Source organism: Desulfurispora sp. (assembly GCF_052744395.1).
Window position 1 is genome coordinate 1 of sequence record NZ_JBRAJI010000014.1, and the last position, 57671, is coordinate 57671.

Consider the following 57671-nt stretch of genomic DNA (forward strand, 5'->3'; position numbering starts at 1 on the left):
ATTACCGTTTAGAATAATTTTTTGTTTTATATATAGATGTTTTAAAAGATAATTATAATCACGTAACAGGTTTACAACATTTTTATTTGGCCTAAACTGACTGGCATAAAACAAATAATTAATTTCACTGCTATTTACAATAAAGTTAGCATATTCACGTTTAACAGATTTTAACAATGCTGTTCTAAAAAAATCATGACACAACTTACGCGTTGCCGAGTCACTATTTGTATCAAAAATAGAGATATTTATTACTTCGTCTAATCTGTTTACACCATGTGGAACAACAAATACATCATCCGGCTTTATATGATACCGCCTTACAAGTGTTTGCCACTTCACATATTGGCTGTAAGTTATATAGTACTTACCTCCCTTAATGGCTTTCTCTACTTGCCTAAAATTATTCAAAAATCGTTCCCCACCAATTGCAGCAAAACCCACAGGGAAATCACCCAGTACAACATCAGGCACACACATCAACCGTGGTGACGCAATTTCATTAAATTGCGGCCAAAAGGCTGCTGGACAGTACCAAGCCAGAATGTCTTTCCTTTTAGCTATTAAGCCAAGCAGAAGACTGGTCTCCCCTTCCGCCATGTAATGATACATTCGCACCACACTAGAGTCTAATTTAGGTTGAGACAATGCACGCATTAATCTCTCCCGTTGTTTCCTTACTTTTTCTCCTTTTAGGAAATGTTGAAGAATTTTTCTGACCAATAAAAAAATAACACGCCACAATATCCTAACCGATGAGAACATTATAATCAAAAACACAAAAGGCAAAAGGGGTACACCAAAAAGCATAAATATCATCCAGTGACGAATAGAAACCAACTTACCAATCAAGTAATCATAGAAAAGATGTTGAACACGTTTCAACTTCGACAACAGACGTGTGTACACACTTAATGAACCACGCCTTTGCCTGAACCAACGATAGCACTCATACATTCTGAGCAGTACCGGTTTGTGTCTGGGAGAAACAAATTCTATTTTTTCAATTTGAACACCCACTTCCAGGCAAAGCTCCCGCAGAATGTCTACCGTCCAACTCGGACAGGCTATAACAAAACCCACGTCCTTCCTGCCCTGGGCAGCCTTGAGGAATTCCGCCAGGTAACGTCCCAACCCTTCGGCACGCAGATCAACTGTTGGAGGGTAAGCCAGAAAAATACCATATTTTTTTAAAGGCATGTTTTAATTGCCTCCCAATAAGCAGGTGCCCAATTTTCCAGTGTTTGAGTAAATAATTTTTCTTTTTTCTGCTGCAGCAACACACGTAGTTTATTATGCATTATTTCCATCTCCTTAAGCTGTCGTCCCATATGATCTGGGTTGTGCGGATCCATCCAGCATAGATTCAGACCAAACTGGGCGCTAATTTCTCGCATAGCGGGATAATCGCTGGATAGAGCAGGCACACCGAGACTGGCCGCCTCCACAACGCTAAAAGTACCACTATCTATTAAACAAGGATGCCAGAGAAAAGCCGCCCCGGCAAGTTGGGCGCGATAGGCATTTTCAGAGAGCTCACCCTTTATCCTGATACAGCTTTGCAAAAACCTACTTTTTTCATAAATGCTTGATACTGATCGCAAATGGGGTAAATCACTGCGTAGTATCTCGTTTGATCCAAAACCCGATATGTGACACTTCAATCTTCCTCCGTACTTTTCATAATAAATTGCCAGCGCTTTAAAGGCATTAACGTGGTTCTTATGTAGTGCCAAATTAGTGGTCCAGAGAAAATACGCGTCTAAATTTTCATCACTTGGTAAAATAAAACTGCTTTCCTTATTCCAGATAGGAGCTAAGATAGGAACCTTAACCACTCTGTCCGCAGGTATACCAGCATATTGTATGGCGTCCTGCCTGGTAAATTCCGTTGTCACCAGGACTTTCTCAGCAGCATGAGCAACTTTAATAAACTGCTGATTTAAACCGCTGGGTAAACAAGGCACATAGCGCTGCAAATAATTGTAAACCATTAATACATAGGGGCGAACAGGCAGTAAACAGTGCTGCAACCTGTCCGATACCACAACCCAAAGATCGCAGTCATAAAACTGCATAATACCATCATCGGGGACTTGATATAAAAAATCTGTTAAAGGTATGTCAATGCCGGCATAGGCCATGGCCCGCCGGGCCTCCTGTGCATCCAAAATACGCCACCGGAAGGGTCTCCGCTGGATTGATGGCGGCAGGTCGGCAAAATCCTCTGATGTATATAGGGAAGGATCATCGAGGTGGGCAAATACCACATCGACTGGTTCACCAGCTTGTTTGCTCCCCAGTTCTATCTCCTCCGCCAACATTTTAGCGCCGCGCAAAGTACCACCCCTATAACCTATTGGGAGTATCACAGCAATGCGCGGCTTTCTATTACTGTGAGAAACTGCTTTGACGGAAGAGGAATTGTCAATACTCTTTAAGCTGTCCAAAACTTGTTTGAAATTTTCACGCCAGTAAGTAGCACATTTTTCAAAATTCATCGACTCCAACAGGCAAACCTGACTGCGGCGTACTTTCTCAATAAAATTCCAATCATCTTGCATAATGCGCCGGATTTTTCGGCGGGCTTCTTTGACAGATTTACAACGTCCGGGCAACTCTTTCCCACCCAGGCGGTCTAACATACCGCCTGCCATAAAAATTAAAGGCATGCCAAACTGAATTGCTTCAAAAGGATGATAGTGAATATGGTTTTGTTCTGTACTGTGATAGAACATTACGCGCAGCCTTTGCATATTTTGCTCGTGGATCTCTTTTGGAACAAATCCAATTACATTGTGGTCGTTTACCGGTACTGGCTGAGCACCGCCAATAACATATTCAAAACCGGAAAAGTTACGCTTAAAAGAATCGTATACTGCTCTGTAATACGGTGATGTACCTATTCTTGGACATACAAAAAAAATTTTCCTTTGCTCTCCCGTCCATTTTGCTCTAGATACCTCCGCCTGCTGCAAACCAACCGGTAAAAAACAAAATCGTTCAAATAAGATGCCGGTTTCGTTATCTCTTAAATGTTCATAATCCGCGCCAAACCAAAACCTGTTGTATATTTTTTGCAGTCTTAAAAATTCTCCTGTACTAAACCACTTTTTTAATAACTGTGTATATGAAAACCCTGCTGCCAACCCAAAGGCGCGCAAAATAATAACCCCGCGAAAGTTTCTTATTGTTGCTTTTATTTGTTGCGGAAAAAAACCAATAATAACAATATCAAAGTAATTATTAGCTATTTCCCATGCTTTAGCGCTGGGGTTTTCATACCAGTTCTCCTGATTCAATATCTGTAAACTATGGCTTGGAATAGTTAGAGTAGAATCGGTAGAATAATCTACACTGGCAGAAAGATTACCTTCATCATAAGGGAAATTCTTCGGTGTGAAGACCTCGTTTATTCCCAGGGCCGCGAGCTGACCAAGCTCAAATTTGCGTAAAGTGGTGTGGTTTAAAAGCCACATTACTCTGGTCTTGCCATCAACTGCCATCTACAAGCACCATCCCATTAATCCGCTGATACATTTGCACCGCAGAAGCAATATCCCCGTCATAGACTACTTCACCCCTGTGTAACACTACACCCCGCTGGCATAAGGACTGGAGTGCCCCAAAATCGTGGGAAGCCAAGATCAGTATTTGAGAGCTCTCCACCAGTTGCAAGATTCTTTTCTTTGCTTTGTCCATAAACCTGGCATCTCCAGCCCCTATCAACTCATCCAGCAATAAAATATCGCCGCTCACAACTGTTGAGATGGCAAAGGCCAACCGCACTTGCATGCCAGCAGAGTATGTTTTAATAGGATAATCAATAAACTCACCTAGATCAGCAAAAGAAATAATCTCATCCTGCAATTCTTTTATTTTACGGGGAGATAACCCCATCAACAATCCTCTGTACAAAATGTTTTCCCGGCCAGTAGCATCGGGCTCAAACCCCAAACTTAAATCAAACAAAGACCTTACTGTACCATCAACCTGACGCATCCCACTGGAAATAGGATAAAGGCCAGCCACCATTTTTAAAAAAGTGCTTTTGCCGGCGCCATTATGTCCTAGCAATCCTACCCGCTCACCGGCACCTATTTTCAAGTTAATGTTTTTTAGCGCATGCACATCCTGAATTACGGTACCCATTCTTCGCCGCTTCAATAAGCTTCCCAAAAGTGACTTCAACGATCGCTCCTTGAAAGCAACCGAATAATAATGCAGGTTAAGATTTTGCAGTAAAATATTAGGCGATTTCAAAGATAAAAAATCACCCTTTCCTCTGCCCTACTACCGATATATAGTGCTAATAAACTAAAAATAATCATTGTACTAAAGCAAAAATAATAGTTTTCTATAGTAGGCCATTCTCCACGCAGTAATGGGGCCCGGATTATTTCCAAAAGGTGATAAACTGGGTTATAATCAACCAGCACATCAAGGTTTCCATTCCTAAAAAGCTTATCTTCAAAGTAAATCGGAGAAACAAACCAGAGTGCCTGAAACACCAAACCCAGCGCGTGAGGCACATCGCGAAAGCGTACCCCAATGTAGGCGAGCATTGTAACTAATGGCCAAACTGTCAGCGCTACCAGCGGGTACAGAGAAAGCGCCGCCAACCAGCACCAGCCGAAATTCTGAGGCATTATAACAAGCACCCATATTACCAATCCTATGCTAGCAAGCATTAAGACAAATAAATTTGTTATTGTTGTTCGCAATGTGTATATAGCCAATGGATGCCTGCACTGCTTGATATATGCATCAGCCTGAACAAAAGCGAGAGAACCACCGATTGCTGTAGAAGTGACAAACTCCCAAAATATCATGCCGGATAAAACATAAGGCGCATATAATCTAATGTCAGTATTAAAAATCTTACTAAAAACAATCGATAAAAGAGCTGTCATACCTAGAGGTTGAATTATTGACCAAAGCATGCCTAAAAAAGAACGACGCCATCTGGCACGCAAGTCAGAAAGGGCTAGATGCATCCAGAAATATCTTGCAGCCCATATACCTTGCCAGTACTTTTTCATTGTAATATCGTTCCTTTCTTTACTCCTGGGGCTCAAAAACATGATAGCCATTTGCTTTACACAATAAACTCTTGCGAGCATCTTTTAAATCCTCTTCTACCATCATGCACACCAACTCTGTAAAACTAACTCTAGGTATCCATCCTAGTTTTTGCCTAGCCTTTGTAGCATCTCCCAACAAAAAATCCACCTCTGTAGGTCGGAAATAACGAGGGTCTACACGTACCAACACTTTTTTGGTGCAGATGTCAATACCAACCTCATCAATTCCTTCTCCCTGCCAGGCAATATTAATACCAACGTGCTCAAAAGCCTTTTCTACAAATTCCCGCACTGAATGTGTTTCACCTGTAGCAATCACATAATCATCAGGTTCATCTTGTTGCAATATCAACCACATAGCTTCGACGTAGTCCCCTGCAAAACCCCAGTCCCTCTTAGCATCTAGATTGCCCAAATAGAGAGTATCCTGTAGCCCTAGCTTAATCCGTGCTACAGCACGCGTAATTTTACGTGTTACAAATGTTTCGCCTCGCACAGGTGACTCATGATTAAATAAAATACCATTACATGCGAAAATATTATAAGCTTCCCTATAATTTACGGTTATCCAATAAGCATAAAGTTTTGCCGCTGCATAAGGGCTGCGTGGGTAAAATGGTGTGGTCTCCCTTTGAGGAACTTCCTGAACTTTGCCAAACAACTCACTTGTTGATGCTTGATAGAATTTTGTTTTTTCAGTTAATCCCAAAATACGAATTGCTTCCAAAAAACGCAATGTACCCAAAGCATCAGCATTAGCTGTGTACTCAGGGGTTTCAAATGATACTGCAACATGGCTTTGTGCTGCCAGGTTGTAAATTTCATCCGGCTCTACTTGTTGAATAATACGTATCAAGTTCGTAGAGTCTGTTAAATCGCCATAGTGCAAAAAAAACCGCAAATTTTCTTCATGAATGTCGCGGTGCAAATGATCTATGCGGTGAGTGTTAAACAAAGAACTTCTGCGCTTAATACCATGAACAATGTATCCCTTATTTAAGAGAAATTCGGCCAAATATGCGCCATCCTGACCTGTTATCCCTGTAATTAACGCGATTTTCTGCTTTTTATTATTTCTGTTCATATGTAATAACAACTCCTAAACTAATTAAACATCTTTTCTTATCAAATCAGCAGACTAAAATCAATCATGCATAGAATAAAAATCTTTAATCGCCTTAGCAACTAACTTGACATGTTCTCTCGTTAACCCTGGCCAACTTGGCAGGTTAATACCTCTACTCCCAAGGCTCTCAGCAACTGGATGACTCTGGTACTTTGCAGAATACATGGGCATTGTGTGAACGGGATAAAAAAGGGGGCGTGTTTCAACACCTCGCTTAGCCAAAAACATCCTAAGCTCATCTCTCAGCTCCGGTTTTTCCACTAATATAGAACACATCCAGTATGAGTGTATTACATCACCATTCTCACTGTGCATATTCACGGGAAGCCCTTTAAGTTCTTCTTTATACCAATTTGCTAGTTGTCTTTTCTTGGCTAAAAAATCCCTGGCCTGCTCCAGTTGAGCAAGTCCAATGGCAGCACATATATTTGTCATTCTATAGTTATAGGCAACCATATCGTGCCAATACTCCTTATAATTCACAACTCCCTGGTTTTTTAGACGCACAACACGGTCGTAAAGAATCTTGTTATTAGTTACTACCATTCCTCCCTCACCAGTAGTAATGGTCTTATTGCCGTAAAAGCTAAACGTGCTTATATCGCCAAATGTACCAACATGCCTGCCTTTATAGTAAGCACCAAAAGCTTCTGCACAATCTTCCACAATAAATAAGTCATAATCATTAGCTATTGAAGTAATCTCATCCATGTCACAAGGGTGACCATAAAGATGTACAACCATTATTGCCTTGGTTCGCGGTGTTAGATTTTTAAATATACTTTTGGGATCCATCTGCCAGGTAAGAGGATCAGAGTCAACAAAAACAGGCCTTGCGCCCACATGCACTATTGAGTTTACTGAGGCAACATAAGTTAAGGTGGGCACTATAACCTCATCATCTATTCCTATACCCAAAGCAAGAAGCGCTAAATGTATTGCTACCGTACCATTAGATACAGATGAAGCATATTGAGCGCCGGTAAAACGACAAAAGGCATCTTCAAACTCTTTTACATATTTGCCTTTAGATGATATCCAGTTTGATTTTATACAATCTGTTACGTATTCAAGTTCCCTGCCCGATAAACAGGGCTGGTAAACTGGAATTCGGCATGTATTCATATTACTTAATACACCACCTTTTAATAAATTTGACATTATTCTGCAAAACTCAATACGCCCCCTCCCTTTTGAGTGGCACGGGCAGTGTGCGAACAAGCAGCGTTATATCCATCCACAAGGACCAGTTGCGCACATACCAGGCTTCCAGGCGTATGCGTTCGGCAAACTTAAGCTTGTTGCGGCCGCTCACCTGCCACAGGCCGGTGATGCCAGGCGGGGTGAGCAAAATGGTATCCTGGTAACCGGTTAAATAGTCAGCTTCGGTAAGCAGATAGGGCCGGGGACCCACCAGGCTCATTTCGCCCCGCAGCACGTTGAAAAGCTGGGGCAATTCGTCCAAACTGGTCCTTCGCAAAAACCGCCCCACTCTGGTCACGCGCGGGTCGCTGCCTTTTATTTTGCGGTATTTTTCCCACTCCTGGCGAGCCTGATGATTATTTTGCAGGTAGGCTTGCAATATGGTTTCGTTATCGAGGTGCATGGTGCGGAATTTGTAGCAGTTAAAAGGCCTGCCCCCCCGCCCCAGGCGCGGGCTGATATAGAACACTGGCCCGGGTGAATCCAGCTTAATTGAGCCAGCAACCAGCAACATGACGGGGGAAACCAGCAGCAGGATGATGCTGCCCACCGCCAGGTCAAAGGCCCGCTTGAGAAAGGCGTTAACCGGGCTGGCCAGGTTGTTTTTGATGCGCAGGCCCAGGATTTGCTCGTGGAAGAAGTAGTCGGCCTCCGCCCCCAGCACGGGCAGGCCGAACAGGTCGGGCACCACCAGGATGGATTCACAGCCGGTCTGCAGCGAGTTAACCAGCGCAACCAGTTTGCGGCCGGTAAGTCCGGGCACGGCGACAATCAGATTATAAACACCGGTCTCCCGCATCACCCGGCCCGCATCTTTAAACCCGCCCAGCACCCGCACCTCCGCCTGGTTGCTACCGGACCAGATACAGTGTTTTTTGCGCGGGTCGTCGTCCAGAAAGCCCACCACCTGGTAGCCCAGGTAGGGGTCGGCGCAAAGCGCCTGCAGGATCATCAGGCCGGTGCGGCCGGCGCCCAGCACCAGCACTCTCCGCCGCCAAAGGCCCAGGCGGGCCAGCAAATGTTTGCCGCCATAGCGTACAGCCGGCAGAAAAAGCAGGGCAAAAAGCCAGGCCAGCACCACCAGGGTGCGGGAAACCTCGGTGGTAGTTTTGGTCAGGGTGATTACGGCCAGGGCAAAGACAAAAGCCAGGCACAATGCCTTGACCAGCCGGCCGCATTCCTGCCAGAAACTGTAGCGCCCGGTATACAGCCCTTCGTAAGCCAGGGCGACCGGCACCAGCAGGGCAAACCAGCCGATCTTGCCCAGGATGCCCGGCGGCAGCTGGGGAGCAAAGGCACTGCTGAGATAGGGCAGCACTCCCAGGCGCAGACTGGCAGCCGCGGCGAAGGAAAGCGCCACGGCCAGCACATCCAATGATACCAGGGCGGCCGTCTCGGCCAGGCGCCGCAGCTGTCCGGCCAGGGGCCGGCTGGAAGGGCTTACCGCCTCTATGACGGGAAAAGTGGCCAGTTCGGACATGTTTCACCTTTCCAAATCAAAGGTTCTACAAAGTGACGCATGGCAATGGCAAATGGTGATTGTAAAGTTGATTCGACATATTAACCTTTCTTCCTGCTGGAAATATGCACGAAATTTACATAAATATACATTTAGAGGGTAAAGTTTTTATTCCTGCTGCGGTCTTTCGATAAAACCGGCCAGAATGTCAATAACTTCCTCCAGTATATCGGCGGGTACTTTTTCTAAAAAAAGGGCTTTGCGTGCGGTAATATCTAATGATTTGACCTGTTCGCACATAATCACACCGGTAGTACTGGTTCTTTCATCCAGGGGGACATGTAGAGGGAAGCCCCTCCGGGTGTTGGTGATGGGGCAAACTATGGCCAGGCCGGTAAATCGGTTAAATAAATCATTGCTCACCACCAGCGCCGGTCGATTCCCTTTTTGTCCGTGTCCGACCTGGGGGTCAAAATGCAGCAGAACTATATCCCCCTGTGCGGGCACGTAAGACATCAGAGCACCTCTTTACCCACCGGCCTTCCGGTTTCCCATTCCCGGCCGAGATGTTCCCCAGTGTATCCGGCTATTCTTTCCGCCAGGGTGCGGTGTTTTCTGACGGGAACCAGCACCAGGTTCCCGTCCTGCACTCTGATTTCTAAACGGTCGTTTTCACGCAGCCTGGCCATTTCCAGCAAGACTTTGGGCAATCTGATGGCCTGACTGTTGCCCCATTTCTGAATGGTTGTGTACATTGCTGATCACTCCTTGCCTTCAGTTTATACACAGTATCTACACCTGTCAATCTCATCAAGCAAAATGCGCCCGCCGGTGAGGACGGGCGCACCATTCTCTAAAAATATTATTTCATTTCACCACAATATTCACCAGTTTGCCGGGCACGGCAATCACTTTGAGCACCTGTTTGCCGGCCAGCAGCTTTTGCACTTTTTCCTGGGCCAGCACGGTTTCCTGCAGCTGCCCGGCAGAAAGGCCGGCGGGCACCAGCAGGCGGTCGCGGATCTTGCCGTTTAGCTGCACCACAATGGTCACTTCGTCCTCCTGCACGGCAGCTTCGTCCCAGGCCGGCCAGGGCTGGCGGTGAATGCTGCCGCTGTGCCCGGTGAGCTGCCACAGCTCCTCGGTAATGTGCGGGGCAAAGGGAGCCAGGAGCAAAAGCAGGCTGTCCACGGCACTGCGCAGCACGCCGGGGTCGCGGTCGCAGGCCGGGGCCTCTTTGTACTGGTACAGGGCGTTGACCATTTCCATGATGGCGCTGACCGCGGTGTTGAAGTTGAAGCGGTGGCCGATGTCCTCGGTGACTTTTTTGATGGTCTGGTGGGTGATGCGGTGCATCTGCCGGTTGATGCCGGCCAGCTGAGCGGCGGGCGCAGTGCCCGGAGCCGGCAGTTCACCGGCCAGCGCGGTCACCAGCCGCCAGACGCGGTTTAAGAAACGGGCGCAGCCTTCTACGCCCTGGTCGCTCCACTCCAGGTCGCGCTCGGGGGGCGCGGCAAAGAGGATGAACAGGCGAGCAGTGTCGGCGCCGTAGGTGTCCACAATTTCTTCCGGGCTGACCACATTGCCCTTGGACTTGGACATTTTAGCCCCGTCCTTGAGCACCATGCCCTGGGTGAGCAGGTTGGTAAAGGGTTCGGTGGTCTGCACCAGGCCAATGTCGTACAAAAATTTGGTAAAGAAGCGCGAGTACAAAAGGTGCAATATAGCGTGCTCCACCCCGCCGATGTACTGGTCCACAGGCAGCCAGTGGGCCACCTTTTCCTTGTCCCAGCAGGCCTCCTCCAGGCGCGGCGTGACATAGCGGAAGTAGTACCAGGAGGAACACATGAAGGTGTCCATGGTGTCGGTCTCCCGCCGGGCCGGCGCGCCGCACTGCGGGCAGGTGGTGTGCACGAATTCCGGACAGTCAGCCAGGGGCGATTGCCCGGTGGGCTTAAACTGCACCTCGTAAGGCAGCAGCACGGGCAGGTCGCCTTCAGGTACGGGCACCACTCCGCACCGGTCGCAGTAGATGATGGGGATGGGCGCGCCCCAGTAGCGCTGGCGGGAGATCAGCCAGTCGCGCAGGCGGTAGTTGACCACACCCCGCCCCAGACCCTGTTCTTCCAGGTGCCGGATCACGGCCAGGAGGCCCTGCCGGTTGGGCAGGCCGCTGAAGGGGCCCGAGTTGACCATCACGCCCTCGTCGGCATAGGCGCAGTCCATGCTGTCCGGATCCAGCTGCTGGCCCGGCGGCTGGATGACCACTTTTATGGGCAGGTTGTACTTGCGGGCAAATTCAAAGTCGCGCTGGTCGTGGGCCGGCACACCCATCACCGCGCCGGTGCCGTATTCCAGCAGCACGTAGTTGGCCACCAGCACAGGCACCCGCTCACCGCTTAAAGGGTTGATGCAGTAAGCGCCGGTGGGGTAGCCGATTTTTTCCGTATCGGTGGCCGTGCGGGCAATCTCGCTCAAAGAGCGCACCTGGCGGATGAACTGGCGGATTTCCTCCGCCCGGGGGTTGCCTTCTATCAGCTTTTCCACCAGGGGGTGTTCGGGGGCCAGCACCATGTAGGTGACGCCGTAGAGGGTATCCGGACGGGTGGTGAAGACCGTAATTTTTTCCTCCCGGCCCTCCACGGCAAAGCTCACTTCGGCCCCCTCGCTGCGGCCAATCCAGTTTTCCTGCATGATCTTCACTTTTTCCGGCCAGCCGGTGAGCAGTTCCAGGTCCTGCAAGAGGCGGTCGGCATAGCGGGTGATGGCGAAAAACCACTGCTCCAGCTCGCGCTTTTCCACGGCGGTTTTGCAGCGCTCGCAGGCCCCTTCCTTCACCTGCTCGTTGGCCAGCACGGTGGCACAGGAGGGGCACCAGTTGACGGCGGCTTTTTTCTTGTAGGCCAGGCCGTGCTTGTAGAGCTGCAGGAACAGCCACTGGGTCCATTTGTAGTAGGCCGGATGGCAGGTGGCAATTTCCCGCTGCCAGTCGTAGCTGATGCCCAGCTGTTTGAGCTGGGCGCGCATGGTGGCAATGTTCTGGTAGGTCCAGTCGGCCGGGTGGATGTTGCCGTGTTTGATGGCGGCGTTTTCCGCCGGCAGGCCGAAGGCATCCCAGCCCATGGGGTGCAGCACGTGGTAACCCTGCATGGTTTTGAAGCGGGCCACCACATCGCCGATGGAGTAGTTGCGCACATGGCCCATGTGCAGCTTGCCCGAGGGGTAGGGGAACATTTCCAGACAGTAGTATTTAGGCTTGTCGCTCAGGTCGGGCACAGTATAGAGCTGCTGCTCGGCCCAGATTTGCTGCCATTTGGGTTCGATTTGCTTAAAGTCGTAGCGCTCGCGGTTTTCTCTGGACACTGCTTTGTTAATCCTCCCAAGAGTTAATTGTGTTAATCAATAAACACTGCCCCGGTAGCCCAAAGCATCTATATAAATCAGGCCCTTTTCCGGATCGACAGTGTATACCAGGCGCACTGCTCCCAGACGCAGTCTGAAATAGCCTTTGTACTCACCATGCAATCTTTTTATATCAAGATCACTGCGCCAGGGATCCTGGCGCAGTTTCTCCACCGCCTGATCTATTCTCAGTTGCCATTCCGGCAGCAGCCCCTTGTAAAACTTCAAGGCCTCCCGGTGTATTCTCACTTCATAAACCATGCCGTGCCTCCCAGGCACAATAATCTTCATATTTTCCCTGTCGGCGGGAATGACGGGCCACATTCAGTTGTCCGGCCAGATTTGGGTCGGCAGATACCTCTGCCGTCGCCTCCATCTCTTCTTTTAATGCCAGCAACTCCAGCAAAGAGACAGCCAGGCGCAGGTTTTCCCCGGAAAGCTTTTGCAAAAGCCCGCTGGCCCGGCTCAGGCTGTTTTCCATCAATAACACCCCCTACATAAACTTTAACCCGAACTCCTTAAAAAATCACTATAAAAAATTAAAAAATGGGGTGGAGAACTTTTTTGTTCCACCACCCCGGGGGCAACAGACAATTTCAGGCTGTTTCCACCATGGCCGCCTTTTCCAGATTGAGCTCGCGAATGGCCTGTTCGCGCAGTTTGTACTTCTGCACTTTGCCGTTGGCCGTGGTGGGATAGCTGGTGACAAACCTCACGTACTGGGGTATTTTGTAACGGGCGATTTTGCCCTGGCAGAACTGCTTGATCTCTTCCTCGCTGGCCTGCTGGCCCTCCTTCAGGCAGATGAAGGCCATGACCTCCTCGCCGTATTTTTCGCTGGGCACGCCCACCACCTGCACGTCTTTCACTTTGGGGTGGGTGTAGAGGAACTCCTCAATCTCCCGCGGGTAGATGTTTTCCCCGCCCCGGATAATCATGTCCTTGAGCCGGCCGGTGATTTTTACATAGCCCCGCTCATCCATCACACCCAGGTCGCCCGTATGCAGCCAGCCCTCCCGGTCCACCGCTGCGGCGGTAGCTTCGGGCATTTTGTAGTAGCCTTTCATCACGTTGTAACCGCGGGCGCAGATCTCGCCCTGCACGCCGGGCGGCACGGCCTCGCCGGTCTCCGGGTCGACAATTTTCACTTCCACGCCGGGCAGGGCCCGCCCCACGGTGGAGACGCGCACTTCCAGCGGGTCGTGGGTGCGGGTCATGGTGATGCCGGGGGCCGCCTCGGTCTGGCCATAAGTGATGACAATCTCGCGCATGTTCATGCGTTCCACCACCTGCTTCATCACTTCGATAGGGCAGGGGGCGCCGGCCATAATGCCGGTGCGCAGCGAAGAAACGTCGTAGGGCTGCTTTTCCAGCACCTCCAGCTCGGTGATGAACATGGTGGGCACGCCGTGCAGGGCGGTGCATTTTTCCTGCTGCACGGTTTCCAGCACTTTGGTCGGGTTAAAGGCCTCCAGAGGCACCATGGTGGCTCCGGAAACCAGGCAGGTCAGGGTGCCCAGCACGCAGCCGAAACAGTGGAACATGGGCACGGGGATGCACAGCCGGTCCCGCGAGGTGAAGGCCAGGCACTCGGCAATGCTGATGGCGTTGCCAATCAGGTTGCTGTGGGTGAGCATGACCCCCTTGGGAAAGCCCGTGGTGCCCGAGGTGTACTGCATGTTCACGCAGTCGTCGGGAGAAAGCGATGCCTGGCGGGCGGCCAGCTCGGCCGGCGACACCTGCTCCCCGGCTTCCAGCACCCGGGACCAGGTGAACATGCCCGGGTGCTCTTCCTCACCCAGGAAAATGACGTTTTTCAGCCGGGGCAGGCGGGCGGCATTGAGCCGGCCGGGCCGGCTGTGCTTGAGCTCGGGGCAGAGCTCGTAGATCATTTCCAGGTAATTGGCCTCTTTGGTACCGCCAATCAGCAGCAAAGTGGTGATGTCGGCGTGCTTTAAGAGGTATTCCAGCTCAAAGAGCTTGTAGTGCGTGTTCACAGTGACCAGCACGGCGCCCATTTTGGCGCTGCCGAACTGGACGATGGGCCACTGGGGCACGTTGGTGGCCCAGATGGCGATGTGCTCGCCCCGGTTGACTCCCAGGGCCATCAGGCCGCGGGCCAGCTGCTCGCAGACATTCTTCAGCTGGGCCCAGGTGTAGCGCAGATCCCGGTCGGCGTAGACCAGGGCTTCATTCTGAGGAAACCGGGCGGCGGTGTAATCCAGCATATCGCCAATAGTAATGCGGCTGACAGAGGGCATGGGCAAATATCCTCCCAAATAATAGCACTGAAATTTCGGGGATGGTTCTGCCGCGGCGGCTCGGCAGGCTGCTGCCCCGGGTTCCGGGCCGGGGCTGCAACTAAAAAAGCCCTCGTCCCTGTAGGGACGAGAGCCGGTTGCTCCCGCGGTACCACCCCGCTTGGCCGCGCCATTGCCACGCGACCCGCTCCATGAGCTGTAACGGCGCTCCTCCGGGCCGGCGTACTGCTCTTTCCGCCGACCGGCTCCCGGGCGAGTTGGGCACTCCCTGACGTTGCCTTGCACCGGCCGGCAACTCTCTGCAGTCCAGGGTAGGTGCTTAATACTCCCGTTCACAGCCTTTAGCTGATTTATTGAGTATTATAAGGGCGGGGCAGGCACCTGTCAAGCGGCTGGTATAAATATTTTTACCTTTTCATCACTTATTTTACCGCTGCCACAAATCAGGGCAGGATGTGTGCATTGGCCACCGGGGCATCTCCCCACAGGCGTTCCAAATTGTAGTACAGTCTCTCCTCGTCCAAAAAGATATGGGCCACTACACTGCCGTAGTCCAGCAGCACCCAGCGTCCTTCCCGCAGGCCCTCCCGCCGGGGCGTAAGGCCGTGTTTTTCCTCCACCTGCCGGATGATTTCCTCGGCAATGGCCTGCACCTGGATGGTGGAACGGCCGCTGCAAATGACAAAGTAGTCGGCGATGATGGACACCCGGCCGATGTCCAGCACGGTGAAACCGTAGGCCTTTTTGCTTTCCGCCGCCTGCACAATGCTTTGCGCCAGTTCCTGTGGGGACAGGGTCAAACAGCATTCCTCCTCTTATTATTTAGAATCACTTTTTCTAAAATTATACCCCAAACACCCGCTTTTGCCGATAGTCATTCCGGGATTTGCACCCGGCCGTCCGGGGCCAGTTTCAGGCCCCAGGGCCGGCTGACCTGCTCCAGGTGCTGGTAGATCTGGCGAGCAGTTTTGCTATCGGCCAGCTGTACTCGCCCGTCGCCCAGCACAGTGGGGATGACCCGCAATTCCACCGGCCGGTCCCCCTTAAAATCCACCTGGAAGATGGCTCCTCGCCAGGCCAGGGGCAGGCGGGAGCGGGTGAAAAGAAAGTTGCCGGCGCTGTAGATGACGGGCCTGCCCTTGTATACCTCCACCCCCTGCAGCACATGGGAGTGGTGGCCCAGGATTACGTCGGCCCCGGCCTCCACCAGGCGGTGGGCCAGGTGCACCTGCCATTTTTCGGGCACTGTTTTGGCCTCCTGCCCCCAGTGCAGGCTGACTATCAGAATGTCCACCTGCCGGGCGGCCTGCGCCACCCGCTGCACGGTCCGCTCCCAGGGCCAGAGGGCGGCCACCCCGGGCGTTTTGGTCCCGGCCACCCAGGATACAGCCGGCACCACCCCGCTGAAGGCCAGCACCCCAATTTGGCTTCCCTGTACTTCTTTAATCAGCAGTTCCCCGGCCGCGGCAGCGTGCGGACCGGCTCCGGCATAGTCAAGGCCCGCTTTTTTCAGGTGCTGCAAAGTGTCGAGCAGGGCCGGGTGCCAGTAATCCAGAATATGATTGTTGGCCAGGGTGACCGCCTCCACCCCGGCCTTTTTCATCCCGGCCAGCAGGGCCGGAGGAGCCCGAAAGGTAAACTGCTTTTGCTGGCGCACTCCCCGGGTGCTCACCGGGCATTCCAGGTTGCCCACAGTGAAGTGATCCCCGGTGAGATAAGGACGCACAGCCTGCCAGGGGTAGTCGGGGCCGTAACGGGCGGCCTGAGAGGCAATGCGCTCGCCCAGCAGGATGTCGCCCAGCAGGCTGATGGTCAGGCGGGGCGGTTCCTCCGGTACCTCTTTCCCGGGCAGCGGCGTGCCACCTGGCCCGGCTGGCCCGGCCGGTACGCCGGGAGGCTCTTGCTGGATAGCCGGAGCATTTAAGTCCGGCCCCGGCGAACCCGCCGGCAAATGCACCTGCGGCGAAGCCGGTTCAGGCGGGCTGGCCAGGGCAGCGGTCGGCGCAAACAGCAGCCCCCGAATACCGAACACCAGCAATAGCAATACCGCACAACCAATCATCCGGTGGGACAAAACGGCAGAAAACGGTATCAAACTGCCCCTTTCCGGCATCCTGAGCCCCAATAGCCAGCCAGACATAACTCCCACCCCGCACACATCCGGAAGATTATTTATCTCTATACGATGCTGTTGCCAGCATTATACCCATCCTGCCCGGCCCGGGGCAACCGCCGCCAACACAAAAAAACCTCCCGCAAAAGGAGGTTTTTCCACCCCACCGGCCCCTGGCCGGCCTTTGGCCCTGTGCAGCGCCCGCTACTGCAGGGGCCGCTCTCTATCCCGGGCCTCGTTCACCGTGATGGTGCGGCCGCCCAGCTCGCTGCCGTTCAGCGCAGCAATCATCTGTTCGACGGCTTCGTCGGCCACCTCGACAAAGCCGAAGCCCCGCGAGCGGCCGGTTTCCCGGTCGGTGATGATCCGGCTGCTGATCACTTCCCCGTAGCGCGAGAAAACCTGCTGCAGTTCCTCGGCGCTGGTTCCCCAGGGTAAATTGCCCACATAGAGCGTTTTCATATTGATCTGGCTCACCTCTTTCCCCCTGAACAAGCTGACATTCTACTTTCCCGTGCCAGTATTATTTGCAGAAAAAAAGCCGGTTAAACCGGCCGGCTGATGCTATTTTTTATGCGCCCTGGTATATCTTGGCTGACAAAACCTCCCCGCCCTGTGCTATAATAACTTTGATCTTAAAATAGCAATTAATTAGTCTCACCCCGGCAGCGCGATTTCAGCTGCCCCGGTAAAGCACCTGCCGGTAGATGTACTCCTCCACCGCCTCGGGCAACAGGTATTTCACCGGCCGGCCCTCCCGCACCCGCTGGCGGATGTCGGTGGATGATATGGCCAGGGCCGGCACCTCCATGGTCAGGATGCGCCGCAGCAGCGCCTCGGGCAGGGAGGCCAGGTTTTGTCGCAATTGCCCCAGCTGGTAGCCCGGCCGGGTGGCAGCAATGAAGATGCAGCTCTCCAGCAGCTCGGTCACCCGGTGCCAGCTGAGGATTTCCAGCACGGCGTCGGCCCCGGTGATAAAAAAGAGCCGGGCGGCGGGGTAGCACCGCTGCATGGTCAGCACCGTATCAATGGTATAGGAGGGGCCCCGGCGGGATATTTCCATATCCGAAACCTTAAAGTGCGGGTTGCTGGCAATGGCCAGCCGCACCATGGCCAGCCGGTGCTGCGGCGGGCTGATCCGCCGGTCTTCCTTGTGCGGCGGGCGGTAGGCCGGCACAAAGATCACCTGTTCCAGGCCGAAAAAATGCCGGGCGTTTTCCGCTGTTACCAGGTGCCCGTAGTGAATGGGGTCGAAGGTGCCGCCCATAATGCCAATGGCCGCCGGCCCACCCTCTCCCGGATGCTTTTCCCGAATCCAGTCCATAATAGGTTCTTCTCCCGCTGTTCTGTCCCGGCGGAGGGCCGGATTTTCCCGCATCGGTTCCGCCGGGCTACCATGTGCCGACACCCACAGGAGGTGAAAAAATGCACTGCAAAGACTGCCTGCACTATAAAGAATGGCGGGCCACCAGCATAGCCACCTGCCAGAAAAACCAGCGCAGCGTCTCCCCCACCGACCGGCCCTGCGATGAATTCGTGCTGCGCCGGCACCTGACCGATGAATGGGGCCAGAAGGCCAGCAGCGGCAGCTGCTGTGAGCGCTGATGCCGCGCCGGAATTAGTTGTGTTTTGCGGTACGCACAGCAATAGTTTTTCCGTCACAGGTGAAAACAATGGTGCCGTCCTGATCCGTGCGATAGACACGGATTTTATTTTTGATCAGCCGCTGCAGAGTCTCGCGGTGGGGGTGGCCGTAGTCGTTGCCCCGCCCGGCGGAAATGACTGCAATTTGCGGCCGCACCGCCCGCAAAAAGGCGTTGCTGGTAGACGAGTTGCTGCCGTGGTGGCCCACTTTCAAAACATCGGCCCCAAGCCGTGCTTTACTGCTCAAGAGGGCCTCTTCCACCTGCCGCCCGGCATCACCGGTAAAGAGAAAGCTGCTTTTGCCGTAGCTCACCCGGGCGATGATGGAATGGTCGTTGACCTCATCGAAGAACAGCACCCTGCGGGGATCGGGCCAGAGGATTTCTACTTGCAGCTCCTGATCGCTCACTCTGTCTTTCAGCAGCACCTGACCGGCAGCCGGGCTGAGCACTTTCAGGCCGCGCTGCCGCACTGCCCGTAATACATCGTGGTACGATTTGGTGTCGTAAGATATTTCGGGCATGTATACCTGCCGCACCGGAAATTTTTGCAGCACGGTGTCCAGGCCGCCGATGTGATCTTCGTGGGGATGGGTACCAATCAGATAGTCAATTGATTGCACTCCGGACCGGTGCAGGTAATCCACAATAAACGGGCCGTCCTCATTGTTGCCCGCGTCAATGAGCATGTTCCGGCCGTCCGGCAGTTGCACCAGGATACTGTCGGCCTGTCCCACATCCAGCACATGTACCAGCCGGCAGCCAGTCGCCGGACCCGGCCCCGCCACCCCGGCCGGGGTGGCCGGCTGGTTTTTTAAGCCGGTCAGCTGACACCCCGCCAGCCAGATCAGCAATGCTACCAGCAGCAGGATCCCGGCCAACCGGCCAATGCTGCGCCTGCTGCCACTTTTACATAAAAGCCCCATTTTCGGCATGGTTCCGCGCTGTCAGCGCCCAGTCACTCCTCTCTCTCCAGCCTGCTCCGGTAACCGGCTCCCGCCCGGCAGCCTACCCCATCCACCGGCCCCGCGTTACCGGCCCGGCTGTATCCCGGCATCCCAGCTACCGCTCCGGTAACCGGCCAGGTCCAGCACCACCCGGTCAAAACCCAGCCCGTGCAAACCGTCCAGCACGGCGCAGCGCACGGCCGGCTGCACGGCCCGCGCCAGTTCATCCGGCGCCAGCTCCAGACGGGCCATTCCCGGCTCGCACCGCACCCGCACCAGGCCAAAGCCCAGCCGGTGCAGCAGTTCCTCGGCGGCGGCAATCCTGTCCAGCAGTTCCCGGGAAAGGGGGGTATGGTAGGGAATACGCGTACACAGACAGCTTTCGGCCGGCTGCTGCCAGTTGGGCAGTCCCCAGTGCCGGGCCAGCCGGCGCACCAGGGCCTTGTCCAGACCGGCCGCCGCCAGCGGGCTGGCCACACCAGCTTCGACAAGCGCCTGCCGGCCGGGCCGGTAAGCGCCGGCGTCACCGGTATTGCTGCCTTCCACCACCCCGGCCAGGCCGCGCCGGGCGGCCAGGGCCTTAAGATCGGCCAGCAGGATCTTTTTGCAGTGGTAACAGCGCCGGGGCGGGTTGGCCAGGAAATCCGGGTCCTCCATCTGCCGGCCGGGCAGGGCCAGCCAGTCCGCCCCCAGCTGCTGCGCCAGCCGTCCGGCCTGCTCTACAGCACCGGGCTTGATGAAGGGGGCGTCCTGGGTCACGGACAGCACCCGCTTTCGCCCCAGGGCTTTGAGCGCCGCGGCCAGCAGCAGGGTGCTGTCCACCCCGCCGGAAAAGGCTACCAGCACACTGTCATAACCGGACAGCACCCGCAGCAGGCGGTTAGCCGCTGCGGTCAGTTCCGGCAGCGGTTGCTCCGCGGTTTTCCCTTCCCTGTCAGCCTGATACTGCACTATGGTCACTCCCGCTGCTCATGAAGTGAAAGGGTGAAATCCCGGCCAGCCTGGCGCACCTGGCGCAGAGCCCCGGCTAAAGCGGTGATTTGGCCCGGCCGGTCCACTCCCGGGAAGGCCAGGTGGCCGGTCAGTTCCATATTAACCACATAGCAGAGGTTTTTCAGCACGGCCAGAGCGTTCTGGCAGTAGCCGGCCGTGGGCCGCCCGCCCACGCAGAGGTAAAAGCACTTTTTCCCGGGCGGCAGGGGCGGGCGGTCCAGCACAAAGCGACGCGCCCAGAGGGCCTGGCAGCGGTCGATGAAGGCCTTGGTCTGGGCGTTGATGGTGCCGAAATAAACCGGCGCGGCCAGCACCAGGCCGTCCGCCCGCTCCAGAGCCCGGTACAGACCGGTCATGTCATCCTGCACCACGCACTCCCCGTCCTGCTCACAACCGCCGCAGGCCCGGCAGGGGGCGACATTCAGCCGGGCCAGGTTAAACAGTTCCACCCTGCCCCCGGCGTCGGTCACCCCCTGGCAAAAGGTTTCCAGCATGACCGCACTGTTGCCCAGCAGCCGGGGGCTGCCCAGCACGGCCATAATCAGAGGGGCCATCGAGGCATCACCATCCGCACTTTCTTACCAGTATAAACCGCCGCCGGCCTGCTGTCACCATATGAATCCGCCCACCTGGAGAACTTTCCGTCCCTGTAACAACCGCCGGGTGTGGATCATAGTATATGGTGATATTTTCTCAGCTAAAGGAGGGACGATGTCCGGTGAGCGAACAAAACCTGCCCGATGCACGGCCCCTGCCCACCCGCAGCGGATACCGGGAAATTATTACCAAAGCGGTCTGCGGATCGGCCCGAAAATTTTTCCGGTACACCCAGCAGTTCAGCCCTGCCGGGGCAACCGGAGTGCACCAGGTGCTGGGCACCGCCATCACCCAGGTCAGCCTGCGCGAACCCGAAATAGTGACCGGCAGTGACGGTACCGGCGTGCGCATTGACGGCATCTTTGAGGTACACATCTGGTACGCTGCCGAGGGCGGACGCAGCACCGACCTGATCAAGCAGGCCATCAATTTTGAAGAAATCATCTCCCTGCAGGACTTCGATACGCAGAGCCAGCAACTGCTGGGTGCCCGGGCCAGCCTGATCAAGGCGCCGGTCTGTCAGGAGGCGAAAGTTGTCGATGGACGCATCCGGCTGGATTTCGAGCTGGGAGTTTATGTGGAAGTGCTGGGCGAGACCAAAGTGCGGGTAAAAGTGCTGGAAATGGAAGCATAACCCGCCGGCTGCGGGCCCTGCCAGAATATGATGGCCTTCTCAAATTTTGAGAAGGTTTATTTTTTTTCTGCCGGCACAAGCTATTTTATGTCCACACCGCATGGCCCGCCATTCCCGCACCGGTTTCTAGAATAACCAGCCTTGCTCTGGCGCGCTGTGTTAAAGGAGCTGACAGGAGTTGTCCAGAACTTCCTCAAAACAACGCTTCCGCCCAATCATCATCTTGCTGTTCGTCCTGCCCGCCCTGCTCCCGGCAGCCGTCGCTTTCAGCTGGCCCGGCAGGAGCCCGGTCACCGCCGGGAACACACCCGCCGAAAGCCCTCCGGCCACAGTGGTCATCAGGGTGGACACTGCGGAGCCGCTGCTGGCCCTAACCTTTGACGACGGTCCCAGCAACACCTTTACGCCCCAGGTGCTGGAGATACTGGCCCGATACCGGGCCCGGGCCACTTTTTTTGTGGTGGGCCGGCAGGTAGAACGCTCCCCCGCTCTGGTAGCCCGCATTCACGCCGCCGGGCACGAAATTGGCAACCACACCTTTTCCCACCCTTACGGATTCAAGTCGGCGGCCCATCTGGAACGGGAACTAACCGCCGCCGCCAGCGCCATATACCGGGTCACGGGCCGGCAGCCGGTGCTGTTCCGGCCACCCGGGGGGCACATCAGCCCCGCCCAGCTCCAGGCCGCCAGGCAGCTGGGCTATACCGTGGTCGGCTGGACGCCGGCCGATGACGCCCGGGATTGGGCCGGGACCCCGCCCGGGCGCATTGCCGAACGCATCACCCACCATGTGCAAAAAGGTGACATATTGATCTTCCACGATTGCGGCGGTGACCGCACCAATTCGGTGCAGGCGCTGGAGCTGGTGCTCCAGGAACTGCAAAAGCGCGGCTTTGGTTTTGTTACGGTTTCCGAGCTGCTGCGGGCCGGATCGCCGGTACCTCCCCGGCTGCCGCAGTCCGAAGGGGGGAGAAAAGCTTGAGTCGTAAAGAGAAAAGCGCCGCCGAGCGGCGCAAAGAAGCGCTGAAATGGGAAATCGCCGCCGAGCTGGGGCTGCTGGACAAGATCCGCAGCCAGGGCTGGGGCGCCTTAAATGGCGTGGAGAGCGGCCGCATTGGCGGCCTGCTGGCCCGGCGGCTGCGCCAAAGCTGACCTGGCTTGATCCTTAACTACTTGCCCCCACCACCGCGGCGCAGCGCGGGCAGAGGGCAGGGTGTGCGGCATCATGGCCCACGACCGGATGGTACATCCAGCAGCGCTGGCATTTCTCGCCGGCCGCCCGCTGTACCTGCACGGCCAAACCGGGCAATTCCTCGGCACTAGAGGCGCCGGACGGTGCGGGGCCAGAGGCCAGCTCAACGCCGGAGACGATGAACACCGCGGGCAGTTCCTCCTGCAGCGGCTGCAGGAATTCCCGCAGGGCACCGTCGGCATAAAGCTGCACTGCCGCCTCCAGGGAGTTGCCAATCAGTTTCTCCTGACGGGCCTTCTCCAGGGCGCGGGTGACCACGGCCCGCACGGCCAGCAGTTTCTCCCATTTTTCTTCCAGTTCGAGATCCAGATAGTCCTGATTCACCCGGGGCATGTCCAGCAGCTGCACGCTGACGGGCTGCCCTTCTGTTTTGGGCATGTAGCGCCAGATTTCCTCACTGGTGAAGGCCAGCACGGGAACCAGCAGGCGCACCAGCACGTCCAGGATGTGGTAGAGCACGGTCTGGGCGCTGCGCCGGGGCAGGCCGTCCGGCCGGGTGGTGTACAGGCGGTCCTTGATGATATCCAGGTACAGAGCGCTCATGTCCACGGTGCAGAAGTGGTGCACGGCGTGGTAGACCACGTGGAACTCGTAATCGCTGTAGGCCTGGAGCACCTTTTCCATCAGGCGGTGGGTTTTCAGGAGCGCCCAGCGATCGATTTCCAGCAATTGCTCGTAAGGAACTTCATCCCGGCCCGGGGTAAAGTCGTAAAGGTTGCCCAGCAGGAAGCGGCAGGTGTTGCGAATTTTGCGGTAGGCCTCGGCAATCTGCTTTAAGATGTTGGGCGAAACCGCCAGGTCGCCCCGGTAGTCGGCCGAGCTCACCCACAGGCGCAGCACGTCGGCACCCAGCTGCTGGATCACCTGCAGGGGGTCCACCACATTGCCCAGCGATTTGCTCATCTTGCGGCCCTGTTCGTCCACCACGAAGCCGTGGGTGAGCACGGCCCGGTAGGGGGCCTGACCGGTGACGGCCACCGCCGTGGAGAGGGAACTGTTGAACCAGCCGCGGTGCTGGTCGCTGCCTTCCAGATAGAGGTCGGCCGGCCAGGTCAGCTCGGGCCAGTGCTCGGGCTGCTGCAGGACGCCCAGGTGACTGGAACCGCTGTCAAACCAGACATCCATAATGTCGGTTTCTTTGCGGAAAGTGCCGCTTTTGCATTCCGGGCAGGTCAGGCCCGGCGGGATGAGCTCTTCCGCCGGGGAGGCAAACCAGATATCCGAACCGTGTTTTTTGAACAACTCCTGCAGGTGGCTGATGGTCTGCTGCGTGATCACCGGTTTGCCGCAGGCGGTGCAGTAGAAAATAGGGATGGGCACGCCCCAGGTGCGCTGGCGGGAGACGCACCAGTCGCCCCGGCCGGCCATCATGTTGTAGATGCGGTCGCGGCCCCAGGCCGGGATCCATTTCACCCGGTCGATGGCCTGCAGGGCAGCCTGGCGGAACCCCTCCACCGAAGCAAACCACTGCTCGGTGGCCCGGAAAAAGACGGGTTGCTTACAGCGCCAGCAGTGCGGATAGCTGTGGGTAACCTGCCCGGCCGCCAGCAGGGCGCCCTGCCGGCGCAGGGTGTCGATAATGCCGGCGTTGGCTTCGTGATAGAGCTGCCCGGCAAAGGGACCCGCCTGGGCGGTGAAGCGACCCCGGCCGTCCACGGGCGACAGCACGTCCAGGCCATATTTCTGCCCCACCAGAAAGTCCTCGTGCCCGTGCCCGGGCGCAGTGTGCACGCATCCGGTACCAGCTTCCGGGGTGACGTGGTCGCCCAGAATGACCGGCGAAGTGCGCTCAATGAAGGGATGGCGGCAGACCACATGCTCCAGCTCGCTGCCTTTGTATTCGCGCACCACGGCGGCGTTTTCCAGGCCGGTGGCCGCCTGGAAGCTGGCCGCCAGTTCTCTGGCCACCACATATTTTTTGCCGCCGCAGTCCAGCAGCACATAGGTGAATTCCGGGTGCAGGCAGATGGCCAGGTTGGCCAGCAATGTCCAGGGGGTGGTAGTCCAGATCACAAAGCTGGTATCCTGTTCGGGTACCAGACCCCGGCCGTCCTGGACGGCAAAGGCCACATAGATGGAAGGCGACTTTTTGTCGCTGTACTCCACCTCGGCCTCGGCCAGGGCGGTCTCGCAGTCCGCGCACCAGTACACGGGCTTTAGGCCCTTGTAAATGTAGCCCCGCCGGGCCATTTCACCGAAGACGCCGATCTGGGCGGCCTCAAAATGGGGCATCAGGGTGAGGTAGGGACGCTGCCAGTCGCCCCGCACCCCCAGGCGCTTGAATTCTTCTTTCTGGATTTCCACAAATTTCAGGGCGTATTCTTTGCAGCGGCGGCGGAATTCCAGCACATCGGTTTTGTGCCGGCTGATACCCAGGGCCTTGATGGCCTGCTGCTCAATGGGCAGGCCGTGGGTATCCCAGCCCGGCACATAGGGGGAATCAAAACCGCTCATGCTGTGATACTTTACCACCATGTCCTTGAGCACCTTGTTCAGAGTGTGCCCCAGGTGGATGTGCCCGTTGGCGTAGGGCGGCCCGTCATGCAGGATGAATTTGGGACGGCCGGTGTTTTTGCGCTGCACCAGTTCGTAAATGTTTATTTCTTCCCAGAATTTAAGTATCTCGGGCTCGCGCTGGGGCAGATTGGCCCGCATGGGAAAGTCGGTCCGGGGCAGATTGAGTGTTTGGCTGTAATCCATGGGTTAACTCCTTCCAGCTGCTGATGGTTGTATTTGCACCGGCCTCTGGGGCCGGAATGCCTGACCTGCGGTAGTATGCTTGTGCAAAGGTACCAAAAGCGAAAAACCCGCCCCGGGCAAGCGTTCGGGCGGCACAGCGTGTTTCACGGTGCGGATGGGGATTTTTCACAAGCCCAGGCGCTGGCGCAACTGCTGCTCGTCCAAACCGTGCACGCGCACCAGCTTGCTGCGGCCGGTCTGGCCTTTCAGTATTTCCACCGCGCCCACCGGCACCTGGAGCAGTCCGGCCAGAAAGCGGCAGCAGGCCCGGTTGGCCTCACCGTCCACCGGCGGAGCGTTTAAACGGACTTTCAGGCTGTCCTCCCACAGGCCGCTCACCTCATTGCGGGCGGCCCGGGGCTGTACCCGCACCTTGAAGGTCACTCCCGCGGCATCGCTTTGCAGGTAAAGCATATCTACTCCCTCACAGATAACGGTGGAGCAGGATAAAGGTGCGGCCGCGCCGGGAGGTGCCTCCCGCGTCCACCACTTTGATCCGGCCCCGGCCGCGCAGCGAAATTACGTCGCCGGCCTGCACGTGTTCGGACGGGCTTAAACATTCCCGCCAGTTCAGCTGCACATAGCCGGCGGCGATAAAGGGCAGAATTTTGCTGCGGGACAGACCGAAACCGGCCGCCGCCACGGCATCCAGGCGCAGTGAAGCCACACTGGCCTTGATTTCCCGGTAGGCCCGGTCGGGTACCACCACCAGCTCTTTTTCCAGCGGGCGCACCGTGACCGGCCAGATGGACACGGCGGTAAGCTGTTCCTGAATCACCCGGGCCACTTTCCGGTCGGCAAAAACCAGGGCCCGTTCTCGCTCCACCAGAATGTCACCCAGTTTTTCCCGCCGGATCCCCAACCCCAGCAGGGCCCCCAGGTAATCGCGGTGGGAAGGCGATTTGTCACCAAAACTGCCGGCAATCTCCAGGCAGGCAATCTGGCTGTCGGCCTGCTGCTCCGGCCAGTCGGGGGGGAACAGCACCAGGCGCTGCCGCTCGGCGCCGGGATAGCCGCCCTCCGCCCGCAGCGCCACTCCGGTATGGCGGGCCAGGTGGGCCTTTAGCCGATCCAGGCTGGCCGGATCCAGAAAGTCAGTGACGGCCGGACGCCCTTTGCCGGCAACCTGGCGGGCCAGATCCTGTCCGCGCTTCAATAGTTCCTGCTCTTCCACTTTTATGTACTGCAACCTCCTGAAATTGATCTCCTTCCGCACCGGCACCAGCACTCCAGTACCCGCCGGCCAGTGGTGCTAAAGCCCGAAATCTGACGCCCAACGCCGGTTTTACAACCCCACGCTGCGGATCAGCCCAATGATCAGCTGGCGCAGCAGTTCCAGGGCGAAGAAGGCAGCAATGGGCGAGATGTCAATGACGCCCAGAGGAGGAATGATGCGCCGAAAGAAGCCCAGCACGGGCTCGGTGACTTCGTAGATGAAGCGGATCACCGGCTGGTAGGGGTTGTGCCTGACCCAGGACAGGATGATGCGGATGAAGATGAGCCAGGTGTATACTTGAAAGGCTACATTAACAATAAAGTCCAGTCCCATTGTCCACCGTTCTTTCTATTCTCACTTCTAACTTCTCACATCTCACTTCTCAATCTCCCGGCAGCGGCGGGCTGCTGCTGCCACTGCCCGGTAGAGGACGCCGCGCAGGGCCCCTTCTTCCAGGGCCTGCAGGGCGGCAATGGTGGTGCCGGCCGGAGTGGTCACCTGATCCTTGAGCGCCGCCGGGTGCTGGCCGGTTTGCCGGACCAGGCGAGCAGCCCCCAGCATGGTCTGGGCGGCCAGCTGCAAGGCGGTGCTGCGAGGCAGGCCCTGGGCCACGCCGGCATCGGCCATTGCTTCAATGATCAGGAACATATAAGCCGGACCGCTGCCGCTCAGCGCGGTCACCGCCGGCATCAGGTTTTCGGGCACTTCCACCACCGTACCCACCGCCTCCAGCAGCCGGCGGGCCAGTTCCAGATGCTGCTTTTGGGCATACCGGCCGCCGCAGATGGCGGTGGCCGCCTCCCCCACCAGGGCGGCAGTGTTGGGCATAGCCCGCACCACGGGCAGCGGGCGGCCCAGGGCCTGCTCCAGCTGCGCCGTGCTCACACCGGCAGCAATGGAGATGACCAGCGCTCCTTGGGCCAGGCTGCCGGACACCTCGGCCAGCACCCCGGCCACCAGGTGGGGTTTTACTGCTACGATCATTATATCCACCGCAGCGGCCAGTGAAGCATTGTCGGGCAGCACGGGCACGGCAAATTGCCCGGCCAGCCAGCGGCGGCGGTTTTCGTCTATATCGGTAACGTACAATCTTTCCGGGGCAAAGCCGCTTTTTAACAGACCGGCCAGCATAGCTCCGGCCATGGCTCCGCCGCCCAAAAAGCCCACTTTTAAGTCCACTGTGTCTTACCTCACCGTCCCAGCCAGGGCAGGCCGGTTTTTTCTTTGATTTGATCCCGGATTTCGCTGGTGATGTCCATATTACTGGGCACGCACAGGAAAATGCCGCTGCCCACCTTTTGCAGGCTACCGTTTAAAGCATAAATGGCCCCGCTTAAAAAGTCAATCACCCGCCGGCCCATTTCCGGGTCGGCCTTTTCCAGGTTGACTATAACCGGCCGGCGGTTTTTCAGGTGATCGGCCAGGGTCTGCACATCGTCGTAAACCCGCGGCTCGGCCACCACCACCCGCACCTGGCGCTGGGCATGCAGGCTGACCACCTGCCCCCGGTTGCGCCGGGCCGGCAGCAACTGTTCCTCCTGGTACTCCTCCTGTTCCAGGTTTTCCGCCGCTTCGTCTTTTTCATCATCAAACCCGAAGATATCCATCACTTTACCCATGATCCCCCGCGCCACACTGCATACCTCCTTAAATAATACCCTTGTATCGGCCTGCTAATGTTATCCTGAAACCGGCATGCTGACCTCAGGCACCGGCCGAACCGGGCCAGCCAAATATGGCCGAACCGATCCGGACCAGGGTGGCCCCCTCCTGCACAGCTACTTCAAAATCGTTGCTCATACCCATGGACAGGATGCTCAAATCCAGCCCGGGATGCCGGGCCTGCCAGTCCTCCGCCAGCCTTTTCAGCTGCCGGAATACCGGCCGGGCTTCCTCGGCCCGGGCCACCAGGGGGGCCATGGTCATAAAGCCACACAGTTCCAAAGCGGGCAGTTCCCGGGCCGCGGCCAGAAAGTCGGCCACTTCACCCGGGGAAAAGCCGTGCTTGCTTTTCTCCCCGGCCACATTGACCTGCACCAGGGCCCGGCAAACCTGGCCTGCGGCCTGAAAGCGCCGGCTGATCTCCTGCGCCAGGTGCCAGCTGTCCAGGGAGTGCACCAGGGCCACCCGGCCCGGCAGGTACTTGACCTTGTTGGTCTGCAGGTGCCCGATCAAATGCCAGACCGCCGGCTGCCCGGACAGCTTTTCCTGCTTGTACAGGAGCTCCTGGACCCGGTTTTCCCCCAGATGGACCAGCCCTTCCTGCAGGGCCTGTGCGGCCACCCCGGGCGAAACCATTTTGGTCACCGCCACAATGGTCACTTCGTCCGGATCCCGCCCAACCTGGCGGGCCGCCCGGGCGATTCGCTGCCTGATACCGGTTATATGGCGCCTTAAATCCTGCTGCATATTTCACCCGTCACCTTACTCCACCCGCTGCCCGGGCTTGACCCAGCCCGGGCCGGTAATGTAGCGCTGGCCTGCGGCCAGGGATGCCCCTTCAACCAGCAAGTATTTCCCGTCCCGCGCTTTTACTTCCACCGGTACCGCTCTGGCCCGCCGGCCGGCCACCACCAGCAGGCAATCCCGTCCATCCACCTGCCGCACACTGCCCTCTTTCACCACCAGGCCGCGCCGGTTTTCCAGCACCAGCCGGCAGGTAATGCGCCGCTGCACCACCAGATCCTGCGGGCAGTTTTCCAGGCGGAAAAAAACCCGGGTACCGGCCTGCCGCTCTTTGCGGGCGGCGAGGCTTCGCCCCTGCCACAGGATGGTCGACCAGTCCCCGTCCGGCAGCGCGGTGGCCTGCGCGGGCAGCCCGGCCAGCAGATACAGCGGCGCCAGGTTGTCGATGATTTTACCCGCCACAGCGGGCTGTCCGCCCCGCTCGGCCGCGTTTTCGGCCTGCTCGTCCAGAGCTGCCAACCAGTTCGGCGTGAGCAGATCCAGCTTATCCGGGGCCAGTACCCGTTCCAGGCCGTCGGCTTCCGGCCAGAAAATGCCGCTGGCCGGCGCGCTGACCATTTCCTCCACCTGGCCGGGCCCCCGGCTGATTTTACCCACCACCTGACCCCGGCGCACCCGCTGGCCCCGGGGAGCGAGGGGCTGAAAGCGCGCCCCTTCCGGCAGCGGCGGCCCGGGATATTCCTGTTTGATCAGATAACCCTCCAGGGGCAGGGTTACCAGCATGCTACCTTCGCTTAAAATTTCGATGCGCACCAGCTGGCGTAGCAAAAAGCCGTAAAGCTGGCTCGCCAGCAAACCCGCCAGCAGCAGTCCGGCCAGCCCGAGCAGCCAGACCCCGGGCTGCCGGGCCGGCGCTTTTGGTCTGCTTTTTCTGGTCAATTCACACCACTTTCCTTGAAGCGAAATTTATTCGACGCCCGGCATGGTAAATCCTGCAAAAAAAAGCCCTCCGGGGGCTTTTTTTAACCGAAACGGCCGGTGATGTAATCTTCGGTGCGCTTGTCCGCCGGCCGGGTGAATATTTCTACTGTCGGGCCGTATTCAATCAGTTCGCCACACAGGAAAAAGGCCGTGCTGTCGGAAACCCGTGCCGCCTGCTGCATGTTGTGGGTGACAATGACAATGGTGTAATCGTGTTTTAAAACCTGAATCAGTTCCTCTATTTTCAGGGTGGAAACAGGGTCTAAAGCCGAACTGGGCTCGTCCATCAGGAGCACTTCGGGTTCCACGGCCAGCAGGCGAGCGATGCACAGGCGCTGCTGCTGGCCGCCGGAAAGGCCCAGGGCCGGCTTGAACAGGCGGTCCTGCACTTCCTCCCACAGCGCCGCGCCGCGCAGGCTCATTTCCACAATTTCGTCCAGCTGGCGCTTGTTTTTGATGCCGTGGATGCGCGGCCCGTAGGCCACATTGTCGTAGACGCTCATGGGAAAGGGGTTAGGCCGCTGGAAAACCATGCCCACCCGTTTGCGCAGGGCCACCACATCGGTACCGGGAGCGTAAATGTCCTCCCCGTCCAGCAGCACCCGTCCGGTTACGCGCACGCCGCTGTACAGGTCGTTCATGCGGTTCAGCGTGCGCAAAAAGGTGGACTTGCCGCAGCCGGAAGGGCCGATCAGGGCCGTGATATGGTGGGGTGGGATCTGGATATTGATGTCATACAGGGCCTGAAAATCACCGTAGAACAAATTCAAACCGGTAACCGCGATCTTGTACTGTTCGCCCAAAAAACATCCCCCGCAAATTCATGTCCGCACGAAGTTTCACCTGGCTTAATGTAGCACAGGAGCTTTAGCTCTGTGTTAGCAATTGATTAAAAAGCGATTAAGGCAGCCAGCGACATATTTTGCCGGTTAACGCCGGCCGGGCCGTCCGGTTCACTTTTATTGCGGCAGGCGCTCACTGAAGCGGTAACCCACGCCGCGCACGGTCTCAATAAACTGCCCATTGCCCGCCACCTGCTCCATTTTTTGTCGCAAATGGCGGATGTGCACATCCACGGTGCGGGAATCGCCGGTGTAATCATAGCCCCAGATTTTTTCCAGCAAGTAGTCCCGGGAAAAGACCCGGCCGGGCTCGGCAGCCAGAAAGCGCAGCAGCTCGAATTCCTTGGGCGTCAGTTCCAGCCGCTGCCCGTCCAGCAGCACCTGATACCTTTCCTGGTCGATGACCAGCCGGCCGAAATCCAACCGGCCCTGCCCTGTCCTGGCGTCGCCCTCCCCGCGGCTGCGCAAGCGGGCCCGCACCCGGGCCATCAGCTCCCGGGGCGAAAAGGGCTTGGTTACATAGTCGTCGGCACCGATTTCCAGGCCCAACACTTTGTCCAGCTCCTCCCCCCGGGCGCTGACCATGATTACCGGAATGGCAGCAGTAGCCTGCTCCTGGCGCAGGCGGCGGCACGTCGACAGGCCGTCCAGGCCGGGCAGCATGATGTCCAGAATGATCAGATCCGGACGCTGCTGCCGGGCCAGCGCCAGGGCCTGCTCGCCGTCCGCCGCAGTGAGCACCCGGTAGGATTCTTTTTCCAGGTGAAATTTAATCAGCTCCAGGATGTGGTCGTCGTCCTCCACCACCAGCACAGTGGGCACAGTTCTCACCCTCCAAATTCTATCATCGAACACCTGACCAGCACAATCATCCTGATAATCGTCCTGACGTCCGATGTCCGGCGTCTGATGACCGTTACAGCAGGCGCAGCAGCGCCGCCATGCGCCCACACTGGCCGCGCTGGCGGCGGTAGGAGAAAAACAGGTCCTCCCGGCAGCTGGTGCACAGGCGAGCGGTGTAGATGTTATCCGCCTTCAGGCCGGCCTCCTCCAAGACCTGGCGGTTGGCCTGCCAGAGATCCAGGTGCCATTTGCCGGTTTCCGCCGGCCGGGCCAGGGACTGCATCTGGCCGGGGAAGGCCGCGGTAAAATGCCGGTGGACATCTTCCCCCACGGTGTAGCAGCAGGGGCCGATGGAGGGCCCGATCACCGCCAGGATGTCCGCCGGGCGGCAGCCCAGGGCGCTCTGCATGGCCTGCACGGCCCGGGCGGCAATTTTTTGCCGGGTGCCCTGCCAGCCGGCATGGGCCAGGCCGGCGGCCCGGCGCCGCGGGTCCAGCAAATAGACCGGTACGCAGTCGGCATAGAAGCTGGCCAGCACCAGCCCAGGCCGGTCGGTGACCAGGGCGTCGGTGTCGGGCAGGGCGCTGCTGTACTGCCGGGCCCCCGCCCCGCGCTGTGCCTCACCCACCACGGCCACGCCGGCCCCGTGCACCTGCTGCCCGGCCACCAGGTCGTCCAGGGAAGCCCCCAGCAGAGCGCAGGCCCGGCGGCGGTTTTCCAGCACATCCTGCTCCCGGTCGCCCACATGCAGGGCCATATTCAGGCTGCTGCAGGGGCCGCTGCTCACACCGCCCCGGCGGGTGGTAAAGCAGTGTGCCGCCACACCGCTGCTGTGCAGAAGATCAAAAGTGAGCACGGTAATGCCGGCCCGGCAGACTACTTGATAACCGTTGGGCATGGTATCCCTCCCTGTGATCCGGCACATCGTCAAATTGACTGAAAGATAGCACCGGGCCAGGCACGAGAATGCCTCCCGGACCGATCATCCTATGGAGCGGTGGTGGTTTCCAGCAGGCCGTTGAGCTGGGCCAGGGTGCGGGCGATGTCGGCATAGGTGCTGCTGGCCGCACCGCTTTGCAGCAGCGACTGCATCTTGCCGGCCACCAGCTCGTACAGCTGGCGCACCTGCTCGGCGGTCACGGTCAGGCCCGGCGTGAGCGCAGCGGTTTCCTGCCAGACCGGTATGTGCACAGTGTACCCCAGACGCTCTTTGATTAATCCGGCCAGGGTTTGCGCCGCCTGCGGCTCCCCGTGCACCAGAAAGACCTGGCGGGGCGGCGCGCTAAAAGCGCCCAGCCAGCCCAGCAGGGCCTCCTGGTCGGCATGGGAGGAGTAGCCGTCAATTTGCCGGATGTCGGCCCGCACGGCGATGTCCTCGCCGTGGATGCGGATTTGCTTGACTCCCTCCAGCAGCCGGCGGCCCTTGGTACCCTGGGCCTGGTAGCCCACAAAAAGGATGGTGCTCTCGGGACGCCACAAATTATGCTTTAAGTGGTGTTTGATCCGCCCGGCATCACACATGCCGCTGGCCGAGAGGATCACCGCCCCGCCCTTAATCTTGTTCAGCTCCAGGGATTCCCGGGCGCTGACCGTGTAGGTGAGACCGGGCAGCTGCAGCGGGTTCTCCCCCCGGGCGATCAACTGGCGGGTTTCCTCGTCGAATATATGCGGATATTTTTTAAAGACCTCGGTGGCGGCAACCGCCATGGGGCTGTCGATGTACACCCGCATGGGGGGAAACTGGCCAGCCCGCACCAGCAGGTTGATGTCATAGAGCAAGTCCTGGGTGCGCTCCACCGCGAAGGCGGGAATGACCAGGTTGCCGCCCTTGCGGTAGGTTTCCCAGGCCACCAGCTGCAGCATCTGCCGCCGGTTGCCGGCATCGCGGTGCTGCCGGTCCCCGTAGGTGGATTCCATGACCACATAATCGGCTTCGCGCACCCTTTCCGGATCGCGGACAAAGGGCTTGTCCCGGCTGCCCAGGTCCCCGGTGAAGAGCACCTTGGTCTGGGTCGCTCCTTCATAGACATATACTTCCAGCATGGCCGATCCCAGGATGTGGCCGGCATCAATAAACCGTACACTTACATCGGGGGTCACCCGTACCAGCTGGTTGTATTCCACCCGCACAAAATTCTCCAGGCAGGCGCTGACCTCCTCGGCGGTATAAATGGGCTCCACCAGCGCCCGGCCGGCCCGGCGGTTCTTGCGGTTTAAGCGTTCTACCTCCATTTCCTGGATGTGACCGCTGTCGGACAGCATGACCGCGCACAGGTCGGTTGTGGCCGCCGTAGCATAAATGTTTTTGCGAAAACCGTGCTTGACCAGCTTGGGCAGCAGGCCGCTGTGGTCAATGTGGGCATGAGTGAGCAGCACGGCATCCACCGTAGCCGGCAAAAAGGGGAAGCGGCCGTAGTTGCGCTCGCGGATGGCCCGGGGACCCTGAAACATGCCGCAGTCCACCAGCACGCGGCTCTGCCCGGTTTCCAGCAGGTAGCAGGAACCGGTAACCGTGCCGGCAGCTCCGTAGAAGGTTATTTGCATGAGCTTCTCTCCCTGTCAAAAGGCTGTGTGCAGTAGCGTACAGGAATATAAATTCCCGCCCGCCGGGGCAAATCCCTGCCGGCCGGCGGGAAAAATCTGCACCGGACTTGACTTTGCCGGACAAAAGCGCTAATTTTGAGTACAGAAAAGGGCCGGACGTCACTCTTTCGGACCCCGGCAGGATGCACGAAGGCCGGTCCAGTTATGGCGCAATTTACTGCAAGGAGGTTTCCATATGCCCATATACGAATTTCAGTGTACCCGGTGCCAGCACAAGTTTGAGCGTCTTTGCGCCGTGGGAGAGGACGGCAGTGGTCTTGCCTGCCCGCAGTGCGGCCAGCCGGCGCCGCGCCGGCTGCTGAGCGTCTTTGCCGCCTGTAGCAAGGGCCAAAACGGCCTGACCACCTCTTTTCGCGGCAGCGCGGGCAGCAGCAGTTGCGGCAGTTGCAGCGGCGGCAGTTGCAGCACCTGCGGTCATTAAACCTTTCTCCGCCCGCCATAGTCCATATTTGAAATGCTGTCGCACCGCCCGGCAAAACACCGCGCCGGGCCAACCGCCCAGGCATAAGGCAAAAGCCCGGCTGAGCACCGGGCTTTTGTGTTTTAAACCTTGAATCTTTCCACAGCCTGCAACAGTTCCCCGCTCACCCGGGAGAGGTCCTGGGCCGAACTGGCTACCTGCTGCACGGTGGCCGAAATCTGTTCCACGGCACCGGTCAGGCGCTGCATGCCGCTGCTGGATTCCCGCGCCCCCGCCGCAATATCCTCCACCAGCTGCAGGTTGCGCTGCATGGCCTGGCCGATGCGCACCAGAGCCTGGTTGGCGCCGTCGGCCACGGCCACACCCTGTTCCACTTCCCGGGTGCCGCGGGCCATGCGGTCGGCAGCGGTTTCCACTCCGCTTTTGATCTGCTCAATCAGTCCGGCAATTTCCTTGGCCGCACTGCCCGACTGCTCGGCCAGCTGGCGCACTTCTTCCGCCACCACGGCAAAGCCGCGGCCGTGCTCCCCGGCCCGGGCCGCTTCAATGGCCGCATTCAGGGCCAACAGGTTGGTCTGCTCGGCTATGCCGGTAATCACCGCAGTGATTTCCCCTATTTTGCCGGACAGGTGTCCCAGATCCTGCACCGCTCGGGAAATGTCCTCGGCCGCATCCTTGATGGAAGCGATTTTGCGCACGGTATCCTCTACCGCCGCCAGCCCTTCCTGGCCGGTTTTTTCCACCTGGCTCACCTCTGCGGCCGCCCGGGCGGCGTTATCCGCCCCCTGGGCCGAGGTGGCGGACACCTGGGTGGCCGTACTGACCACCTCTTCCACCGTGGCGCTGGCCTGCTGGCCGGCGGCAGCCAGCTGCTGGCTCTGGGCAGCCACGGTGTTGGCTATGCCCAGCACACTGGAGACCAGCTCGCGCAGGTTCTCGGCCATGCGGTTGAGCTCGGCCGCCAGCTGGCCGATTTCATCATGGGCCGGCAGGGCGATGGTGGCCGTAAAGTCCCCGGCCGCAAAGCGCTGCGCTCCGGCCAGCACGGCCAGCACCGGCTTTTTCACACTGCGGTAAATCAGCGCGCTGACCAAAAGGGCCAGCAGCACCGCTGCACCGCCAGTAATCAGTATCACCTGACTGGCCCGTTTCATCCGCCGGTCAAATTCGCCCACCGCCCGGCTCATCACGCCGCCCCCGCTCTCGGCTAGGGTTTTCATGCCCACCTGGACGGCTTCCTGCACCGGCCGGATCTGGGCCGCCACCACCTGGATGTGTTCGGGCTTTTCCCCGGCATCCACTTTGGGCACCAGGACGTTTTTCACCGTGCGGTCGTACTCCTGGACCATGGCTTTGTATTTTTCCACCAGCGCTTTGTCTTCCTGGTTTACCAGAGCTGCCAGCCCGTCCAGCGATTGTTTGACCATTTCAATCTGGCGGCTGTAGCGGGCCAGGTAGGTGGGGCTGCTAAAATACAGGTAGCCATAAAGGGCCGATACGGCCATTTCCATGTCGTTCTGGGCCTGCAGGGCCAGGGTCTTTTGCCGGTCGACCTGCACCAGCTGGTTCAGCTGCCGGGCCAGATCATTGAATGAGACTATGCTTTCTCCCGCCACTTCCCCCAGGAAAAGCAGCAGCAGCAAAAAGCCCAGCGCCAGGCGGGCGCCAATTTTCAAGCGCATATTTACTACCTCCCTTGCACTTTTTTATGTTGCTATGGCCCGGTGCCTCCTGCGGGAATTTCAGGCCCAAGGCACTGACACCGCCCGGCCGGCCCGCAGGGAGGCCGGCACATCAATGATGCGCTGGTTGGCCGAACCGCGGAAGGGCAGGTGCAGCGTGCGCCGGGCCAGCACAAAGGGGCCGTCCACCAGGTAGTCAGTCTGCCGGAGCAAGCGGTGCACATCGGGCCACTGCCCGGCCATTTCCAGCAGCTCTTCCCAGGTGTAGCCGCTGTAGGTCATCACATCCAGCCCCGCCCGGCGCACCGCTGCCGCCAGCGCGGCCAGGGCCGCCGCCTGTCCGAAAGGCTCGCCCCCCGACAGGGTGATGCCCTGCAGCAGAGGGTTGCGGGCCACTTTTTCCAGCACGGCGGCCAGGGGTACCAGCTCACCGCCCCGCTCATCCCAGGTGTGCGGGTTGTGACAGCCGGGACAGCGGTGCGGACAGCCCTGGGCGAACACCACCAGCCGCAGGCCGGGCCCGTCCACCACGCTTTCCTCCACAATGCCGGCCAGGCGCAGCATGATTTCTTCATTCTGGTTCATCCATTCACCTGCCTTCATTTATCGACACTCCAAGAGCAACAACATTACCGCACTGCGCTGGATTACCCCTGCTGCAGGACCCGGAACAGGATTGTGGACATAACTTGTATAATAGTTTAATTTGACAGCAAGCGACCTTTTTCCTGCTGGTTGACAGTTTTTCCCTGGCAAATCTCCTAAAAATAAAAGCAGGCCGGCCCGGCCTGCTTTTTTCTGCCCGATCCCGCGGGTTTCCCCGCGGGATCGGCAGACCGCCTCCGCCCACGGCGGAGAGGAAATCATCCGCTTCAACCACCGCTGCAGGAGGGCTCCCGGGGTTCCCCGGCTGGCGCTTCGCCCGCCACGCCCTGACGAATGCGGTCATTGATGTTCTCCCACAGTTCGTGGAAACGCAAGGTACACTCGTAATAGTTTTTCACCACCGGGTTGGCCATGGCTTTAGCCTCGGCATCGCGCAGCGTCTGCAGGTTTTCCGGAGTCAGGCTGTGGCCCTGCATCTGCATGCGGGCATAGGAGCTCTGCAGGTCCTGAAAATCCTTGACCATGCGCCGGGCTTCCGGATCGCGGCGCACCTCGTCCTCGGCGGCGCGCATTTTTATGTACTCTTCCGTGGTGGAGATATGCCGTCCTAGTTCATAGGCTTTTTCCAGCAAGTCCATTTTTTCACCTCCCTCTACCGGTTTCGCTGTTATCCGCCAAAATCCTGCTCCACTCCGGCCTGCCGGCGATAAAGTTCCAGCATTTCCCCGAGCCGGGCCGGATCCACCGGCCGGCCCAGGGCCGGAGTAGCAAAATAGCGGGGCGCGAAATAAAGCCGCCGGGTGCTGTAGCCCAGCTGGCTGCGCAGGCGGTTTTTTAGCTGGAAAACTTCTTCCCCCAGTTCCGCCAGCTCTGTTCTGCTTCGCTCTATCCCCACAGCGGCCAGGGCCTGCTGAACCACCTCCGGAGTGTAGATTTCCCGGGCAAAAAGGCAGGTGCACAGGCAGTTCAGCACATTGCGCCATTTTTCTTCGGCGATGAGTTCCTGCACCATGCGGGCTTCGTCCCAGCCGTTTTTCAGCGCCTTCTGGTCGATGGAGTACCCCGCATTGTCCAGGTGGGAGTGGCGGGCTCCCACAGCCAGCCCCAGCAGGTTGGCCGGGCCGGTATGATAGCCGGCCATTTCGTGCCCGCCCAAACACAGGGCGTACTCCCGGCCGCCCAGCTGCTCCACCGCCTGCGCCAGCCCCCGGGCCAGCAGGGTATAGAGCTCATTGGGCTGCCTGACCAGATTCTCCAAGGCCGTCAAATAACCTTCCACCTGGTCGAACTCGGGCCGGCAGCCCAGCTCCTCCTCCCGCACCAGCCCGTTCTGGTAAGCCTCGGTAAGCCAGGCCAGCAGCACGCCGGAGGAGATGGCGTCCAGGCCATAAAGCTCCACGGCCTCAATCAGGTCGTAAACCTTCTCCGGACTGCTCATTCCCAGCAGCGAACCCAGGGCGTAGATCAGCTCGTGGTCGTAGGACAGGGCTATCGACTCGTACTCATAACCGGGAGCGAACTGGCGCCGCCGCAGGCCGATATGGATGCACCCCACGGGGCAGCCCGCGCAGGCCACCTTGCGCACCAGGGTGCTTTCCGCAAAAGCCCGCCCGCTGATGCGCTCGGCCGCCTCAAAGCTGCTCTGCTGCAGATTGCGGGTGGGCAGGGCGCCCAGCTCGCTGAGCAAGCTCACATTGACCGAGGTGCCCAGAGCGTGGTACTTTTCCATCACATCGGTGCGCACAGCCTGCCGGTAGATCTGATCATAGATTTCCCGGTACTGTTTGGGCCGAGGCACCGGGTAGTCCCGGTCTCCGTAGATGACCAGGGCTTTGAGATTTTTAACCCCCAGTACGGCCCCCAGGCCCAGACGGCCGAAATGGCGGTAGGTATCCACATTGACACTGGCAAAAGCCACACCCTTTTCGCCGGCCGGACCGATGCGCAGACAGGAGCGAAAACCCCGCCCCGGCTCCAGCTGGCGCAGCAGGCGGCCGGCTTCCTCGCAGTCCAGCCCCCACAGGGCAGCAGCGCTTTTAAAACGCACGCCGCCGGGCCCGATGGACAGGTACACCGGCTGCTCGGCCCGGCCGGTAATCACGATGGCGTCCCAGCCGGCCAGGCGCAAGGCCAGAGCCAGGCGCATGCCGGCATAGCTCTCCCCCCAGCCGCCGGTGAGGGGGGAGCGAAAAACCGCCACCCCCTTGGTGCACATGGGAAAAAAGGCGGCCAGCGCCCCGGCGGCCAGCACCACGGGCTGGTGGGCGTCCAGGGGCGATGCCGGCACGTCCACCAGCCCGGCAAACAGTTTGGTTGCCAGGCCGACGCCCCCCAGGTAGTGCTCCAGCCCGCCGGCCGGCAGCACCCCCACCCGGCGCTCGCTCAGGTCGATTTGCAAAATGCGCAACATCTGGCCGCTCATGCTCTCTCCTCCATTTGCAGCACATCGTGCGGGCAGTAGCGGGTGCAAGTGCCGCACTGGATGCAGACGATGGGCCGGTTCCTGGACTCGTCAAATTTGATCACCTGCACCACACAGGCCTCCACACAGTCCCGGCAGCCCAGACAGAGCTCGGGGCGGAATTTCACCCCGCCGCCCGGGCGGGGCGCCAGCGCCCCGCAGCGGCAGGCCCGGGCACAGGGAGCATCGGGGCAGGCGCGGCAGATGTCGGCTACCAGGCGGCTCTGCAGGCCGCCCACCGTGCGGATGGTCAGGGCGGCCTTTTGGGGCGACAGGCTGCCCTGGGTGGTGCGGGCACAGGCCAGCATGCAGGAGTAGCAGCCGATGCATTTTTTCATCCCCGGCGCGGTAAGCACTTTGGGCATAAAAGGGCTCCTCTCAAAACTCGTGCACTGTGCGGTCGTAGAGCTCGGCCACCTTGCTATCGTTGAAGCGATCCACTGTGGACAGGTACCCGGTGATGCGGCGCACCCGGCGGATTTCCGGGCAACCGCAGGCCGGACAGCGCTCCTCATTGATCACGCCGCTGCTGCCGCAGCCCGTGCAAAAGTCCACCGGGTAGTTGACGGCGGCATAACCCATATCGCAGGCCGCCATGTGGCGGATGATCTTCTCCATGGCCGCCAGGTTGTGCACGGGCGGCGCAGCCATTTCCACATAACTGATGTGTCCGGCGTTGCAGTACTTGTGGAACGGCCCTTCAATGCTTATTTTCTCAAAACTGCTGATGGGATATCCCACCGGCACATGGAAGGAGTTAGTATAATAATCCTTGCCGGTCACTCCGGGGATGATCCCGTACTCTTTGCGATCCAGCCGCACAAACCGGCCGGAAAGCCCCTCGGCCGGGGTGGCCACCAGGGTGTAGTTGAGGTCGAACTCCTCGCAGGCCTCATCCACCGCCCGGCGCATGTGGGCCACTATGGCATGGCCCAGCTCCCGGGCCTCCTCGCTCTGGGCATGATGGTAGCCGGTCAGGGCGGTGAGGGCCTCGGCCAGGCCGATAAAGCCCACGGCCAGGGTGCCGTTGACTATGGCCGGCTCGATGGGGTCGCAGGGCCCGAGGCCCTGGGAGCCCAGATAGAGGCCCTGGCCCATGACAAAGGGCATGTCCTTGACCTTCAGCCGGGCCTGCACGGTGAAGCGGTGGTAAAGCTGCTCGATGGTCAGGCGCAGCATCTCGTCCAAATAGGTGTAAAAGCGCTTCAAACTGCGTTCGGCCTTGATGGCCAGCCGGGGCAGGTTGATGGTGGTGAAGGAAAGGTTGCCCCGCCCGTCGGTTATTTCCGGACCCCGCCGGTTGGCCATCACCCGGCTGCGGCAGCCCATATAGCTGACCAGATCGCCGTAGGGCTGGTTGAAGCTGGCATCCATGAAGCTGAAGGTGGGGTTGAGGCGTTTGGCCGCCACCCGCACGGCCAGCTGGAACAGGTCGTAGTTGGGATCGCCGGGGCTAAAGTTCACCCCTTCTTTCACCCGGAAGATAATGTTGGGGAAGATGGGGTTCTCACCCCGCCCCAGGCCGGCCTCGTAGGCCAGCAGCAGGGCTTTAGTCACCCGCCGCCCGGCCTCGCTGGTATCGGTGCCCAGATTGATGGACGAAAATGGCACCTGGGCCCCCGCCCGCGAGTTGTGGACAAAGATACCCTGTGCAGTTAAAAAGTTTTCGTTATCGGCTACAGAAATATCATAAACGTAGGGCTCGTGTGCCAGAGGGGTGATTTGCTTCACCCGCACCGGACGAATATTGCGCGCTATTTCTAACCTTTCCAGTAACTGCTCCATTTGATCGTTTTTTTGCAGCACCATGCCCGCCCAGCGCATAATCAGTCGGGGGCTGCGGCAGTTGTTGTTTATTCGCCCACCTGCACAGCGCATACCCAGATCGAGCGGCAGCAGGAAGCGTTCCAACCAATCGGCATAGGGTAAGAATACCGGCAAATATTTGCACATCCGGGGCAACTCGCCCCGCTCCAACAACTTTTGGAGATGGTAGCGCTCACTACTGCTAATATCTGGCAGGATGGATTTTATTTCTTCCCGCCAGAACTGCTCGTTAGCCAATTTTTTTACCAGTTCTTTTTCCTCAGCAGTCAACAAACGGCTGCGCAAGTCAAAGATCAACTCTTCAATATAAAGGGGCTTGATTCTGTAATGTTCAGCATTGCGGCATTTAATGCCATAAACTGCAGCAATCAAAGGCCGCAAATACTCATAATCATATGGAGTTTGCTCACCGGTAACGTGATAAAGCTCCGCCAGATCGGCTCTTTTTGTACCTGAAATTGTCAGGGCGGTGGCATAATAACCGCCAATAGCCAGGCGGTACCTTTGTTGGGCAGATGCAAAGTTTGTGCTAACCTCCTGCTCCTGGGATATAGAGGCCGGCAGACCCAGGCGGGTAAGCAGCAAATAGATCCCATCGCGCAGCTCCTGCGATATAGTGCTGCAGGCAACTTTGTTCTTGCCTACCGTGCCATCCCCGCTTAAATAACCATCCAGAAAAGCGTTGATGACCGAGGAACGGGCAAAGAAAATCTCACTGGGTACTTTCTTGCTGCTCGCACCCCGCCCGCACTTATCTGCCAAAAACGCAGCAAACGCCTTCCCCACCCGGCAGACCAAATCGCGAGCCCGCCCCTGGGCATCGTAGCGCAGGCCGGTAGTAAACAGGGGATGGATACCGGCGAGAACCTGCTGAACCTTTTGCTCCAAATCCCGATCAAAGAGAGCCAGATAAACCGTAGAGCCGTATACCGACCCTTCAGCCACATATAGACCCATCAACCAGGCCAAATTTTCATCCAGGCGTAAACTGCTCAAAGTATATTTGCTATTAACCTGGTAAGAAGTGAGGTCATACACGTGCTCCCGTTCCGGCACCTGCCAGCAGGCCGGCGTCAATCCCGACTGTAACCAGCGGGGCGGCACAGTTGTTACTCGCCCCTCACTGTCCAGCGCCATCATGGAGTGGTTGTCAGTAACACAAACCTTCTGACCGCTTTTTAACTTCACTTCCAGCAACTGATGGCAATTGACGTGCTGCCAGGAAGCCGTAATTTCTTTCAATTCGGTTCTCCCGGTTTGATAATTGAGGCTCAGGGCCATATAGCGCCCCGGCTCGAACATTTTATGAAACTCCACCATACTGACAGTAAAAAGATTTTCTTTCTTTCGGTCATAAATCCATATCCGCTCGTCGGCCCGCAAAGAATGCATGGAGTTAAGATTATATACCAGTGCTTCCATAGCCTGGTAGGTCTCAAAGTCGTCGGCCTGTTCCACAAAGGGGGCCATGTCCCGGTCGAAGGCGGCAAAGGACTGGCCGCCGTACATATCGTTCTGGGAGCTCTGCAGGATGATGGCCGCCAGGGCCGTGGCCGAAGTGGGCCGGCGGGGCGGGCGGATGTAGCCGTGACCGGTGTTGAAACCCTCGGTGAGCAACCGGCCCAGGGGAATCTGCAGGCAGTTGAGTGTTTTGCCATAGTAATCCAGGTCATGAATATGGATGTCGCCCCGGCGATGCGCGCTGGCCACCTCTTCGGGCAGCAGGCGGCTCAGATAGTACTTCTTGCTGGCCGCGCTGGCAATTTGCAGCATTTTGGCCGAGGGAGAGTTGCTGATGTTGGCGTTTTCCCGGCTGGTTTCCTCCAGGATTTCCTCCACCGCGTCCATCAGGTCGCTCTTGGCGTCGCGAATGCGGGTGCGCCGGTCCCGGTACAGGATGTAGGCCTTGGCCGTGCGGGCGTGGCCGGCCTCGATGAGCACCTTTTCCACCACGTCCTGCACGTCCTCCACGCCGAAAACGCTGCCGTTGTACTTTTTCTTGAGCATTTTCAGCACTTCGATGGTCAGCTCCATGGCCGTCTGGCGGTCCTCGCCGCCCACGGCCCGCGCCGCCTTGAAAATGGCATCGGTGATCTTGGTTTCGTCAAAGGGCACTTCCCGCCCGTCGCGCTTGCGGATAATCTTGAACATGCCTTCCCCACCTTCTCTATATCTGGTTGCCTGCTGCGATCATCAAGCTGGCGGACGTCTATTGCCGGTTGCGTGGTTGCGCTACAGCGAGTGCTGGCTGCGACCCAGTTTCTCGATTTCGCGGATAAAACTGCGCAGGTCGTTAAACTCGCGATAAACCGAAGCGAAGCGCACATAGGCCACTTCATCCAGCTGGCGCAGCAGCTGCATGGCCAGCTCGCCAATGCGCCGGCTCTCCACCTCGGCCTGGGCGGTCTGGCGCAACTGGCGCTCAATGGCCGCCACCAGGTCGCTGAGCTCCTCGGTGGCCACCGGCCGTTTGCGGCAGGCCAGGGCCAGCCCATCCAGCAGTTTCTGGTGGCTAAAGGGCTCGCGCCGCCCGTCCTTCTTCACCACCATCAGCGGCTGCTCCTCCAGCCGCTCATAGGTGGTAAAGCGCTTGCCGCAAACGGCACACTCCCGCCGCCGGCGCACCGCCGCTCCTTCCTCCACCGGCCGGGAATCCAGCACCCGGCTGTCGGCCTGCTGGCAAAAAGGGCATTTCATCCTTCATTCACCACCCGCCACAACATGCGCCAACTTTTGCGGTGCCCGGCCGGCCTGCCGCCAGCCGGCCGGCTACCGGCCTGCGCCCCGGAGCGCATGTTTGCAACATTATGTAGTGCAACATATACGGATATTATACTATATCTGGACAATGGCACCTAAATTTGTGCGAGGCCAAAAAAATTGCACCGGAGAAGATAGCTCTTCCCCGATGCAAAAATTTTACCAAAAAAGGATACTGCGGCCTGTTGACAGCCGCTCCGGCACCTGTTCCACCAGCAATTTCCTGTCCAGTCACCCGGACAGCGCCGCCTGTTAATAAAAATTTAATCTCCTCTACCGCCGCTGCCGGGGGAAGATCCACCCTCCCCCTACCGCAAATAACCTCCGGCGGAAAATTCCCGCCGGTCCTCATAGGGCGGACCGATTTCCACCAGGATGACATCCACGCCGATGCGCACAATCTTCTCCCAGGGTACGATGATCTCGTCCTCCCGGCCCCAGAAGCCCATCAACCGGCTGCCGGGCACGGCCAGAACAAGGGCGGCGATGCGCCCTTCGGCCAGGTCAATGTCGATATCCTTGATGGGGCCCAGGCGCCGCCCGTCCACGATATTGACCACCTCGCGCAGGCGCAGGTCGGAAATCTTCACCACCGCCGCCGCCTCCCCCGCCGGCTCCGGCCGCCCGCCCCGCTTTCCGCAGAGTGGGACAGAGCGCGGCTAACACATTCCGGCAGTAGCCGGTCTGCTAAATTTATATGCTAAAGAAACTTTTTTTAGTGCCGCTCCTGCCGGCTACAAATTCAATAATTTTTGCATACTATCCCAGAAATAGCTGCGCAGCTGCGTTTTGCCGGTACGGGAATGTGTGGTAATTTTCCCAAATCCATCCTGACTATGCTCGCTCCGCACTCCGAAGCACAGGGGCGGGTAGAGCACCCCCCACCAGTTATAGCCCCGGCCCTCACCCAGGTAGATCTGCACGGCCGTGTACTCCCCGGCCGGCACGGTGCGCGGCAGCGGCCCCGCCAGCACTTTGGCCGGATAATCCCGCTGCCCCAGAGTGACGGTCACCGGATACCCGGCCCCGGCCCGCTGCAGGGCCTGGCGGGCCGCGTCGCACAGCACCGCCGCATCCGGCACGGGCCCGCTTTGCGCCGCCAGGCCAACCGGGGCGCATGCAGCAGGGGCTCCCGCTACCTCTACGCCCTGCCGGGCCAGACTGTCCAGCACAGCCTGAAGTACCTGCTGCTTGACCCGCTGATCGGCCAAAGTGTTGCTGCGGGCCACAATGTGCAGGCGCAGTAAATCGCACATCTGCTCGTACTGATACTGGCTGGCGCTCCAGCACACTGCCCAAACCACCGCCAGGACGATTGCCGCCCCGCACCGGCCGGCCCGCTGGCATAATTCACGATGTTTTCCGGCTTTGCTTTTCAGCAAGCCAGAAAACCAGTTAGTCAAAGTCATTATTGTTCACTACCCGCACATTAATTAGTTTCTATTACATATATTGCCATAATGTGCGGAATTTATACAAAACAAAAGCCGGCCCGCCAGATTGCGGTACCGGCTGCTGCTTGTCCGGACTGACTCTACAAATATTTGCGCATGTGTCCCAGGGCCGCTTTTTCCAGCCGGGACACCTGGGCCTGGGAGATACCGATTTCCTCGGCCACCTCCATCTGGGTCTTGCCCTCGTAAAAGCGCAGGCGCAGGATGTGTTTCTCCCGCTCCCCCAGACGGCTCAGCGCCTCCCGGATGGCTATGCCCTCCAGCCAGGAGGCATCGTGGTTTTTTTCATCGCTGATCTGGTCCATGACAAAGATGGGATCGCCGCCGTCGTGATAAATGGGCTCAAAGAGCGATACCGGCTCCTGGATGGCGTCCAGGGCGAAAACCACTTCTTCCCGGGGCAGCTTGAGCTCACCGGCGATTTCGTTAATAGAGGGCTCGCGCGCATACTTGTTCACCAGGGCGTCGCGCACCTGCAGGGCTTTGTAGGCCACGTCGCGCAGGGAGCGGCTCACCCGGATGGGGTTGTTGTCACGCAGGTACCGGCGGATCTCGCCGATGATCATGGGCACGGCATAGGTGGAAAACTTGACATTCTGGGAAAGGTCGAAGTTATCGATGGCCTTCATCAAGCCGATACAGCCCACCTGGAAAAGGTCGTCCACATATTCGCCGCGGTTGGTGAAGCGCTGGATCACGCTCAGCACCAGCCGCAGATTGCCGTTCACCAGCTTCTGGCGGGCTTCCCGGTCGCCATTGTGCATGGCCTCAAAAAGGGAGCGCATCTGTGCTCCGGTCAGTACGGGCAGCTTTGCTGTGTTGACACCGCAGATCTCTACCTTGTTGACAAGCATTTACGCCCCCACCTCACCTTTTCAGTTCAGGTTTAGTTATTGCCGGGGGTTTCATGCTTTATACCCGAACATACTATTCCATCCGGCTGATCTCCTTGCGCAGCCGACCAATGATCCGCTTCTCCAGCCGGGAAATGTAGGACTGGGAAATGCCCAGCAGGTCGGCCACCTCCTTCTGGGTTCGCTCCGGGCTGTTGTTCAGGCCGAAACGCATCTCCATGATCTTGCGCTCGCGCTGGCTGAGCTTCTGCAGGGCTAGATGCAGCAGCTTGCGCTCCACATCTTCTTCCAGGTATTTATAAATTATATCATTCTCCGTACCCATGACATCGGAGAGCAAGAGCTCGTTGCCATCCCAGTCGATGTTCAGGGGTTCGTCGAAAGAAACCTCGCTGCGGGTCCGGCTGTTGCGCCGCAGATACATGAGAATTTCATTTTCAATGCAGCGGGATGCATAGGTGGCCAGCTTGATCTTTTTGGCCGGTTCAAAAGTGTTGACCGCCTTGATCAGGCCGATGGTGCCTATGGATACCAGATCTTCAATGCCCACACCGGTATTCTCAAACTTGCGGGCGATATACACCACCAGGCGCAGGTTGCGCTCAATCAGCACACCGCGCACGCCGGCATCGCCCGCCGCCAGTTTTTCCAGCAGTGTGCTCTCTTCATCACTGCTCAGAGGAGGCGGCAGGGCCTCGCTGGAGCCCACATAGTGCACTCCGGCCGGCTCCTGCCAGAAGCGACGCCAGCGCCCGACCAGCGCCCGCCACCACCCGGCCAGTCTGTCTGCCCACCCGCGCCAGTTCATATTTTTCACCCCCCGCAGGCTTTAGCCCGCCTCAAGCAGGCGGCACAGCCAGCAAGTCCGCAGGCAGCAGTGCGGCCGGATGGCCGCAGGCCACCAGGCCGCTGCCGGCCAGCGCCACCGGCACCTGCCGGCGGACGATGCGCCGGCTACCGGCCCGGATTTCCAGCTGCTCCACCCGCACAGCGGGCAGCACTCCCGCTCCACCCACCGTACAGAAGGGCAACAGCATGACACCCGAAGGCGCACCGGCCGGCACTGCCCGCCCGGCCAGCACATCCCGGCAGAATTGTGCTACCTCCCCCGGCAGCCGGTCCAGCACGGCATCACCGGCCACAATCAGCACCGGACAGCGGCTGACCGGGTCCACCAGCCGGTTGCCCGTATCCACCAGGGCCGGGAGCACTGTACCCTCTAAAGGCCGCCCCAGGCGCACGGTCACCGTCCCCCGCTCGGTGCGGCAGAGCTCCTCCCAGTCCGGCGGCACACGCATGAGCAGCACCACACCCAGTATCCCGGCCAGGGGCATGGCCCAGACCGCCTGCTCCTGCAGCACGGCCAGAGGACGGCCCACCAGGCTGGCATAGTCTCCTCCGGCCAGCCAGAAGCTGTGGGCCAGGAACAGGCCGGCCAGGGTGAAGGAGGCCAGGTAAAAATACACCAGGGAGCGGCACAGGCGCTGCCAGGGCACCGGCCAGAAGGCCAGGCCCAGCATGAGCAGTGAAACCAGCAGTTTGCACGGCAGCATGTACAGCACCGGACTAAATCCCAGCACCGCCAGCAAGGCATATCCCGCACCGAGCGTAGCGGCGGCCGCCAGGCGCCAGGGCCGCACCTGCAGGCGGGCAAACCGGGCGCAGACCGCCAGCAGAAAATAATCAATGGAGAAATTGGTGATCAGCACTACATCGCCGTAAACCACCTGGGCAGGCAAAAGCTCACCACCTTTGCCGGCGGACGTACCATTACCCATTATATGGCCGTCCTGCCATGAATATGACCCCGAGCATAAAAACACCATACCCAAACACCCCCTGCGTCACCTGCCGGCAACAGGGGAGGTTGGACAATCCTTGTGGTCTGGTTAGAATTATACAACAACCTTCTGGTAAAATTTGTTATTATGTGCCTGTCGAGAAAAATTATATAAAAAGAGAAAAAGCCGTCCCGTTCAGGACAGCTCCCCTAAGGCTTGCTTTGAAATGGCGTGCCGGTGCAGACCGTCTGCCTCTACCGCCCCTGGCGGCGCAGAAAAACCGGGATTTCGTAGTCTTCCCGGGGCCCAATGGGGCGGGGTTCCACCACATCGGTGCGCGGACGATCTTTTTTGCTCACCCGGTGCTCAAAGCCGGTGGCAATCACGGTTACCCGCACATCATCCTCCATGCGCTCGTCAATCACCGCCCCGAAGATAATGTTGGCTTCGGGATCGGCCGCCTGGAAGATGATCTCGGCGGCCTCGTTAACCTCGAACAGGCTCAGAGAAGTGCCGCCCGTGATGTTGAGCAGCACGCCGCGGGCCCCTTCGATGGAGGTCTCCAGCAGGGGACTGGAAATGGCGATCTTGGCCGCCTCGGCAGCCCGGCCCTCACCGCTGGCCGTACCAATGCCCATCAGGGCCGATCCGGTTTCCTTCATAATGGTCTTGACATCGGCAAAGTCCAGGTTGATCAGGCCGGGCACGGCAATCAGGTCCGAAATGCCCTGCACGCCCTGGCGCAGCACATCGTCAGCAATGCGGAAGGCTTCCACAATGGAGGTGTTCTTGTCAATCACCTGCATCAGCCGGTCGTTGGGAATGGTAATCAGGGTATCCACCCGGGCCTTCAGGTTCTGGATGCCGGTCTCGGCCTGGGTCATGCGCTTGCGCCCCTCGAAGGTGAAGGGCTTGGTCACCACGCCCACGGTCAGCGCGCCCAGTTCCTTGGCAATTTCGGCCACCACCGGCGCCGCCCCGGTGCCCGTACCGCCCCCCATGCCGGCGGTAACAAAGACCATATCGGCACCCTTCAGGGCGGCCATAATCTCTTCCCGGCTCTCCTCGGCCGCTTTCTGGCCAATTTCCGGATTGGCGCCCGCCCCCAGCCCCTTGGTCAGTTTTACACCAATTTGAATTTTCTGGTTGGTAAGCGACATCTGCAGGGCCTGGGCATCGGTGTTGACAGCAATGAACTCCACCCCTTTGAGCCCGGAGCTGATCATGCGGTTGACCGCGTTGTTGCCACCGCCCCCCACCCCAATGACCTTGATATTGGCAAACTGATTGAGATCCAGCTCGAAGTCCAGCATTTTTTTCCTCCTCCATACCGCTACCTGTTGCCAAAACTGTGATCCGGATACTGAAAGAACTCCCAGTCACATCTTCCCCGGACAATCATCTATGTAATTAATTTATTGCCAGGGAAAAAGAGGGACTCCCTCCCTGCCCAAGCCACAATATGGTAAACCATACAGGCTTTCCTAATATACTTATTTCAACACCAATCAAGTTTTTCCTTTACCCCGGCCCAGGCTGGCCGATAAATTTTCAGCGTTTTTCAATCAAATGGCGGCGGATGATGGCCAGGTTGTTAAAGATGCGCACCCCAAAAGCCACCACGGCGGCCAGATACAGATCGATCCCCAGGCGCTCCCCCACAAAAGCCAGACCGGCCGCCAGCAGGGCATTGCTGAAAAAGCCGCTCAGAAAGATCCGGTGATCAAATTTGTCCTCCAGGGCCGAACGCAGACCGCCGAACACCGAGTCCAGCGCCGCCAGGGCGGCCACCGAAAAATATTTGGCATACACCTGGGGTAAAACCACCGGAATGTTCCAGCCCAGCAGCACACCCAGCCCCAGGCCCGCCAGCGCCAACCATATGCTCAGCCCCAACGCCCTCATCCTTTCTCTTATTTCCCGGCCGCCACTTTGGCGTAGGTGAACTGCACATCGCCGCTGTAGCCGGGCACAGTAATGGCATCATGCTCCATGATTTTCAGTTCAATCCCCAGATCCCGCAGATAGTCGGCCAATCCGCCCGGTATCTCCAGGGCACTGCGCAGTTTCTGGCGGTTCCCCACCACCAGTACGTGGTAGGGCGGGGAAATGCGGCTCAGGTTGACATTGATAAAAGAGCCGGCCAGGCGGATCTCCGAGGTAGCGATGATGCGCTGCCCGTTGATGGCAATGGCCTGCGCCCCTGCCGCCCGCAGCTCGTTGACCAGCCGCAGCAGGTCCTCGTCGCGCACAATGAACAGGCTGCCGGGCGCCGCAGCGCTGGGCGGGTTGTCCAGGGTGAGCTCCAGACCTTCTCCCGACAGCGGAACCAGACCGGCCGCCTGTCGGGTCTTGGCCAGCTCGTCCTCCAGGGCCTGGCGGGCTTGCTGCTGTCCCTGGCGGGCCCGCTGCAGCTTGTCCTGCAGGTCGGCGTACTCGCTCTGAAGGCGCTGGGTATCTTTTTCCACCTGCTTGAGTTCCACCAGCAACTGCTGGGCCCGGTCGGAGGGAATGCCCTGCTCGATATAGCTGGTGACCCGGAACTGCTGGGTCAAAAAGGCTCCCAGAAACACCGCCACCAGCAGGAGCGAGATGCTGGTCGTCCAGGGCTGCTTCAAATTCCAAACCCCCCCGCCAGGGCCGGAATGGTGATCCGGTCCAGTTTGTGCATGCTCACCTGGATGCCCCAGAAACGCAGGCTTTCCACCACTCCGCCGCGCATGTTCAGGGCGGAGAGCATGGTTTCGGGGTTGCCGATGGCATAGATGACAAAAGGCGGCGTGAGGCGCTGGCTCTTGTTGGTCAAAATAGTGGGCCCGATGCAGCGGATCTCGCTGGTGGCGGTAAGGCGCTGCTCGTTGATGGCCAGCGCTTCGGCGCCGGCCGCCTTCAGCTCGTTGATCACTCTCAGCACATCCTCATCGTGCAGGACGTACAGGTTGGGGTTTTCCCCCGGTTTAACCGCCAGATTGCTGTCGGAAAGGCGCACCTCCAGACCCGGACCCACCACTGCGGTATTGCCGGCCAGAATGCGGGCTCTTTCCAGTTCGGCCTGCAGGTCACCCAGAGCCCGGGGCGCCAGGGTGCGGTCCAGCTCGGCGCGCACGTCGGCCACCTTTTTCTGCCACGCCTCCCGCTGGCTGCGGGCCTGTTCCAGCTGACCGGCCATGGTCTGGGCCCTCTGCACCGGCTGGGTCCGGGCAATATCGCGGGTCAACTTGAACTGCACACCAAACAGCAGCCCCAGCACCAGTCCCACTAGCAGGGCGGAAAAATGCAGCGGTTTTAAACGCAACGACCTCACCCCGTCCTGGTTTTGTATTTGATTACCGGCAGGCTGGTGCTGGATACGTCAATGTATTGCACCTGGCGGACCGGCAGCGCCTTTTGCTGCAGCAATTCCTGCAGAAGCTGACCCTTACGGGACAGGTCCTCGGCCCGCCCCACCCGGCAGGGAATGCCCGGCAGGGTATAAACCGTGATGCTGCCCTCCGGTTGCACATGGATCTCGGCCAACCGGGCCAGCAGGTCGCCCGGCCAGGCCTGCACCACTGCCAGAGCGGTGCGCAATGCCGCATCTTCCAGCTGCCGGCCGGCCTGCGGCGCCAGCCGGCCCGCACCGGTGATCAGGGGCAGGTTCAATCCCCGGTAAGTGGCCGGTCCAATCACCACACCGCCATCATCCACCAGCCACAGGCCGCCGGCCGCCGGCAGCGCCGCTGCCGCCCGCCGCTCCTGCAGTACAATGATAATCCGGTCGGGCAGGCGGCGGCTGACCGAGCAGTCTTTAACAGCGGGCAGGCTCAAAAGGCGGGCCCGGGCCGCTCCCAGGTCTACTTTGAAAATATTTTGTCCGGGCACCAGACCGCTCATATCCACAACCCGGTCCCGAGAAAGAGTAATGTTACCCTGCACAGTAATTTGCTGGATCTGAAAAAGTGGCGAGCGCAGCAGGACAAAGGCTGCGATCACCGCCAGAGAAAAAAAGCAGATGCCCAGGGTGCGGTTGTAACGTCCGGGCAAAAAAATTCCCCCTGTACACCTCATGAAGGTATGGCGATCTTATTGTATCCATGATATAGCAGCCGGTGCAAACTTGTCCAGTAAGCAGACCTGAAAAAAAGGGGGCCGGATTAGCTGCTCACCCGCATAATCCTGGCCCCCAGGGCGTTATATTTTCTTTCCAGTTTTTCATAGCCACGGTCGATATGCTCCACCTTTTCAATGACGCTGCCGTTGTCCGCCGCCAGCGCTGCCAGCACCAGCGCCGCTCCCGCCCGCAGGTCGGAGGCTTCCACCACCGCCCCGGAAAGCCGCTCCACCCCTTTAATGATGGCCGTATGGCCCTCCAGATTGATGTCCGCCCCCATGCGGCGCAGTTCACTGACGTGCTTGAAGCGGTTTTCAAAAATAGTCTCACTGATAATGCTGGTGCCCTCCGCCAGCGCCATCAGGGCCATGAACTGGGGCTGCAGGTCGGTGGGGAAACCGGGATAATACAGCGTGCGTACATCGACCGCCTTCGGCCGGCTGTGCGCCGCCACCCGGATCCAGTCATCGCCGCATTCCACCTGCACCCCGGCCTCCCGCAGCTTGGCGGTCAGCGATTCCACATGCTCGGGAATCACATTGGTGATACACACATCGCCCCGGGTAATGGCTGCGGCAATCATGTGGGTGCCCGCCTCAATCCGGTCGGGGATTACGGTGTGCCGAGCGGGCTGCAGGCTTTCCACCCCTTCAATCTTGATCACATCGGTGCCCGCACCGCGCACCCTGGCCCCCATGGCGTTCAAAAAGTTCTGCAAGTCCACAATCTCGGGTTCCCGGGCGGCATTTTTGATCACGGTCACGCCCTGGGCGTGCACCGCCGCCATGATCAGGTTTTCCGTGGCCCCTACACTGGGCATATCCAGAATAATCTCGGCTCCCGTGAGCCGCTCGGCAGCAGCGTAAATGTAACCGTAGCGCTCGCTGATCTCGGCGCCCAGCATCTTCAGACCTTTTAAATGCAGGTTCATGGGCCTAGAGCCGATATTGCAGCCCCCCGGGTAGGCCACCACCGCCCGGCCGAAACGAGCCAAAAGCGGCCCCAGGACCAGGTTGGAAGCCCGCATGCGGCGGGTCAACTCGTCATTCAGTTCCAGAATGTTCACCGACGAGGCGTCCACTTCCACCTGGCCGCCCAGCCGCTGCACCCGGGCCCCCAGGCAGATCAGGGCCTGACACATTACCGCAATGTCGCTCAAGTCGGGCACACCGGCAATCACACAGCTGCCGGGGCAGAGCAGGGCCGCCGCCAGCACCGGCAGGGAGGCGTTTTTGCTGCCACTCACTTTCACCCGCCCCGCCAGGCGGTGGCCCCCCACGATCATCAACCTGGGCATAAATCCACCCCGCTTTATGCCTCACCCAGTATCCGCACTTCGCATTCCAGCTCGATGGCAAACTTCCTCTTCACAGTCGTCCGGGCCAGCTCGATCAGCGCCAGCACATCGGCGGCCCGGGCCTGCCCCAGGTTGATAATGAAGTTGGCGTGCCGGGAGGAAATCTGTGCTCCGCCTATGGTATATCCTTTTAGACCGGCGGCCTCGATCAGCTGTCCGGCCGACCCGCCGGGAGGATTCTTGAACACACTGCCCGCATTGGGCCACTGCAGCGGCTGCCGGGTCTGACGCCCGGCCAGGTTCTGCTGCATGCGCCGCCGGATGGCCTCGCTGTCGTCCGCCCGGCCCAAAAGACCCACTTCCAGCACCACCGCCCCGCTGTGCTGCAGGATGGAATAGCGATAGGCGAAGCCCAGTTCCCCGGCCGGCAGCGTTTTGATCCCCTCCCCCGGCTGAAAAACCCGCACCCATTCCACCACCTGGCTGATCTGGCCGCCATTGGCACCGGCATTCATCACCACGGCTCCCCCCACGCTGCCCGGAATGCCGCAGGCGAATTCCAGGCCGCTGATGCCGGCCGTACCGGCAGCGTGGGCCAGCCGGCCCAGTTTGAGCCCGGCCCCGCAGGTCAGGCGCAGCCCGCTGATTTCCAGGCCGGCCAGGCCGGACCCGATTTTCAACACCACACCGCGAATACCGCCGTCCCGCACCAGCAAATTGGTTCCGGCACCAATGACGGTTACCGGCACTCCCCGGGCGGCGGCCAGCTGCATGGTGGATACCACATCGGTCACCGCGGCCGGTTCCACGAAAATGTCCGCCGGACCGCCAATCCGCCAGCTGGTGTGGCGCCACATGGGCTCGGCCCGCCGCACCTGCCCCCGCACAACCTGCTGCAGCTCAGCGTACAGCCTTTCCATAGGCTTTTTCTTCCTCTCTCGCCTGCAGACACTGCACCAGTTCCCGGCCGGTCTGCCAGATGTTGCCCGCTCCCAGGGTCAGAATCAGGTCGCCCGGCCGGGCGTTTTGCAACAGATAGGCCAATATTTCCTCCCGGCCGGCCAGATACTGCACACCGCTGCGCTGCTTGAGCCGGATCTGCTCGGCCAGCCCGGCCGCATGGACGCCGGGAATGGGATCTTCTCCCGCGCTGTAGATATCACTGACGATCACCAGATCGGCATCCTGAAAGGCCGTGGCGAAGCGCTCCTGGAGCAGGGCCGTGCGGGTATAGCGGTGCGGCTGGAAAACCGCCACTACCCGGGCGAAGCCCAGCTGGCGCGCCGCCCGCAAGGTGGCGGCAATTTCACTGGGATGGTGGGCATAATCGTCCACCACCCTGATGCCGTGCACTTCTCCCAGCAGCTGGAAGCGTCGCCCTGCCCCGCTAAACCCGGCCAGCACGCGGGCCACAGCGGCAAAATCCAGGCCCAGAAAATCGGCCGCCGCCACCACTCCCAGGGCGTTTTGCAAATTATGCCGGCCGGGTACCGCCAGCTTGAGCTGCCCCAGACGCTGCCCCCGCTTATACACTTCGCCCCGGGAGCAGCCCGGGCTGAGCTCAATCTGGCGTATGGTATAGTCCGCCTGCCCGTCGTGCAAACCATAAGTCAGGTGCGTCCCCCGGTAACCGGCCAGCACCGCCCGCACGCCGGGATCGTCGGTGCAGGCCACCACCACCCCGCCCGGCCGCACCCGCTCCATAAACCGGCCAAAAGCCCGGCGGATGTTTTCCAGCGACCCGTAATAGTCCAGGTGGTCGTCTTCAATATTGGTGATGATTTCGCACCAGGGGGCGAGGCGCAGAAAGGATCCATCGCTTTCGTCGGCCTCGGCCACCAGGTACTCCCCGCCGCCCCATTTGGCATTCGTGCCCAGATCCTTCACTTCACCTCCTACCACAATGGCGGGATCCAGATGGTTTTTCTCCAGCACCAGGGCCAGCATGGAAGTGGTGGTGGTCTTGCCGTGCGCGCCGGCCACGGCCAGGCCGCGCTTTAAATCCATCAGGGCGGCCAGCAGTTCACCCCGGTGCCAGACGGGAAGATTTTTCTCCCCGGCCGCCACCAGTTCCGGGTTGCCCGGCCGGATGGCCGTGGACACCACCACCAGGCCCGCACTGCCGATATTTTCCGCCCGGTGACCGATGGCTACCGGAATGCCCAGGGCCCGCAGTTTCTGGACCGTACCGCTTTCCTGGATGTCCGAGCCGGTGACCAGGTGGCCCAGTTCCAACAGGATCCTGGCCAGACCGCTCATCCCGGCACCACCAATGCCAATAAAATGAACATTTCGGGGAATCTGCAATTTGTCTATCATCTCCTTAAGCTCTGGCTCCCGCAGCCCAGCTCCCACCCGGGGCAGAAGAGGATGTAATATATTATGCAGCGGGGGCTTTACTGGTTAATGAACCGGGTAATCTTATCCGCACCGTCCGGGCGCCGCCGCCGGCGCCGGAACCTCCTGGCGCAGATCCCACTGTATATACATGAAAGCGGCGGGGTAGGCTGTCAGCCGCCCCGCTGCATGATTGCCGCCACCGTATCCAGAATTTCCTCCAGAGCCCGCGGCCTCCCCAGGGCACCCGCCGCCCGGGCCATGCTGGCCATGAGCGGGCGGTTTTCCAGCAGTTCGCCCACCTTTTGCTGCAGCAGCGGCCCGCTGAGCTCGGCATCGTGAATCATCACGGCCGCTCCCGCCCGCACCAGGGCGCGGGCGTTGTGTACCTGGTGGTTGGCCGCCGCGTAGGGGTAGGGAATCAGGATGGAAGGCAGTCCCAACACGGTAATTTCGGCTATGGTGGCCGCCCCCGCCCGGCAGATTACCAGATCGGCAGCGCCCAGCACTGCCGGCATGTTATGCAGGTATGGTTTGATATTAATATTGGCAAATTTATCCTCATTAATACCTGCCGCCGCCAGCTCCCGGCAGAACCATTCGTACTGGGCGGGACCGGTGACGTGCAGCAGGCAGATGTCGCTGCGGCCGGCCAGCTGGCGGCACATATCCAGCATGGCCCGGTTGATGCTGCGGGCCCCCTGGCTGCCGCCAAAGGCCAGGATCAGCAGCTGGCCCGGCAGCAGGCCCAGGTTTTGCCGGCACTTTTCCCGGTCGGCCTGCAAAAGCTCGGGCCTTACGGGCAGGCCGGTAACCACCTGGCGCGCCCGGCCCTTCATATAGAGCGCCGCTTCGGGAAAGGTGAGGGCTACGGCGTCCACCAGCCGGGCCAGCCAGCGGTTGGTCAGGCCGGGAAAGGCGTTTTGTTCGTGAATCAGGGTGGGAAGGCCCAGGCTGGCCGCGGCCAGCACCACCGGACCACAAACATAACCCCCGGTACCGATGACGGCGGCGGGCGGCCGGGCTTGCAATAAACGCCGCACCCGGCCCACCGCGGCCAGGGCCAGGACGCCCGCCCGCAGGTTGTGCGGGGTGAGGCGGCGCTGCAGACCAGCCAGGGGCAGGGGAGTGAATTCCAGGCCGGCCCGGGGGACAATGTCTTTTTCCAGGCCCCTTTCGCTGCCCAGGTAATGTACGGTGGCGCCGGGGTATTTTTCCATGAGGCCCCGGGCGATGGCCAGGGCCGGGTAGATGTGGCCGCCGGTGCCACCGCCGGTGACGACGAAGTGCACGGTTCCACCCGCTTTCGTACTGCTACAAGTTCATTTTTCTGCCGTGTTTTCCCCGCTCGCCCGATCGCTTCGCACCGGACGGCACTACGGCTTGCGGCGGACTCAGCCGGATCGCCCCAGATTCGCCATCCCGGCTCAACTGGGGCTGGGCCGGACATCCGTGTCCGGCCCTCCGGCTTCGTTAACCGCCGCTGCGCCGAGTGCCGTTCACCGGCGCTCCGCAAAGGGCTCGCTTGGGAAAATCACGGCAGTTAATACTATACTACAGTACCTTTATTCATCATGTTGGCACCTTGCCGCTAGCGCGACTGGCGCGAGATGTTCAGCAATATGCCCACGGCCAGCAGGTTGAAGACCAGCGAGGTGCCGCCAAAGCTGATGAAGGGCAGGGTGATGCCCGTAATGGGCAGGGTGCTGGTGACCACGCCGATGTTGATAAAGGCCTGCAGGCCGATGCCGATGAC

At 59.0% G+C, this 57671-nt stretch carries 59 protein-coding genes and 1 other annotated feature (1 of these 60 running past the window's edge); of the genes, 5 read left to right on the forward strand and 54 right to left on the reverse strand.

What is annotated here, in order from left to right; all coding sequences use genetic code 11:
- From ACUVTU_RS05430 to nadD, 17 genes are all read right to left on the reverse strand, one after another.
- Positions 1–1200, reverse strand: a 1200-nt coding sequence (locus ACUVTU_RS05430; protein ID WP_445888943.1) for a hypothetical protein, incomplete at its 3' end; no start/stop codon positions are given.
- The gene (locus ACUVTU_RS05435; RefSeq protein ID WP_445888944.1) at positions 1191–3506 is read right to left on the reverse strand and encodes a glycosyltransferase; all 2316 of its coding nucleotides are present in this window, start codon (positions 3504–3506) and stop codon (positions 1191–1193) included. The genes ACUVTU_RS05430 and ACUVTU_RS05435, both read right to left, overlap by 10 nt.
- Entirely contained in the window at positions 3496–4263 is a 768-nt protein-coding gene (locus ACUVTU_RS05440) for an ABC transporter ATP-binding protein (protein ID WP_445888945.1), read from the reverse strand. The genes ACUVTU_RS05435 and ACUVTU_RS05440 overlap by 11 nt, the downstream gene beginning before the upstream one ends.
- Positions 4260–5042, reverse strand: a complete 783-nt coding sequence (locus ACUVTU_RS05445; protein ID WP_445888946.1) for an ABC transporter permease — start codon at positions 5040–5042, stop codon at positions 4260–4262. Before ACUVTU_RS05445 ends, ACUVTU_RS05440 begins: the two co-directional genes overlap by 4 nt.
- Before the next feature lie 19 nt (positions 5043–5061).
- Positions 5062–6168 (reverse strand): GDP-mannose 4,6-dehydratase, encoded by a 1107-nt coding sequence (gene gmd / locus ACUVTU_RS05450; protein ID WP_445888947.1) that lies wholly within the window; start codon positions 6166–6168, stop codon positions 5062–5064.
- 60 nt (positions 6169–6228) lie between these two features.
- The gene (locus ACUVTU_RS05455) at positions 6229–7371 is read right to left on the reverse strand and encodes a DegT/DnrJ/EryC1/StrS family aminotransferase (RefSeq protein WP_445888948.1); all 1143 of its coding nucleotides are present in this window, start codon (positions 7369–7371) and stop codon (positions 6229–6231) included.
- 13 nt (positions 7372–7384) lie between these two features.
- Positions 7385–8893 (reverse strand): undecaprenyl-phosphate galactose phosphotransferase WbaP, encoded by a 1509-nt coding sequence (gene wbaP, locus ACUVTU_RS05460; RefSeq protein WP_445888949.1) that lies wholly within the window; start codon positions 8891–8893, stop codon positions 7385–7387.
- 147 nt (positions 8894–9040) lie between these two features.
- Positions 9041–9388, reverse strand: a complete 348-nt coding sequence (locus tag ACUVTU_RS05465) for a type II toxin-antitoxin system PemK/MazF family toxin (RefSeq protein WP_445888950.1) — start codon at positions 9386–9388, stop codon at positions 9041–9043.
- On the reverse strand, positions 9388–9627 hold the full coding sequence (locus ACUVTU_RS05470) for an AbrB/MazE/SpoVT family DNA-binding domain-containing protein (RefSeq protein ID WP_445888951.1): 240 nt from the start codon (positions 9625–9627) through the stop codon (positions 9388–9390). The genes ACUVTU_RS05465 and ACUVTU_RS05470 overlap by 1 nt, the downstream gene beginning before the upstream one ends.
- Positions 9628–9739: 112 nt before the next feature.
- A complete protein-coding gene (gene leuS / locus ACUVTU_RS05475) occupies positions 9740–12235 on the reverse strand; it encodes a leucine--tRNA ligase (protein WP_445888952.1) in 2496 nt (831 codons plus the stop codon).
- Positions 12236–12271: 36 nt separating this feature from the next.
- On the reverse strand, positions 12272–12535 hold the full coding sequence (locus ACUVTU_RS05480; protein WP_445888953.1) for a type II toxin-antitoxin system RelE family toxin: 264 nt from the start codon (positions 12533–12535) through the stop codon (positions 12272–12274).
- Entirely contained in the window at positions 12525–12755 is a 231-nt protein-coding gene (locus ACUVTU_RS05485) for a hypothetical protein (RefSeq protein WP_445888954.1), read from the reverse strand. Before ACUVTU_RS05485 ends, ACUVTU_RS05480 begins: the two co-directional genes overlap by 11 nt.
- Positions 12756–12870: 115 nt before the next feature.
- Positions 12871–14535, reverse strand: coding sequence for an AMP-binding protein (locus ACUVTU_RS05490; protein WP_445888955.1), 1665 nt, complete (start codon positions 14533–14535; stop codon positions 12871–12873).
- A 119-nt stretch (positions 14536–14654) separates the two neighbouring features.
- Positions 14655–14880 (reverse strand) — a binding site (T-box leader).
- 98 nt (positions 14881–14978) lie between these two features.
- Complete coding sequence (gene rsfS, locus ACUVTU_RS05495; protein ID WP_445888956.1) at positions 14979–15335, reverse strand: ribosome silencing factor; 357 nt, start codon at positions 15333–15335, stop codon at positions 14979–14981.
- Between the two features lie 74 nt (positions 15336–15409).
- Positions 15410–16675: a CapA family protein gene (locus ACUVTU_RS05500; protein WP_445888957.1), complete on the reverse strand. Its 1266-nt coding sequence runs from the start codon at positions 16673–16675 to the stop codon at positions 15410–15412.
- Between the two features lie 177 nt (positions 16676–16852).
- On the reverse strand, positions 16853–17110 hold the full coding sequence (locus ACUVTU_RS05505; RefSeq protein ID WP_445889001.1) for an RNA recognition motif domain-containing protein: 258 nt from the start codon (positions 17108–17110) through the stop codon (positions 16853–16855).
- Between the two features lie 214 nt (positions 17111–17324).
- Positions 17325–17972, reverse strand: coding sequence for a nicotinate-nucleotide adenylyltransferase (gene nadD, locus ACUVTU_RS05510; protein ID WP_445888958.1), 648 nt, complete (start codon positions 17970–17972; stop codon positions 17325–17327).
- A gap of 101 nt (positions 17973–18073) precedes the next feature.
- Here nadD and ACUVTU_RS05515 point away from each other — a divergent pair, with 101 nt between their 5' ends.
- Positions 18074–18253, forward strand: a complete 180-nt coding sequence (locus ACUVTU_RS05515) for a hypothetical protein (RefSeq protein ID WP_445888959.1) — start codon at positions 18074–18076, stop codon at positions 18251–18253.
- Between the two features lie 13 nt (positions 18254–18266).
- Here the strand turns inward: ACUVTU_RS05515 and ACUVTU_RS05520 are convergent, their stop codons facing one another.
- The 3 genes from ACUVTU_RS05520 to ACUVTU_RS05530 all read right to left on the reverse strand — a co-directional run bounded on the left by ACUVTU_RS05520 (position 18267) and on the right by ACUVTU_RS05530 (position 20785).
- Positions 18267–19172 (reverse strand): ComEC/Rec2 family competence protein, encoded by a 906-nt coding sequence (locus ACUVTU_RS05520; RefSeq protein ID WP_445888960.1) that lies wholly within the window; start codon positions 19170–19172, stop codon positions 18267–18269.
- A gap of 150 nt (positions 19173–19322) precedes the next feature.
- A complete protein-coding gene (gene larE / locus ACUVTU_RS05525) occupies positions 19323–20189 on the reverse strand; it encodes an ATP-dependent sacrificial sulfur transferase LarE (RefSeq protein WP_445888961.1) in 867 nt (288 codons plus the stop codon).
- A 5-nt stretch (positions 20190–20194) separates the two neighbouring features.
- Positions 20195–20785 carry a flavodoxin family protein gene (locus ACUVTU_RS05530; protein ID WP_445888962.1) on the reverse strand — a complete coding sequence of 197 codons (591 nt, stop codon included), beginning with the start codon at positions 20783–20785 and terminating at the stop codon, positions 20195–20197.
- Between the two features lie 164 nt (positions 20786–20949).
- Between ACUVTU_RS05530 and cotE the strand changes: the two genes are divergently transcribed.
- The 3 genes from cotE (at position 20950) to ACUVTU_RS05545 (ending at position 22614) form a co-directional block, all read left to right on the forward strand.
- Entirely contained in the window at positions 20950–21462 is a 513-nt protein-coding gene (gene cotE, locus ACUVTU_RS05535) for an outer spore coat protein CotE (RefSeq protein ID WP_445888963.1), read from the forward strand.
- A 178-nt stretch (positions 21463–21640) separates the two neighbouring features.
- The gene (locus tag ACUVTU_RS05540) at positions 21641–22444 is read left to right on the forward strand and encodes a polysaccharide deacetylase family protein (RefSeq protein WP_445888964.1); all 804 of its coding nucleotides are present in this window, start codon (positions 21641–21643) and stop codon (positions 22442–22444) included.
- On the forward strand, positions 22441–22614 hold the full coding sequence (locus ACUVTU_RS05545) for a small, acid-soluble spore protein, alpha/beta type (RefSeq protein WP_445888965.1): 174 nt from the start codon (positions 22441–22443) through the stop codon (positions 22612–22614). Before ACUVTU_RS05540 ends, ACUVTU_RS05545 begins: the two co-directional genes overlap by 4 nt.
- A 13-nt stretch (positions 22615–22627) precedes the next feature.
- Here the strand turns inward: ACUVTU_RS05545 and ileS are convergent, their stop codons facing one another.
- The 12 genes from ileS to ACUVTU_RS05605 form a co-directional block, all read right to left on the reverse strand.
- A complete protein-coding gene (ileS, locus tag ACUVTU_RS05550; protein WP_445888966.1) occupies positions 22628–25414 on the reverse strand; it encodes an isoleucine--tRNA ligase in 2787 nt (928 codons plus the stop codon).
- 165 nt (positions 25415–25579) lie between these two features.
- Entirely contained in the window at positions 25580–25867 is a 288-nt protein-coding gene (locus ACUVTU_RS05555) for a DUF167 domain-containing protein (protein ID WP_445888967.1), read from the reverse strand.
- Positions 25868–25877: 10 nt separating this feature from the next.
- Positions 25878–26642 carry a YlmH family RNA-binding protein gene (locus ACUVTU_RS05560; RefSeq protein ID WP_445888968.1) on the reverse strand — a complete coding sequence of 255 codons (765 nt, stop codon included), beginning with the start codon at positions 26640–26642 and terminating at the stop codon, positions 25878–25880.
- Positions 26643–26738: 96 nt separating this feature from the next.
- Positions 26739–27002 (reverse strand): YggT family protein, encoded by a 264-nt coding sequence (locus tag ACUVTU_RS05565; protein ID WP_445888969.1) that lies wholly within the window; start codon positions 27000–27002, stop codon positions 26739–26741.
- Between the two features lie 42 nt (positions 27003–27044).
- Positions 27045–27848, reverse strand: coding sequence for a pyrroline-5-carboxylate reductase (gene proC / locus ACUVTU_RS05570; RefSeq protein WP_445888970.1), 804 nt, complete (start codon positions 27846–27848; stop codon positions 27045–27047).
- An 11-nt stretch (positions 27849–27859) separates the two neighbouring features.
- Positions 27860–28303 carry a cell division protein SepF gene (locus ACUVTU_RS05575; protein WP_445888971.1) on the reverse strand — a complete coding sequence of 148 codons (444 nt, stop codon included), beginning with the start codon at positions 28301–28303 and terminating at the stop codon, positions 27860–27862.
- A 70-nt stretch (positions 28304–28373) separates the two neighbouring features.
- Positions 28374–29078 (reverse strand): YggS family pyridoxal phosphate-dependent enzyme, encoded by a 705-nt coding sequence (locus ACUVTU_RS05580; RefSeq protein WP_445888972.1) that lies wholly within the window; start codon positions 29076–29078, stop codon positions 28374–28376.
- A gap of 15 nt (positions 29079–29093) precedes the next feature.
- Positions 29094–30014 carry a hypothetical protein gene (locus ACUVTU_RS05585; protein ID WP_445888973.1) on the reverse strand — a complete coding sequence of 307 codons (921 nt, stop codon included), beginning with the start codon at positions 30012–30014 and terminating at the stop codon, positions 29094–29096.
- A gap of 83 nt (positions 30015–30097) precedes the next feature.
- Entirely contained in the window at positions 30098–30859 is a 762-nt protein-coding gene (gene pstB / locus ACUVTU_RS05590; RefSeq protein ID WP_445888974.1) for a phosphate ABC transporter ATP-binding protein PstB, read from the reverse strand.
- 156 nt (positions 30860–31015) lie between these two features.
- The gene (locus tag ACUVTU_RS05595) at positions 31016–31720 is read right to left on the reverse strand and encodes a response regulator (RefSeq protein ID WP_445888975.1); all 705 of its coding nucleotides are present in this window, start codon (positions 31718–31720) and stop codon (positions 31016–31018) included.
- Positions 31721–31814: 94 nt separating this feature from the next.
- Entirely contained in the window at positions 31815–32639 is an 825-nt protein-coding gene (pgeF, locus tag ACUVTU_RS05600) for a peptidoglycan editing factor PgeF (RefSeq protein ID WP_445888976.1), read from the reverse strand.
- Positions 32640–32728: 89 nt separating this feature from the next.
- Complete coding sequence (locus ACUVTU_RS05605) at positions 32729–34285, reverse strand: MBL fold metallo-hydrolase RNA specificity domain-containing protein (protein WP_445888977.1); 1557 nt, start codon at positions 34283–34285, stop codon at positions 32729–32731.
- Between the two features lie 235 nt (positions 34286–34520).
- On the opposite strand from ACUVTU_RS05605, the gene ACUVTU_RS05610 reads away from it, so the two are divergent.
- A complete protein-coding gene (locus ACUVTU_RS05610; protein WP_445888978.1) occupies positions 34521–34766 on the forward strand; it encodes an FmdB family zinc ribbon protein in 246 nt (81 codons plus the stop codon).
- A 122-nt stretch (positions 34767–34888) separates the two neighbouring features.
- Here the strand turns inward: ACUVTU_RS05610 and ACUVTU_RS05615 are convergent, their stop codons facing one another.
- The 22 genes from ACUVTU_RS05615 to ftsW form a co-directional block, all read right to left on the reverse strand.
- Complete coding sequence (locus ACUVTU_RS05615; protein ID WP_445888979.1) at positions 34889–36448, reverse strand: methyl-accepting chemotaxis protein; 1560 nt, start codon at positions 36446–36448, stop codon at positions 34889–34891.
- Between the two features lie 60 nt (positions 36449–36508).
- A complete protein-coding gene (gene nrdG / locus ACUVTU_RS05620) occupies positions 36509–37033 on the reverse strand; it encodes an anaerobic ribonucleoside-triphosphate reductase activating protein (protein ID WP_445888980.1) in 525 nt (174 codons plus the stop codon).
- Positions 37034–37320: 287 nt separating this feature from the next.
- On the reverse strand, positions 37321–37692 hold the full coding sequence (locus tag ACUVTU_RS05625; RefSeq protein ID WP_445888981.1) for a YlbF family regulator: 372 nt from the start codon (positions 37690–37692) through the stop codon (positions 37321–37323).
- 29 nt (positions 37693–37721) lie between these two features.
- On the reverse strand, positions 37722–39476 hold the full coding sequence (locus ACUVTU_RS05630; protein ID WP_445888982.1) for an aldehyde ferredoxin oxidoreductase N-terminal domain-containing protein: 1755 nt from the start codon (positions 39474–39476) through the stop codon (positions 37722–37724).
- Positions 39473–39880 (reverse strand): (Fe-S)-binding protein, encoded by a 408-nt coding sequence (locus ACUVTU_RS05635; RefSeq protein WP_445888983.1) that lies wholly within the window; start codon positions 39878–39880, stop codon positions 39473–39475. The genes ACUVTU_RS05630 and ACUVTU_RS05635 overlap by 4 nt, the downstream gene beginning before the upstream one ends.
- 13 nt (positions 39881–39893) lie before the next feature.
- Positions 39894–43493: an anaerobic ribonucleoside-triphosphate reductase gene (nrdD, locus tag ACUVTU_RS05640; protein WP_445888984.1), complete on the reverse strand. Its 3600-nt coding sequence runs from the start codon at positions 43491–43493 to the stop codon at positions 39894–39896.
- 81 nt (positions 43494–43574) lie between these two features.
- Positions 43575–44039 (reverse strand): transcriptional regulator NrdR, encoded by a 465-nt coding sequence (gene nrdR / locus ACUVTU_RS05645; RefSeq protein WP_445888985.1) that lies wholly within the window; start codon positions 44037–44039, stop codon positions 43575–43577.
- 371 nt (positions 44040–44410) lie between these two features.
- Positions 44411–44695, reverse strand: coding sequence for a YlmC/YmxH family sporulation protein (locus tag ACUVTU_RS05650; protein WP_445888986.1), 285 nt, complete (start codon positions 44693–44695; stop codon positions 44411–44413).
- Positions 44696–44836: 141 nt separating this feature from the next.
- Positions 44837–45484: a stage II sporulation protein R gene (locus tag ACUVTU_RS05655; protein ID WP_445888987.1), complete on the reverse strand. Its 648-nt coding sequence runs from the start codon at positions 45482–45484 to the stop codon at positions 44837–44839.
- Positions 45485–45636: 152 nt separating this feature from the next.
- Positions 45637–46410: an RNA polymerase sporulation sigma factor SigG gene (gene sigG / locus ACUVTU_RS05660; RefSeq protein ID WP_445888988.1), complete on the reverse strand. Its 774-nt coding sequence runs from the start codon at positions 46408–46410 to the stop codon at positions 45637–45639.
- Positions 46411–46483: 73 nt separating this feature from the next.
- On the reverse strand, positions 46484–47218 hold the full coding sequence (gene sigE / locus ACUVTU_RS05665; protein ID WP_445888989.1) for an RNA polymerase sporulation sigma factor SigE: 735 nt from the start codon (positions 47216–47218) through the stop codon (positions 46484–46486).
- Positions 47219–47249: 31 nt separating this feature from the next.
- Positions 47250–48188, reverse strand: coding sequence for a sigma-E processing peptidase SpoIIGA (locus ACUVTU_RS05670; RefSeq protein WP_445888990.1), 939 nt, complete (start codon positions 48186–48188; stop codon positions 47250–47252).
- Between the two features lie 257 nt (positions 48189–48445).
- On the reverse strand, positions 48446–49504 hold the full coding sequence (ftsZ, locus tag ACUVTU_RS05675) for a cell division protein FtsZ (RefSeq protein ID WP_445888991.1): 1059 nt from the start codon (positions 49502–49504) through the stop codon (positions 48446–48448).
- A 238-nt stretch (positions 49505–49742) separates the two neighbouring features.
- Entirely contained in the window at positions 49743–50087 is a 345-nt protein-coding gene (locus ACUVTU_RS05680) for a small basic family protein (RefSeq protein ID WP_445888992.1), read from the reverse strand.
- Between the two features lie 17 nt (positions 50088–50104).
- On the reverse strand, positions 50105–50809 hold the full coding sequence (locus tag ACUVTU_RS05685) for a DUF881 domain-containing protein (RefSeq protein ID WP_445888993.1): 705 nt from the start codon (positions 50807–50809) through the stop codon (positions 50105–50107).
- Complete coding sequence (locus tag ACUVTU_RS05690) at positions 50806–51495, reverse strand: DUF881 domain-containing protein (RefSeq protein ID WP_445888994.1); 690 nt, start codon at positions 51493–51495, stop codon at positions 50806–50808. The genes ACUVTU_RS05685 and ACUVTU_RS05690 overlap by 4 nt, the downstream gene beginning before the upstream one ends.
- Positions 51492–52214 carry a cell division protein FtsQ/DivIB gene (locus tag ACUVTU_RS05695; protein WP_445888995.1) on the reverse strand — a complete coding sequence of 241 codons (723 nt, stop codon included), beginning with the start codon at positions 52212–52214 and terminating at the stop codon, positions 51492–51494. Before ACUVTU_RS05695 ends, ACUVTU_RS05690 begins: the two co-directional genes overlap by 4 nt.
- A 110-nt stretch (positions 52215–52324) precedes the next feature.
- Complete coding sequence (gene murA / locus ACUVTU_RS05700; protein WP_445888996.1) at positions 52325–53578, reverse strand: UDP-N-acetylglucosamine 1-carboxyvinyltransferase; 1254 nt, start codon at positions 53576–53578, stop codon at positions 52325–52327.
- 14 nt (positions 53579–53592) lie between these two features.
- Positions 53593–54498, reverse strand: a complete 906-nt coding sequence (murB, locus tag ACUVTU_RS05705; protein ID WP_445888997.1) for a UDP-N-acetylmuramate dehydrogenase — start codon at positions 54496–54498, stop codon at positions 53593–53595.
- Positions 54479–55885 carry a UDP-N-acetylmuramate--L-alanine ligase gene (murC, locus tag ACUVTU_RS05710; protein WP_445888998.1) on the reverse strand — a complete coding sequence of 469 codons (1407 nt, stop codon included), beginning with the start codon at positions 55883–55885 and terminating at the stop codon, positions 54479–54481. The genes murB and murC overlap by 20 nt, the downstream gene beginning before the upstream one ends.
- A gap of 203 nt (positions 55886–56088) precedes the next feature.
- Complete coding sequence (gene murG, locus ACUVTU_RS05715) at positions 56089–57207, reverse strand: undecaprenyldiphospho-muramoylpentapeptide beta-N-acetylglucosaminyltransferase (protein ID WP_445888999.1); 1119 nt, start codon at positions 57205–57207, stop codon at positions 56089–56091.
- A gap of 299 nt (positions 57208–57506) precedes the next feature.
- On the reverse strand, positions 57507–57671 hold the final stretch of the coding sequence (ftsW, locus tag ACUVTU_RS05720) for a putative lipid II flippase FtsW (RefSeq protein WP_445889000.1). The gene runs 939 nt beyond the window's last position; only the last 165 of its 1104 coding nucleotides appear in the window; the start codon falls outside the window, past its right edge — the gene reads right to left on this strand; the stop codon is at positions 57507–57509.

Bases quoted from the DNA above. Each gene is read 5' to 3' on its own strand.
- ACUVTU_RS05435 (WP_445888944.1), bottom strand. From the start codon at position 3,506: ATGGCAGTTGATGGCAAGACCAGAGTAATGTGGCTTTTAAACCACACC.
- ACUVTU_RS05445 (WP_445888946.1), bottom strand. From the start codon at position 5,042: ATGAAAAAGTACTGGCAAGGTATATGGGCTGCAAGATATTTCTGGATG.
- gmd (WP_445888947.1), bottom strand. From the start codon at position 6,168: ATGAACAGAAATAATAAAAAGCAGAAAATCGCGTTAATTACAGGGATA.
- ACUVTU_RS05455 (WP_445888948.1), bottom strand. From the start codon at position 7,371: ATGTCAAATTTATTAAAAGGTGGTGTATTAAGTAATATGAATACATGC.
- wbaP (WP_445888949.1), bottom strand. From the start codon at position 8,893: ATGTCCGAACTGGCCACTTTTCCCGTCATAGAGGCGGTAAGCCCTTCC.
- ACUVTU_RS05465 (WP_445888950.1), bottom strand. From the start codon at position 9,388: ATGTCTTACGTGCCCGCACAGGGGGATATAGTTCTGCTGCATTTTGAC.
- ACUVTU_RS05470 (WP_445888951.1), bottom strand. From the start codon at position 9,627: ATGTACACAACCATTCAGAAATGGGGCAACAGTCAGGCCATCAGATTG.
- ACUVTU_RS05480 (WP_445888953.1), bottom strand. From the start codon at position 12,535: ATGGTTTATGAAGTGAGAATACACCGGGAGGCCTTGAAGTTTTACAAG.
- ACUVTU_RS05485 (WP_445888954.1), bottom strand. From the start codon at position 12,755: ATGGAAAACAGCCTGAGCCGGGCCAGCGGGCTTTTGCAAAAGCTTTCC.
- ACUVTU_RS05490 (WP_445888955.1), bottom strand. From the start codon at position 14,535: ATGCCCTCTGTCAGCCGCATTACTATTGGCGATATGCTGGATTACACC.
- ACUVTU_RS05500 (WP_445888957.1), bottom strand. From the start codon at position 16,675: ATGTCTGGCTGGCTATTGGGGCTCAGGATGCCGGAAAGGGGCAGTTTG.
- ACUVTU_RS05505 (WP_445889001.1), bottom strand. From the start codon at position 17,110: ATGAAAACGCTCTATGTGGGCAATTTACCCTGGGGAACCAGCGCCGAG.
- nadD (WP_445888958.1), bottom strand. From the start codon at position 17,972: ATGGACTGGATTCGGGAAAAGCATCCGGGAGAGGGTGGGCCGGCGGCC.
- ACUVTU_RS05515 (WP_445888959.1), top strand. From the start codon at position 18,074: ATGCACTGCAAAGACTGCCTGCACTATAAAGAATGGCGGGCCACCAGC.
- ACUVTU_RS05530 (WP_445888962.1), bottom strand. From the start codon at position 20,785: ATGGCCCCTCTGATTATGGCCGTGCTGGGCAGCCCCCGGCTGCTGGGC.
- ileS (WP_445888966.1), bottom strand. From the start codon at position 25,414: ATGGATTACAGCCAAACACTCAATCTGCCCCGGACCGACTTTCCCATG.
- ACUVTU_RS05555 (WP_445888967.1), bottom strand. From the start codon at position 25,867: ATGCTTTACCTGCAAAGCGATGCCGCGGGAGTGACCTTCAAGGTGCGG.
- ACUVTU_RS05565 (WP_445888969.1), bottom strand. From the start codon at position 27,002: ATGGGACTGGACTTTATTGTTAATGTAGCCTTTCAAGTATACACCTGG.
- ACUVTU_RS05580 (WP_445888972.1), bottom strand. From the start codon at position 29,078: ATGCAGCAGGATTTAAGGCGCCATATAACCGGTATCAGGCAGCGAATC.
- pgeF (WP_445888976.1), bottom strand. From the start codon at position 32,639: ATGCCCAACGGTTATCAAGTAGTCTGCCGGGCCGGCATTACCGTGCTC.
- ACUVTU_RS05605 (WP_445888977.1), bottom strand. From the start codon at position 34,285: ATGCAAATAACCTTCTACGGAGCTGCCGGCACGGTTACCGGTTCCTGC.
- ACUVTU_RS05610 (WP_445888978.1), top strand. From the start codon at position 34,521: ATGCCCATATACGAATTTCAGTGTACCCGGTGCCAGCACAAGTTTGAG.
- ACUVTU_RS05615 (WP_445888979.1), bottom strand. From the start codon at position 36,448: ATGCGCTTGAAAATTGGCGCCCGCCTGGCGCTGGGCTTTTTGCTGCTG.
- nrdG (WP_445888980.1), bottom strand. From the start codon at position 37,033: ATGAACCAGAATGAAGAAATCATGCTGCGCCTGGCCGGCATTGTGGAG.
- ACUVTU_RS05625 (WP_445888981.1), bottom strand. From the start codon at position 37,692: ATGGACTTGCTGGAAAAAGCCTATGAACTAGGACGGCATATCTCCACC.
- ACUVTU_RS05630 (WP_445888982.1), bottom strand. From the start codon at position 39,476: ATGAGCGGCCAGATGTTGCGCATTTTGCAAATCGACCTGAGCGAGCGC.
- ACUVTU_RS05635 (WP_445888983.1), bottom strand. From the start codon at position 39,880: ATGCCCAAAGTGCTTACCGCGCCGGGGATGAAAAAATGCATCGGCTGC.
- nrdD (WP_445888984.1), bottom strand. From the start codon at position 43,493: ATGTTCAAGATTATCCGCAAGCGCGACGGGCGGGAAGTGCCCTTTGAC.
- nrdR (WP_445888985.1), bottom strand. From the start codon at position 44,039: ATGAAATGCCCTTTTTGCCAGCAGGCCGACAGCCGGGTGCTGGATTCC.
- sigG (WP_445888988.1), bottom strand. From the start codon at position 46,410: ATGCTTGTCAACAAGGTAGAGATCTGCGGTGTCAACACAGCAAAGCTG.
- sigE (WP_445888989.1), bottom strand. From the start codon at position 47,218: ATGAACTGGCGCGGGTGGGCAGACAGACTGGCCGGGTGGTGGCGGGCG.
- ACUVTU_RS05670 (WP_445888990.1), bottom strand. From the start codon at position 48,188: ATGGGTAATGGTACGTCCGCCGGCAAAGGTGGTGAGCTTTTGCCTGCC.
- ftsZ (WP_445888991.1), bottom strand. From the start codon at position 49,504: ATGCTGGACTTCGAGCTGGATCTCAATCAGTTTGCCAATATCAAGGTC.
- murA (WP_445888996.1), bottom strand. From the start codon at position 53,578: ATGCCCAGGTTGATGATCGTGGGGGGCCACCGCCTGGCGGGGCGGGTG.
- murB (WP_445888997.1), bottom strand. From the start codon at position 54,498: ATGGAAAGGCTGTACGCTGAGCTGCAGCAGGTTGTGCGGGGGCAGGTG.